Source organism: Ignatzschineria sp. F8392 (assembly GCF_002252045.1).
Classification (GTDB): domain Bacteria; phylum Pseudomonadota; class Gammaproteobacteria; order Cardiobacteriales; family Wohlfahrtiimonadaceae; genus Ignatzschineria.
In genome coordinates, this window is the sequence record NZ_NEFF01000002.1 from 230,686 (window position 1) to 288,356 (window position 57,671).

Genomic DNA, 57,671 nt, shown 5'->3' on the forward strand with positions numbered 1-57,671 from the left:
CTTTAGGTCAGGAGAGTGTGCAATCACCTTTGGCTCTTCCGCAAGTTATGCCGGTTTGAAACGAGATGCGAAATTTGAATTTGGTGAATCGACCCTCCCCTACTATGCCGATGTTGAAGGTGCTCCCCAAAATACCGTTATTGGTGGAGCAAGTCTCTGGGTGATGAATGGCAAACCAGCAGATCATTATCGAGGCGTTGCTCAATTTTTTGATTATATCTCTCAACCTGAAATTCAAGCCGCAAGCCATATGCGTACCGGCTATCTCCCCGTCACAAAAGCTGCTTTTGAAATTACAGAGGCAAGTGGCTTCTATGAAGAAAATCCGGGTGCCAATGTGCCTGTAGAACAGATGATACGGAAAGCTACTGACAATACACGCGGTATCCGTTTAGGTAATATGCTTCAGATCCGTGCGATTGTCGATGAAGAGACAGAGCAGATCTGGACAGGGAAAAAGAGCCCAGAGGATGCTCTCAACAATATTGTTAAACGAGGCAATGAGTTACTCCGTCGCTTTGAACGCATCAATAATCGATAATCTTAATCATTCTAAACGGGGCGATTGGTCACAAGATCGCTTCGTTTTTTATCGCCCAAAATAACGACTCTAACCTCTCTCCGCTTCTCTCTTATCAAGAGTGACTTATCAATAATGAAATTGAAAAATTATGAAATTATATTTTAAAGAGCATCGTTGGCTTCCCTGGATTCTCATTACTCCGCAGCTATTTGTCATTGCCCTCTTCTTCTACTGGCCGGCTGTACAGGCAATGATTCAGAGCTTTCAGCTTGAAGATATCTTTGGTTTAAGTCGAGAATGGGTAGGGTTTGAGAACTTTATCACCCTATTTGAGAATCCGATCTACCGAGAAGCAATCTATACCACCCTCTACTTCTCTTTTTGGGTCACCTTTTTAGGTTTAACTATTGCTCTTCTCCTCGCCTTCTTTATGCAGAAAGTCACAAAAGGTGTCCATCTCTACCGGACGATGCTGATTCTTCCCTATGCGGTTTCCCCCATAGTGGCGGGGGTTCTCTGGACCTTCATGTTTGCCCCAGGCTTTGGGCTCATCACCTATCTACTGAGCAAAATAGGGATCACATGGAACCATCAGCTCAATACCAATCAAGCGATGTGGCTTGTGATTATGGCCTCTATCTGGAAGCAGATCTCCTATAACTTTCTCTTCTTCTATGCCGGCTTACAGGCGATTCCTAAATCTCTCTCTGAAGCTGCTGCTATCGATGGTGCCGGCCCTTGGCGTCGATTTTTCACTATTGAATTCCCCCTTTTATGGCCGACAACCTTCTTTCTCTGCGTTATCAATATTGTCTATGTCTTTTTTGATACCTTCGCCATTATCGATGCCTTAACAGAAGGAGGACCTGGCAATGCAACATCCACGCTGGTCTATCGGATCTACTTTGATGGGTTTAAAAGCATGAACTATGGAAGCTCTGCGGCACAATCGATCGTCTTAATGGGATTTGTCCTTCTTCTTACTATCATTCAATTTCGTTATATCGATAAGAAAGGAGCATAATAATGATCGAAAATCGTAAAGGACTCAAAATAGTTGCACACCTGACTATTATAACGACCCTACTTATCGTCTGCTTTCCGATCTATATTGCGATTATTGCCTCCACTCAGAGTGCTGAGGCGGTAGTCAATGTCCCCTTCTCACTCCTTCCTGGCGACCACTTTTGGGATAACTATAAGATCGCACTCTTCGGAGATGAGAAGAGCAGCTCCTTCTCTGCAATTAGAATGCTCTGGATCTCTTTTGTGATGACCTTACTCATCGCTTTTGGCAAGATTGCGATATCGATCACTTCAGCTTTCGCGATTGTCTATTTCCGCTTTCCCGGCAGAATCATTCTCTTCTGGATCATCTTTATCACATTGATGTTACCCGTAGAGGTCCGTATTATTCCTACCTTTGATGTGGTAGCGAATCTACATATGCTCAATAGCTATGCCGGCTTAACCATCCCTCTTATTGCTTCTGCAACAGCAACCTTCCTCTTTCGGCAATTTTATAGCACCGTCCCCGATGAGTTATTAGAAGCGGCAAGAATCGATGGTGCTACTGCTATGCGCTTCTTTAAAGATATTCTCCTACCACTCTCTCTGCCAACGATTGCCGCCCTCTTTGTCATTCAATTTATCTATGGTTGGAATCAATATCTCTGGCCACTTCTCATGACAACTCGTGAAGAGATGTTTCCGATTTCGGTAGGATTACGGCAGATGATGGGATCCGGAGATGCTCTGGTCGATTGGAATATTGTGATGGCAACGACCGTCTTAATGTTAATTCCTCCGATCATTGTCATTCTGCTTATGCAGAAGTGGCTAGTCAAAGGGCTGATCGACAGTGAGAAGTAAATCGGTGGAACAACACAATAATCTAATCACTCAATCACATCATTACTCAACCACATAATTAAATAATCAAATCATTTAGTAATCCAATAATTCAGCAATCAAGTAAGAAAGCAATATATATAGCGAGGAGCAGCAGAAGTGGCGAAAATTCAGTTACAAGGGATCACAAAACATTATGGATCAAAGCGGAAACCGGGCGCTCTTATCTTAAAAGGGATCGATATCGATATCGAAGATGGGGAGTTTATTGTCGTAGTTGGCCCATCGGGCTGTGGTAAATCAACACTACTACGCGTTATTGCCGGATTAGAAGAGGCATCGAATGGGCGTATTATTATCGGCGAGCATGATGTGACAAATCTTGAGCCATCCCAACGCGATATTGCAATGGTCTTTCAAAATTATGCACTCTACCCCCATATGACTGTCCGGGAAAATATGGCCTATGGTGTTAAGCTCGCCAAAATGTCTAAGGTGGAGATTGAACGCCGCATCAAAGAGACCGCAAAGATGCTCGATATTGAACAACATCTCGATAAGAAGCCGAGCGCACTTTCTGGAGGACAGAGGCAGAGAGTCGCGATGGGACGCGCCATTGTACGCCAGCCTAAGCTCTTCCTCTTTGATGAGCCACTCTCTAATCTCGACGCAAAACTCCGAACCTCTACTCGTTTAGAGATCCGTCGTCGCCATAATGAGATTGGCATTACCTCCCTCTATGTCACTCACGATCAGACAGAAGCAATGACACTTGCTGACCGAATGATTATCTTAAATAATGGCAATATTGAGCAATTTGGCACACCGGAAGAGATCTTCCATCAGCCTGCCTCCACCTTTGTTGCTAACTTTATGGGTTCGCCAGCGATGAATCTTCTTCCTGTTACCCTCAGAGAGGGTGCCGTCTACTTTAAAAGAGAGAAGCTCAATGGTGTCACGCCACCTAAAGCATTACTAAAAAGAGAGCAGAATGAGTGGATCTTAGGTATCCGCCCTGAAAAGATCTATTTACAGCAAGACTCACAGCGATATTTACAACAAGATGGACAACCTCTATCTATTAATGTAACCCTCACTCTCGCAGAAAATTTGGGCTCTGAAATGTTATTCTATTGTGATTTCGCCGGCGAAACAATCACGGTTAAGATGCCTCATAAAGTTCAAAATAGTGCGCCACCTCGTGCAGAAACTGAGCTCTCACTACAATTCTCCTCTCAAGATCTCTTCTGGTTTGATCCTACAACCACGAAACGGGTCGAAACAGATTAAGTCTCTCAACTTCAAGGATCTCAATCATGATATACAAAAAAGAAGTTATCTCCCCCTATCCTTACCCAAACCTGATCGCCCATCGAGGTGCCGGGAGGGCCGCCCCTGAAAATACGCTCGCCGCATTCCGCTATGGGAGTCAGAAAGGTTTTACCATGTTTGAGTGTGACGTAAAACTTTCACAGGACCAGGAGCTCTTTCTGTTACATGATTCCACACTAATGCGCACGACAAATGGGGTAGGAAATGCTAGTGAGAAATCATGGGAGGAGCTCTCTCGTCTAGATGCTGGAAGTTGGCATTCTGCACACTATAGTGGGGAACCTCTCGCTCGCTTTGAGGGAATAATCGACTTTATCATCAACAATCACTATCTTCTTGATGTGGAGATTAAACCCAATCCTGGAGAAGCTTATAAAACAGGTGTTGCAATCGCCTCCTTTCTTCAAAAAAAGCATCTTAAGCTCTCAGCACAAAATACCGACCTCTACGGCTCCCCCTTTCTTCTCTCCTCCTTTTTGCCAGAGGCATTACGTGGCGCTAAAGAGATTGCACCCGAGATTCCTAGAGCCCTGCTAGTGGATAGCGGATCACAGGGTGAAGTACAAATATTTGAGCAGATATCAGAATTAGAGTGTGCGGGCATCATCCTCAATTATCAGATTGTTACCCCAAAAATAGTAGAAAAAGCACATCAAATGGCGCTCTTTATTATGGTCTACACTGCCAATGAACCGCTACTGATCGAGCAATTACTTCAGATGGGTGTGGACTCTATCATTACCGATAACATGGGGATCAATCTTAAGCGCTAGATATCACAGAGTCATTTGTTAGAAAAGCTTCAAAGAGTAGAACCGTTTGATTAAATGGTGTTAAAAGCGCCTTAATAAAGTTTACCAAATAGGGATGCATTTATCCCCCAAAGGGACCATAATGGAGGGATAATCCCAGAAGTTACAGCTATAAAACAACGATAAAATTTAGGAGTAGCAGATGAGTAAGCGTTACAAAATTCATTCAAAAGTTTATGAGCGTTATGAAAACTTTATGCATATTATTGAAGATCTTGATACGCATGAAGCGATCATTATCGATCCCGCTTGGGATGAGGAGTACTTTACCGATGAGATCGAGCGCCTTGGCGTAAAGCCTGTTGCTATCTGGCTAACTCATGGTCATCACGATCATGTGAGCGCAGTGCAGATGCTACGAGATTTCTATCCTATGCCGGTCTATGCTTCTGAAGTTGAGATCGATTTTATCAACTCCTATCCTAAAGGGGATCTCCCCCCCGCTTTTCGTGAGTTACCCGATGATGTGATTCCCTTAGCAGATAATGATACTCTCTCCTTTGCCGGCGAAAAGGTCCGAATTATTCATACCCCTGGTCATAGCCCTGGATCGATCTGCTATCTCTTCTCTGATGATATTATTACCGGCGACACCCTCTTTGTTGATGGTGCCGGTCGAGCTGATCTGACCGGATCCGATCCAGAAGCACTCTTCCAATCTCTTAATCGCCTAGTTGATGAAGTTTCACATCATGTTGAGATCCATACCGGCCACGCTTACGGCCCTTCAGCTACCGCAACTTTAAAAGATCAGATCGAAAGCAATCCCTTTTTACAAAGGATCGATGATCAAGAGGAATTTATTCGCTATCGTATGAGCCGTTAATGGCGCTCAATAGGGATCAGATCGTAGCTATTAAGATGCATTTTTTAATAGATACAGGCAATAGCTACGATTTCCCATCTTCATGATGAATACTAGATACTCATACTTAGCCCGATTAATTAAAAATATCTGATCATTACCCCCGATTTTCAATAAAAATAGCTACGTTTATCCCATCACTATTAATACTATTAATAAAATAGAGAGTGAGATCGATCACAAAGTAAATTTATTGTAAACGTTATCCCTTACTAAAAAAAGATGCGATACTAAAGAGATAAAATCTGCGTAAATTATAATCAGCTTTTAATCCTATTTAGTCGCGCTTGAATCGCGCATGAGTCGTGCTTAAGCTCTATTGTAAGCAATTTAAGTCACTCTCATTAAAAATTATGAATTATAATTTATGATTTATGATTTATAAGATTTATGACCTATAAAATAGGGTATAAAAAAGTAGAGCGATTGAGGGATCACAACGATTTATTAAAGAATATTTGAAATAGAGTCAGTCATTAGGGAATAGTAAGATATTAGTATGAAGTCGATTATCCATAATTATCAAAGAGCTGTAAGAAGACTCTTCAGCACACTCCTACTGCTATTTTTGACGCTCCCATCGCTAATAGCTGCGGACTCCCCTATTAATGAGGGTAAGTTACAGGATATTTTAGATCCCAAATATTATGATATTGATGGCGATCTTCTTGCAGATACCCCGTTACTGCCCCATCTACAAGTCGATCCAGCAACATTAGTGATCTCTATTGTTCCTAATGGAGATGAACATGCATACGCGCACCAGCTCAATCCCTTCTTTAACTATCTTCAAAGCTGTCTACAGCGACCTGTTATCTTCTACCCTATGCAGAGTAGCTATGCAGAGGTAGAAGCGATGCGTAATGGTTCCATTCATATTGCAAGCTTCTCAGCAGGAGCACTCATTCATGCTGTTAATCGTGCCGGCGCAATTCCTTTTGCCGGCAAGGGTAATGAAGATGGATTATTAACAACCGATATGATTGTGATCGTCCGGCAAGATAGCCCCCTTTATAACCTCAAAGATCTGAAAGGCACTCGCGTTGCCCATGTCAATTTTGCTTCAAGTGCGGGGCATCTAGCTGCGCTCTCCCTCTTCCCGGCAGAGGGCATTACTCCTGGAGAGGATTATGAGATCTTCTTTTCAGGCAAACATCGACAATCTATTTTTGGGGTTAAATCGGGCGATTATGATGCGGCTCTCATCGCTCAAGAGGTTCTCGATCGTTTAGTACTCCTCGACCTTGCCAGTTATGATGATTTTAGAATTATCTATCGTAAAGGCTCAGCACCTTTTGCAGCCTATACTTACGCACACAATCTCACGCCGGCACTTAAAGAGCAGATCCAAAACTGCTTCTATCAATATCGTTTTCCTGAAGAGATGCAGAGAATCTATCTTGGTGCAGATCGATATCTCCCTATCAATTATCAAGAAGAGCTAGAGACTCTATTTCAGATCTATACGCCTCAAAAGCTCAATCAAGAGATTGATTAAAACGTAATGCATGGTAGTAGAAGCGATTAGGATGAAGTGCTTCTCGCAACGCTTGAGAGATCGGATGATAGGGCTGCTTTTCTTGCTGATCTGCTCCAACGATATAATCGCGCAAAAGCGCCGCACTGATCGGTGCTGAGACCATTCCTCTTGATCCATGGGCTGTTGTCAAATAGAGTCCTGTTTCCCATGGAACATCAATCGCAGGAATCACTTTCGCATCAGCACGGATGGCAGAAAAGTCAGCCATAAAACGTTCTCGATTTGCGATGGGCCCCACGATCGGCATCGACCCCATAGCACTTGCTCGAGTAGCCGCCCGGCCTTCAAGCGCCAGTTGTTGAAGTGCGGTATCATCCATCTCTGAGCTAAGCCCTAAATCTGTTGCAAGTTCTGGAGAGCTCTTCTCTAACATCGCGATATTTTCTCGATGCTCTTCATCTGTTAAATATCCACCAGCCTCATGCCGACGAAAAGTTGCACCAAAGGTACTCTTTTTTAAACTAACTCCCTTTGCCGGTGCAATATAGCCTTCACCACTTATCACCATCTTCAGTGGATTATCTCGATTGATCGTGGTCGTCTGCCCGCGTACAACCGTAAAGGGAAGATGACGACAGGGCTCCAACGTCGCAACCCCTTCTGCCATCGCTAAGATAACACCCTTAGTGCGAAAAGTAGCACCATCTTCACAGCGCACTTCCCAAAGGGGGCAGGCTTCATCCAAAGCACCCAATGTCGCCAAATACCCCCTATCATCAGCTCCGATAATGCTTGAGTTTCTCGCAGAGAGTCCCTCTCTTTGAATACGATCAATACTCGTTACAACCTTGCCACATAATCGCTCCGTATCGACACTTTTTAAGAGTGCCTCTACAAATGCCGGCGGAGAAACCCAGCCTGATGTAGGGAAATAGAGCCCTCCGGCAGTCAGTGGCACACCGGCTAATTGAATCGCCTCTGCTTGATCGACCCACTTGAGTAGTGATGAAGGATAAAGCTCCGCTAATTGTTGCTGTTTTTCTCCCTCTTTCTCAGAGCGAGTTAACTGAAGAAGACCGCAATCATCCCAATCTTCTCCTTTCTTCAATAGAGAATCTGCTGTTAACTTCTGCAATAACTGACGAACATAGTGTAAGCCTGAAATTAGAAGCTCATTTTGCACCTCGGTATGGGGAGAGAGCTTTAAGTAGAGCATCCCTTGTAGATTTCCCGATCCACGAGAAGCAACCTCTGCTTCAGCCTCTAATAATAAGGTTCGAAATCCTGCATTTGCTAACTCATAAGCGCTCGAAGCTCCGGCAATACCACCGCCGATAATAATAAAATCATATGGAGGAGGCTCAATCCCTTCCGCCTGATATTGCTCAGTGCTCCATATGATCTTGGGTGCCTGATACCAAGGAATCATCCGTTCTTTTGTCACACAATACTCCTTACCTTAATGCGATTTTTACCTCGATTGCTGAGCCGCGAATTGTCTCTAGAGAATTAATCACTTAGTCCATGCTCTTCCCTATTTTAACGGAAAGAGGGAGAGAAATGGGATTGTTTCCCCTCAAGCGCTACTTTTTCTGCCCAAACATGGCACCGCTCACTTTTGTTCTATAGAATGGAAAAGAATCAACCCTAAAGGGAATCAGTTAAAACTAGGACAATCAAACTAGGACAATAGATATTATGAGAAGATTACTAAAAATTGGAGCGGCCCTGCTCCTTGTGGCAACTATTGCTGCCTGTACTGAAAAAGAGGCAACACCTATCGAACAAGATGTTTCGGTTTATGAATTAAATCAGCCAGGGATCTCTATCAAAATGACCTTAGTCGGAGAAAATGATCAGCTTGTTGGACAGAGTACAGAGAGCATTATTGATTATGATCTGATTGAGGCAAAAAATGCGGCAGAGGCAAAGGCGATTCTAGATGAGTTGACAGGATATGTCGATTATAGTGATGTTAAAGGGATTACCTATGAGATGATTTATGGGGAGAAGAGTGCTAATGAAAAGATCGCCGTTGATCTCAAAGTTGCGGATCTCGTAGAGTTAGCAAATTTACCAGGTACTGCTTTTGAAGGTGATCCAACCATGGCGATCAGCTACTCCGCGACAGGCGATATGTTGGAAAGTTCTGGCTTTACTAAACAGCGTCAAATTGAGAATAAGAAAACAGAAGAAGAAAAGTCGAAATAGTGAAGCAATAGTATCAATCAAACAACCACAAAAAAGCTGAAGTTTAATCTTCAGCTTTTTTACTATCGTCATCTCATTGAGTGTCCACTCTACACATTATGACTTCTCATTATGGCTTCTCTATAGAGGGAATCGATGCATCCAATGCATCACCCTCTTCTCTCTTTTGTAATACTTCAGTCTGCGCCTCAACCAATAAGATTCGCTTCTGTAGACCCCGATAGTAACGAGTCATCATCCAGAGCGCCAAAAGACCGTAGACGCCTAACTGCACGACTAAAAGTATCAACTCAGGGATCATATTACTAAAACCGCCCCCCATCTGATTCATTGTGATCATGCTAGTAATTGCTGGAAAGATCGGCATTAGATAGGTGAAAATTCGTAAGGCCCAAGGAATCATCTCTGTGGGCCAACTCATCCCTGAAAGGAAGAAGATCAACATGCTTGAGGGAAGAATAATTAAGAAGACTGAATCAAACTTTCTAAAGAAGAGGCCAATAAAGGTACTCATAAAGATCGTTGCGGATAAAAAGAGTAACCCAAAGAGCATCAATCGCGGCAATGAACCATGAAATGGTAACTCATAAAAGATCGGTGTTATCCCCATATAACAGATGAAGATCACAATACTCACCATAAAATAAGCAAGCCATTTACCGGCTAATGTCATAAAAGCAACAACAAATGGGGATGCTTTAGGATCAGCGACTAAACCTTTATCAAAATCTGAGTTACGCCCTAAAATAAGCGAAATCACCAATGCCAAGAAGAGACACTGGAAGACAATTAAGACATAAACCGGAGGAATGACATAGGTTGCATAGCCATTTTGTGGATTATAGAGCGGAATAACAACCGGAGTAATCGGGGTACTATTACCAAAGGCAACAGCGGGATCCACCCCCATCTGCACCTGCTTAGCCGCCCCGATACTTCGGCTCATTGTCTTCACCACACTTTGGACCGCTGTCATCATACGACTATAGATAATCACATAGCTTGCATCGCCATAAAATGAGAACCCGCCACTTCGCCCACTTAAGATATTTTGTTCAAACCCTGGGGCAATATAGAAGATCCCATAGACTTCACGATTACGCATCATATGTTCCGCCTCATCCATAGTATGAACGTGACTGACAATATCGACTCGATCTGTTGCATTCAATTTTCGTAAGATATCACGGCTCAATGTTGAGTTATCAAGATCAACCACCACCGCCGGAGCATTTCGCACCTCCTCATTATCGTAAGGAATAGGATAGTAGAAGAAGTAGAGAATCGATCCCGAAACAAGAATACTGATAATCGCCTCGACCGTGAAGATACGATTAAACTCCTTCAGAAAGATCTGCAAAATAGTCTTAAACACGTTTTGCCCCCTTTTTATAGAGATGGAGTCGAATAATCACAACGATATAGGTGATAAGAGCGATCAACAACAGCGAGAGAAGTGGTGAGAGATTATAGGGAAATTCATGTCCTCTAATCGTCTGATCTAGACGGATCTCCACATACCAGGTAATGGGTAAAACTGCGCCCCAAGCGATAGCATACCAACTCATAGCGATCCGGGGAAAGAAGAGCCCAATAAAACCAAAGGCAGGAGATGAGAAGCTACTTGCCGCTCCATAATTGATCACCTTTTCCGGTAACCAGAGGGCAAAAACAGCTGCCCAAAGTTGGGCCGCTACAATAAAGAGAGCCGTTCCTAAATAGAGTATAAAGAGGGATCCCCGTATCGGCATATCAAAAAAGAGTACTAAGACCGCATCTAAAACGATATGAACCGCTAAGAACCAGAGAAGATAGGGGATAATTTTATTAAAGAGATAACGGAAATAACTGCCATTAGCCATCGCTAAGGGAACAGCAATACCGCCTAACTTATACTTATCCCGAACAATGGTAAAGACCATCGTTACCATAATTAAGATCTGTAGCAATGTGGGGACGACGCCATTGGTTAATGTATAGTTATAGTTGAGCGTTGGGTTAAAGACCGGATGAATCTCTAACTCAATAGGAGAGAGCTGTTCAGCCGCAATTGGCCGAGCAATTCCCTGATCCATCATTGTTTCAGCTTGATAGTTGGTGATGATCGAAGTCAAAGCAGAAGAGAAACCACTCTGCAACGCCGAGCCTATCGACATATATTGGTTGTTATAGAATGTTGTTACTTCAGGCGATTCATTCGCTAATAACAACTTCTCAAAATCGGTTGGAATAAAGACAATTCCATAAACCTCACGATTAAGAAGCTTCTGCTTCGCATCATGAAGAGAGCTATCCCTCGTTGCAACCAATACTTGTGGTGAGGCGGCGATATCCTGAATCAAGGAGCGTGATGTCACAGTCCGATCCATATCAACCACCGATACCGGCATCTTCTGAATAACGCCTTCAGAGAGCAATCCCGTATAGAAGATCACCACCAATAATGGATAGATAAAGAGGGCAAAAAAGAGACTCTTCTCTCGAAAGATCAGACGCATCTCCCGATAGAGAATTGAGAAATAGTGCTCTTTAACAACCGCTTCAGTAACTCTCTTTTCCATCAAAGTCCTTTAAATACGTCTTTTAAATACGCTGCAATGAATGGCGATTAATCTGCCGTATGGCGAGACTTCCAGTCTGCAATAACACTCATACCAGGTAATAAACCCTCTTCAGCTTTTACCGGCTTTGCTTTTACTTCAAAGGTGCGAAGATCAAAATCACCTGTTGCTTTGGTCGCTTGCCAGTTGGCAAATTGCCCCAATGGATTGATTGCTTGGATATAGACATCAACATCTTTCTTAAGCGCAGGAACATAGACGGTAAAATGATCCCCCACAGCGGCATAGTTGAGGTAATCTTCGCGGATATTAAATGTTAACCATAAATTATCCATATTAATTAAAGAGTAGAGAGGGGTTCCGGGATTGTAGAGTTGCCCCACTTCTGCAACACGAACAGTTACCTGACCATCTGATGGCGCATAGACTGTTAAGGCATCATAATCTGATTGCACTTGAGAGAGCGCCGCTCTTGCCTGCTCTACTTGTGCATCTGCAAGAGATTTCTGTTGCGGGCTACTACCACTCACTGCAAGCTCATAATTTGCTTTAGCTGCTGCAGCTGCTTCCATCGCTGATGAGAAGGCATTTCGCGCTACATCAAGATTCTGTTGTGAGACACCCCCACGCGGTGCGGCACCCTCCATTCTATCGAGATTACTCTTTGCTAAGAGCAGATCAGCCTCTGCTTTCTCATATTGTGCTCGCATCGCTTCAATGGTCTCAGGACGAGTACTATAGACAACATCTCTATTCGCTTGAGCGACGCGATATTGCGCTTCTGATGTTGCTAACTGCGTCTCAAGCGCTGGGCTCTCAAGTCTTAATAGTAGATCCCCTTTTTTAACCTTATCGCCAATATCTGCCGTCAATTCAACAGCACGTCCTTGCACTCGAACCGAAATATCGACTCGATTTGCAGCGACTTCCCCTTGAATCACAAGCTCAGGTTTATGGTGAGAGATATAGAAAAGGGCTGCCACTAAGAGCAGGATTACAGCAATAATAATCGCGATAGTCGTTGTAATTTTTTGCATACGTTTTAATATCCGCGCTAAACCTAGTTTTAAATGAATGAATCAAATAAGAATCAACAAAAAGGAAACATAATGGTGCATATCATAGCATGAATGCATCTTATGCACATCTTTGATATCACGATCTTTATCAGTTTTTTCTCCTGAAAAAGGGATAAAAAAAGCGAATATAAATGAATATAAACGAGTATAAAAAAAGACTGTCACCTTGCGGATCCAGTCTCTTCTTGTTCGATTAACAGCGCCAAATAGGCATCCATTGATCACCTTCTAGCTAGTTGAGATCCTCTTAAGATCACGATAACTATAACTGTTAATCATGGGGAATAATTCCCCATCTATCAGCTCGAGATAACGCTCCTACCTCTTTTTAGAGCCCCGATATCTTAGTTTGCCACAATTAGGAGATTCAATCTCTCTAACTCTTATCATCAGCATTATGAGCGTGAAGTGGATATCGTTTATCTTAACGATTTATCTTCCCTTCTGCTGTGATAGGCAGTTCTTCCTCCACCTACTAGTGATATATTTTGCCTTCTTTAATAATGAGCTATTTTTTATTTTTATAAATATTACTAAGATCGGTAAGGGCTATTTAATACCCTTTAGCAGAAAGTCTCAAATGACATTATCGCGGAAGATATAACTTTTGGTTATACTCTTTAAGTCTCCTATTGAGGAATTTTTGAATAAGCTTCTGATAATCTTGCGATATTTTTCGTAAAGGCCGATCCGATTGATAGAGCATACAGAGGTCTAACATCATCGGTTCTTTAAGAGGATAGATCATGGAAAAGGGCAAAACTTCTGCCGCAGAGAAGAGATCACTGATCGTGCACCCAACTCTTCGCTTCACAAATTCAGCCGCCATATAGTAGGTATGTACATTAAGTTGCGTCGGTTTAAAGGTACGATATTGATGAATCATGGTTGATAATGAATCGGCACCAGGATTGATCCAACGATCATCATCGATGGCTTCAAGACTCATGACACCTTGCTCTAAAGGCTCTGCATCAAGATAGACAACCGGTATTTTCGCTAATGTAATAGAACTAATACCCTGCTCCTTAATCGGCCGAAAAGAGATTGCAAAATCGAGCTGATAACGATTAAGGAGATGGATTAACTCATCCGTATGATAAGTTGAGACCTCAACTCGCGACTGGGGATAGCGCTCTAAAAAGAGCTTCGTCACCTCAGGAATAAGACTTAAACCTAAACTTGGCAGACAGCCAATGGAGATATTCCCTCGAGGTTTTTCCGCTAAATTTTCTGCCATTAACTGAAAGTCACTCAACTCTTGATAGATCATCTGCGCTTTATCGTAGAGAATACGGGCCTCTTTTGTCGGAATCAATTTACCACGTGTTCGCTCAAAAAGGAGATAACCTAAACGCATCTCCGCATGTTTTAAGGTTTTACTCACTGCAGGTTGTGAGATATGCAACATATCTGCTGCCCGTGAAATCGAGCCGCAGACCATAATGGCATAGAAGACCTCTAGATGCCTCGTATTCATTCTATTTCCCCCTAACTAATAATTATTTATCACCTTCGATTAATCTTAAATAGTAGATCTGCCTCTAATAGATCAACCTCTAATAGATCAGTCTCTAATGGATCGGCCGCCAATAGATCGACCTCTAGATCCCCCTCTACTTAAAGTAGTGACCGATAACCGCCTCTTCTTAAGCGCACTTATCATGCGTTCAGGGCAAGCGCACAGATCAATCTTCACAAAACAATATACCTATCTGTATATTGTTTTTTCTTGAATGATTCGCTACCCTACAGGTTATACTCAATCCTATACCGGGGTTACCCACAAAGTTATCCACAAGATGATCTCTTTAGTGTATCAGATAAACACAACAATCAATGGAAATGGATTGTTGAAAATAAGTTAGAAAGGAGTCTCATGAGCCAAAATAGATTTGACCGATATAAACTTCATCCAAGAATGATGCATATTCTTGTCCCCTTCTTCCTCTCATTTGGAATGTCCTGCATTGTCTCTCTGGTAAGTACCTTGATGAGTGTTGGTTTTTCCGGTTTTGTTGTAGGTGAATGGTTCGGCGCTTGGATGCTCTCCTGGCTCGTTGCCTTTCCCTCTGTTCTGATTCTGCTCCCTATTATGCGACGATTAGCGCTACTCTTTGTCCGTAAGCCAGAATAATAAAGAGCGTTAAGACAATAGGATACCGATCCCACTCTAAGTAAGACCCAATAATAGAAAACCCCAACTCAAAATATGAGCTGGGGTTTTTAAATGTTATAGAGATGATCTCTCTACTCAATATAGCTAATCGATGTACTACTAATCGATATCACCGATTAGATCTACCAATTAGATCTAATTAATCAAGATCTAATTAAGATCTAACTCATTACTCAACATCTTTCATCGTTAAACGGATACGTCCTTGACGGTCAATCTCAAGTACTTTCACCTTCACAACTTGACCAACATTGAGGTGATCCCCAACATTAGAGATACGCTCTTCAGAAGGGATTTGTGATACGTGAACCATACCATCTTGCCCTGGGCGAAGATTAACAAATGCACCGAAGTCCATAATACGAACAACTGGCGCATCATAGATAGCACCAATCTCAATATCAGAAGTGATCTCTTCGATACGTTTTTTCGCTGCTTCAGCTTGATCATTATTGACAGCAGAGATACGAACTTCACCTGTATCTTCGATCTCAATAATCGCACCTGTCTCTTCGGTAATAGCACGAATCGTTACACCACCTTTACCGATCACATCACGAATCTTATCGGGATTGATACGAATTGTTGTAATACGTGGCGCAAACTCAGAGATCGTTTCACGCGACTCACTGATAACACTATTCATCTCATCAAGAATATGGAGACGCGCTACTTTTGCTTGTGAAAGTGCCGTATCCATAATCTCTTGGGTAATACCATCGATCTTAATATCCATCTGCAATGCCGTGATACCCTCTTTCGTACCGGCAACTTTAAAGTCCATATCACCAAGATGATCTTCATCACCTAAGATATCGGTTAAGACCGCATATTGATCCCCTTCCTTAATTAAGCCCATTGCAATTCCCGCAACAGGGGCTTTTAAAGGAACACCGGCATCCATCAATGCAAGCGAGCTACCACAGACAGAAGCCATTGAGCTTGAACCATTCGATTCTGTAATCTCAGAGACAACACGAATTGTGTAAGGATACTCTTCCATGTTAGGCAATACTGCCGCAACACCACGTTTTGCAAGATTACCATGACCAATCTCACGACGTTTTGGTGAACCAACACGTCCTGTTTCACCTACAGAATAGGGAGGGAAGTTATAGTGGAGCATAAAGTTCTCTTTATATTCACCAGAAATAGCATCGATAATCTGTGCATCACGCTCAGTACCCAATGTTGCCACAACTAATGCTTGTGTCTCACCACGAGTAAAGAGTGCTGAACCATGTGTACGTTTTAAAACGCCAACGCGCGAAACGATAGGACGTACAGTTTTAGTATCACGCCCATCAATACGCGGCTGACCTGCAAGAATTTGACTACGAACAATATCCGCACTGATGCGACCGACTTCTGCAGCAACTTCAGCCTCTGTAAAGCTCTCTTCTGCATCTGTTACTAATTCTGCAATAGCGCGCTCTTTAGCCGCACTGATTGCACTGCTACGTTCTTGCTTCACGGTAATTTTAAAAGCGGCTTCTAAATCAGCACGGACCAAGTCTGAAACTGCTTTTTTCAGTGCTTCATTCACTTCAGGAATTTCAAACGGGAATGGCTCATTACCCACTTTATCCGCGAGCTCTGCAATATTGTCGATAACAACTTGCATCTCTTGATGACCATATACAACAGCACCTAGCATTACCTCTTCTGAGAGAAGGTTAGCTTCGGACTCTACCATCAATACCGCACCTTTTGTGCCGGCAACGACAAGATCAAGATCTGAAACTTTTAACTCTGAACGTGTTGGGTTTAAGATATACTCACCATTGATATATCCCACACGCGCCGCACCTAAAGGTCCATTAAAGGGCAATCTTGCAATTGAGAGCGCTGCGGAAGCACCAATCATCGCAACGATATCTGCACTGATCTCTGGATTGATAGAGACAACAGTTGCCACGATCTGAACTTCATTGGTGAATGCTTCATGGAACAGAGGACGCACAGGACGGTCGATAAGACGCGCAACTAAAATCTCCTGCTCTGAAGGGCGACCTTCACGACGAAAAAATCCACCAGGGATTTTACCGGCCGCATAGGTTTTTTCCTGATAATCAACCGTTAATGGAAAGAAGTCACGCCCAGGATCTGCACTCTTTGCCGCAACGACTGAGACAAACAGTGTCGTTCCCTCAACATCTACCATCACAGCTGCTGTCGCTTGACGCGCAATTTCAGCTGTTTCAATTGTTACCTTACGACCACCGTAGGTAAATTCCTGCACAATCGGTTTTAATTCTAATGTCATATCTTCATTTTCCTTTATTTTGATCTCTCTTTTCTGACCTTTTTCATACTCTTTCTTTAAATAAAGGATCTTCAAATTAAAGAACTATAGAACTCTAAGGGAACTGCTTCATCTCTTACAATAAAGCGTAAACTTGATGCCACCTCAAACAAAAGATGAAGCAGTGCCCCTACAGATAACTCTATTTAAAGAGATTACAAAAAAGGATAAAAAGCCAAACTACAAAAAGCCCCCACAAAAGATGCGGGGGCTCAATTTTACAGGTACATTACACCTAGCGCATTATCAGTCATGAGCTGGGGATAATCTACAAAAAAATACATCTTTATCAATACAATTAACGACGTAATGATAAACGATCGATAAGATTTTGATAACGATCTAAATCGATAGATCTTAAGTATGTGAGTAACTTACGACGCTTGTTTACCATCTGTAATAGACCACGACGTGAGTGATGATCTTTCTTATGCTCAGCAAAATGTGCTTGAAGCGCATTGATGTTGAACGTTAAGAGTGCTACTTGTACTTCTGGTGAACCTGTGTCGTTAGCGCCACGACCGAAATCTTTAACGATCTCTGCTTTTTTTTCTACTGTTAACATGTATAAAAACTCCAAAATTTTATAAATAGTGTCAATGGCGATGACAGCATTTAATCTCGGCATTATAGTATGTTTCTCTCAAAACACCAACTACTAAAATAGGGATTGATCTCTCAAGGTGAAAATTGCGCAACACGCTGACGAACCCTCTTGCAAAATCAACAACCTCAACACTCAATCTATCTACCCTTTATCTAACGTCTAGCGCCACTGCCAACTAATATTGTCCCCAACCTTGAGCCCTAACGTTTCTGCCACCCCTTTATTGAGCTCTAAAACATACTTTCCAGGCGCTTTAGCAGGATAGGAAGGGCATCGGCTCGTACGACAAGGCTCTGCTTGGACAATATCAACCACTTCACCATCTTCAGCTATATAGATAATGTCGAGGGGGATTAAGGTATTTTTCATCCAAAATGAGAGAAATTGCGTCTGAGGAAAGAGAAAGAGCATTCCCCGCTCCTCCGGCATCGACTCTCGATACATCAATCCTTCTGCCTGTGCCCGGGAATCAAGTGCAAGCTCAACAATAATGGGGGTTTCATGAATACGCATCTCCCCTTCTCGCAATCCCGATTGTGGTGAAAACCCCAAGCCAGGCTTCACAATGCCGGCACCCTGCTCTAAAAAATGGCGAAGATCCGGGTTATCTCTTCGAACCTCTGTCGCCATAGCACCAGGAAGAAGCTGGAAAAACAGTAGTAACAATATAAAATAGAGCGCAATATGAATATGCTCCCAGCGACTCACTCTCTTCTTTAGTGGATCCAATACTCTCTCCATTCATCTATCTCCCTTGACGTTATCACCCATCGATCTCATCACACAACTACCCAACCCTATAAAGCAGATGCCCTATCTGAAACTGATTACTTATCAAGCTCGTCATCGAGTGCATCATCAAACTCATCTTCCGCCTCATCAAGAAGCAAAATTCCATCTTGAATCAATTGTAGAAGAAATTGTTGCGCTATAGGGGCGGTGAGCATCTCTACTAGCTCATCATAGCCCCACTCCGTCTCGACGGTTAATTGCTCTACAAGCACTCTTTCACTCAGAGGAAGAGAGTAACTTTTACCAGCAGCAAAGAGAAGAATCTCATCACCCGAGATATAGTGAAGGAGCGTTATGCCCGGATGGACTTCGAGATAACCACCATCATCGAGATACTCCATAAGCGCATCAAACGTTAAACACTCTTCGAGCGATTCAGGCACCTGAAACATCTTCGGCTCAGTGATAAAAGCACCGAACCATTTTGCAATCTCCGCACGATCTTGGGTCAATGCCGACTCTAAAATCGCCACCACTCGATCCACTGCCGCATCACTTAGAGCACCTGGTTGCGTTACAACTTCCAATTGTGGATCACAATAGCGAGCATCTTCTGCTACCTCATCAAACTTCATCTCCATATAGTCGCGCAACATCTCACGATGTTTTGGCGCACGGAAACCGATCGACCAGGTGACACTACGACCAATATTCACTCCATAATGACCAATTCTTGGCGGAAGATAGAGAAGATCACCAGGTTCTACAATCCACTCTTCATCGGGGCGGAAGTTTTCAATCAAGCGAATATCAACACCCTCAACAAAGTCATCTTCCGAAACAGGAGCATAGCTGATCTGCCAACGCTTCTTCCCCATTCCTTGTAGAAGAAAGACATCATAATCATCCCAATGAGCACCGACATTGCCGGCATCTTCACCTAAACTGACTTGAAGATCATCTAAACGCCAATGGGAGATAAAGCGAAAAGGATCGAGCATCGACTTTAGCTCTGGAAGATTCTTCTCTACATCATTCACTACAAGCATCCATGACTTTTCAGAGAGTGTGGCAAAATCCTCTTCCGTTGCCGGCCCCATCTTCAGCTGCCAAGGGCGCTCTCCCCCACTTTCGTAGATAAATCGAGAGGGAATGAAGGGCTCAAAAGCAAGTCCCGCAATCTCATCCGCTGTTAAAGGATCTTCAAAGTTAGGAAAAGCCCCCTTTACAAAGAGTGGCTTCTTTTGCCAATACTCTTGCAAAAATTGCTCAGCGGTTAGGCCCCCTAAAAACGGTAAAGGTTGATTCTTCATCGACAATTCTCTCTCTATCTTCATCTACTATCTCAATTTCCAACTTAAATTAACGCCTTGAAATTAACGTCTCGAAACTCGCTCTACCATCGGCAATAAACGGAGCTCCCGCATAATATCGGCAAGATGTTTTCGATCTTGAACATCCACAACAAAGCGAATCTTCACAATCTCATCGCTCATCGGCTCTGAAGTAAATTCACCAAAATCGAGATTCATCTCCGTCACCTTTGCACTCACAGATGCGATCGCACCACGGCGATTTTTAGCTATAAGGGTTAATTGTACCGGGAAATCTCCGCGCGCTTTTTTACTCCACGCGAGAGGAATCCAGCGATCTTCATGCTTCTTATAATTCTCCACATTGGCACAATCGACCTGATGGATCACCATGCCGTGGCGCTGACTGAGATAGCCGATAATAGATTCCCCCGGCAATGGATAACAACAACGACCGAGCGTTGTCTTCATCTTCTCAGCACCGATAATAATGTCGCTTGAAACTTCTAGTCCATCCTCATCTTCATCCGGCGCCTCATGCATCTCTACCTCTAACCCCTGCTTCACTAAGAAACGGTTAATAATGTAGTGCATTGGATATTTTCCACGACCGATCGAAATTAAGAGCTCCTCTTTCGAACCTAGCTCTAACTCCTCGAGAAGAACCTCTTGATCTTTTTCAGCAAAGTCATCAAGAATAATCCCCTTATTCTCCAATTCAAGAGAGAGGAGACGCTCACCAATATTGTAAGCCTCTTCACTCGATAATTTAGAGAGATACCCAAGAATACTCGTTCTTGCTCGCGCACTGACCACATAATCGAGCCACTTCGGTGATGGTCTTGTGCCCTCTTCGGTAATGATCTCCACAGTCTGTCCATTATGGAGAGATTGGGAGAATGCTACCTGTTGTCCATCGACGATAATCGCCTGACAATGATTCCCCACCTCCGTATGCACAGCATAGGCAAAATCGATCCCTGTTGATCCTTTCGGCAACTCAATAATGCGCCCTTTAGGGGTAAAGAGATAGATCTCTTTCGGGAAGAGATTCGCCTTCATCGCCTCCATAAACTCAACAGAGGAGATCGCACTATCTTGTAATTCTGTTACAGAATCGAGCCATTTATTGGTCCGAATCTGATTCTGCTGCCCTTCATAAGCATCTTTATAACGCCAATGCGCTGCCGCGCCTGCCTCTGCAATCACATGCATATCGCGGGTTCTAATCTGCACCTCAACCGGTAAACCATTACGTCCAAAAACAATAGTGTGCAGGCTCTGATAGCCATTCCCTTTAGGAATCGCAATATAATCTTTAAAACCACCAATAATCGGCTTATAGAGTTGATGCACCATCCCCAAAACGCGATAACACTCATCAACGGTTGAAACAATCACGCGAATAGCGAAGATATCATAGACCAACTCGATCTTACCCTTCACTTTCAACTTATTATAGATACTCCAGAGATGCTTCTTACGTGTCGAGATTCGAGAGAGGATATTGCCGCGGACCAAACGATCGTAGATTGTATCTTTGATCCGCGTTAAATTTTCACTCTCACTCTCATACTTCTCTTCAATCGCTTTGGAGAGGACGGCATAACGCATCGGATAGATATTCTCAAAACAGAGATTCTCTAAATAGACCTGTAAGGCATACATTCCTAAACGGGCAGCGATCGGCGCATAGATCTCCAGTGTTTCATTTGCGATACGGCGCTTCTTATAAGCCGCTAAAGCACCCAAAGTCCGCATATTGTGGAGTCTATCAGCAAGCTTTACCATAATGATACGCAGATCTTTTGTCATCGCGAGTATCATTTTACGGAAATTTTCTGCTTTTGCTTCCTCTTTAGAACGGAACTTAATCTGCGTTAATTTTGTAACGCCATCAACAATCTGCGCGACCTCTTCCCCAAACTCATGGGCAATCTCATCATAGCCGATATCGGTATCTTCAATGACATCATGCAACACCGCCCCCACTAAAGAGGCTTTATCGATCTGGACTTCCGTTAAGATCAAGGCAACCGCTAACGGGTGAAAAATATAGGGCTCGCCAGAGGAGCGAAACTGTTCCTGATGCGCAAACGCACCATAAATACATGCTCGTTCAACCTCTTTTACTTCTTCTTCCGAAAGATAGCGACCTACGATTCGCAATAAGCGACCGACCTTAATCTCAAATTCTTTACGCCAGGGAAGAAGATTTGGAGGCAATTGATATTTCTCCATAATCTACTCCTAATTAACAACGATAATTATTGTCACTCAACTGCTACATCTCTCTACAGGGATTCTATAATCTATAACCTCTATAAACTCTATAAACTCTATAAACTCTATAAACTCTATAACGATAATAACTCGAAAGAGATTATCGATGATGGATCGTAGCAATAGAGTAAACAACAACTCAAAATATTCGACTGATACTTGATACTCACTTGATCATGACTTGATAAACGCGCAACAAATATGCAACAGATACCCCATATCCCCCTCAATATTTTAATAAGGGCTTATAAGGGGTCATACTAAAAATTTCTAAAGACTCAAGATATTTCAGGCATTTTAAGGAGGTAAATATCTCAAATAATCCTCTTAAAGCATCTTATCCTTTATATGAGCAATAATCTATCGAGAGATTCTATAGAACGAGAAGAAAGAGAAAAAAAGATGAGAAGCAAGCTGCCTCCCATCTTCTTAAGATCTCAACCTTTTAAGCGATCCTTTTAAACTGTTTCGTAATCGCTCTTTAAATTTGCTTCCAACTGAAAAGTTTAAGTGAAAACTTAAATATTAGAAGCCTGCGTGAAAATCAGCCTCTTTTGCATTGATCTCATCCGGTGAAATTTCACCTTTAGCAATCTCACGAAGCGCAACAACTGTCGGCTTTGATGCGCGACTAGGGCTTACTGTCGGCTCTGCACCACGCTCTAACTGTCTTGCGCGCTTTGCTGCAACAGCTACTAATTGAAAACGGTTATCAACCTTCTCTAAACAATCTTGTACGGTTACTCGTGCCATAAATTTATCTCCTAACAAACACTAAACATTAAAATATATTGGGAATACTTCTAGGAATACTTCTGAAATACTCTGGGAATAGACTGAGAATATACTGAAAATAGTATTGACAACATATAAAGGAATAAAAACACCCTAAATCTATTTAAGAGTGAGTATTCGGGCTATCGCAATGATATTCAATAACCCATCGAGCCGATATCAATCCGCTTATTACCCTAAGGACGGCATCATACCACTCATTCTATCGATTTTAAAAGAGTCTCAGCTGAGACAGAAAATTAGAGAGATTCACCTAACAAAGCTGTCAATAAATCTCTATTTTTAACCTGCTGATAGGCGGTACGCAGTCGATTAACATGAAAAATTTCCTGTAGATCGCTGAGAGCTCGCTCAAAATCATCATTAATCACAACATAATCAAACTTCTCATAATGCTTTATCTGATTAACAGCATCGGCCATTCGTTGATCGATAACTGCTTGATCATCCTGATTCCGAGAGGAAAGGCGCTCTTCTAATGCATCTAATGAGGGAGGAAGAATAAAGATAAGTTCAGCTTCCGGCATAATTCTCTTCACAGAAGCCGCGCCTTGCCAATCGATCACTAACACCACATCTTTACCGCTCTCTGTATGTTTCTCAATCTCCCAGAGCGATGTCCCATAGAGATTACCGAAGACTTCGGCATACTCTAAAAACTCACCACGATCCACCATTGCGATAAACTCTTCTTTCGAGGCGAAGTGGTAATGAACCCCATTCTCTTCCCCTTCTCTTGGCGCCCTTGTTGTATGTGTCACCGCTCGTGTCACATAAGGATCGCGTGCCATCAGCCCATCTACCAATGTTGTCTTTCCACCACCTGATGGCGCAGAAATTACATAAACCTTACCATTACCTAATGCGCATTTTTGCGATAATTGCATTTTACCCTTCCTGAACAGATATCTATCAATCTTAACAAGGCTTCCCTTGATCGATTATCGAACTAGTATATAATAAACCTCTTGTAATGTTATTCTATTTCCATCAAAAACAGTAGAATAGTAAATCATTTGTAGCGTTCCCAATTATATGGAGTAAAAGCCAATCATGTTGAAAAAATTACTACTTAGCGCCAGTGTTGCTCTCCTTTTAGGGGGCGTAGCTGCGGCACAAAACCAAACTGAAGTTGTCTATCTCAAGCAACACGGTGATTGGAAAGTTGAGTGCTTACAAGATACCGTTCCAGAAGGAACCTTTGAAAGTTGCTTAATGTCTACAACGGGCGACATTGAGTTAACCAATCCTGAAGATGAATCACAAAAGCAAAAAATTAAAGCATTAAGAGCGTCTGTTATCTATATCGATGGCAACCCAACGCTAATCTTCAGTGCGCTTCCAGGAACACTCTTAATTCCCGGTCTTGAATTTAAGATCGATGGCAAGCAACTTGAAATTGATGGTACAAAAGTAACTGGCTTAAGCTTTGAGCGTTGCTTACCAGATGGCTGTATCACGGGTCTTCCGATCAATGATCCTAAAGTTCTTAACAGCTTGAAAAATTCAGGCAAGCTTAATGTCAGCTATACCCATGACTTCTTAGGTCCTGAAACAAACAATGTTAAAATTGACCTCTCCATGAAAGGTTTTACTAACTCTTTAGAAGATTTAGCAAAACAATCTGAGAAGAAGTAATTCACCGATCAATTTAATAAGACCTTAAAGGTTAATGCTTGATTGATATTCAATTAATATCCAATTAATCCTCGATTAACCCTTAAATACTTATTGAAGAGATCATGTGAAAAGAATCGATTTTTGAAGGGATCAACATTGGTTTGATCCCTTTTTTAGATTATAATTATCGCTAAAAGATCACCCTAAAAAGAGATCTCTCAGAGAGCATCAATCGTAGAGATGATCGAAAGAAGATATAGATTATTTCACTTCTACCACTTATCGAATTAGCGATAGAGTTGCATCTCCTTCTCACTATAGTAATTGATGATGAAACTCCCTATAAATAGCGTCAAATCGTGGCGCAACCGATGAATGCAAAATCTTTCGTTCTCCGCTCTCCCTCACTTATCCATTCAAAGATTAAAACTAAAAATTTCATAAAATTATTCATAAAATTAATATAGAGATATCTATGAACTACCCACAACATTTTGGCGTCATTGTTATTGGCGGTGGCCATGCAGGAACAGAAGCAGCGCTTGCATCGGCTCGTCTTGGTGTTCCTACACTCCTTCTCACCCATAATATTGAGACTTTAGGTCAGCTTAGCTGTAATCCTGCTATTGGCGGTATTGGCAAGGGGCAGATTGTAAAAGAGATCGATGCCTTAGGTGGATCGATGGCACATGCAACGGATCTTGCCGGCATTCAATTTCGTATCTTAAATGCCTCCAAAGGTCCTGCCGTTCGCTCAACTCGCGCCCAAGCTGATAGAACTCTCTATAAAACCGCGATTCGTAAGATCTTAGAGAATCAACCCAATCTCTATCTCTTCCAGCAAGCTGCTGATGATCTTATCTTAGAGGGCGATAAAGTTGCCGGCGTCATTACTCAAACAGGAATTCGTTTCCGGGGTGAAACCGTTATTTTAACAGCCGGTACATTCCTCTCTGGCCTCATTCATATCGGGATGGAGAACTATAGCGGGGGAAGAATGGGAGATACGGCGTCGATCTCCCTCTCCCATAAATTAGCGGAACTTAATCTCGGTAAAGGGCGCCTTAAGACAGGAACGCCACCTCGCATCGATGGTAAGAGTATCGATTTTACCAATATGACAGAGCAACCAGGAGATGAGCCAACACCGGTCTTCTCCTACTTGGGTTCTCGTGCAGAGCATCCACGCCAAGTCTCCTGCTGGACAACCTTCACCAACGAACAGACCCATGAGATTATTCGTGGCGGACTCGACCGCTCCCCCATGTACGCTGACAATAAGACAATCGAAGGCTTAGGTCCGCGTTATTGTCCTTCTGTAGAAGATAAGATCATGAAGTTTGCCGATAAGGATCAACATCATGTCTTCTTAGAGCCGGAGGGTCTCGATACCCATGAATATTATCCTAATGGTATCTCAACAAGCCTCCCCTTTGATGTTCAGGTCAATCTTGTTCGCTCAATCCCTGGTCTTGAAAATGCACATATTACTCGCCCAGGTTACGCTATCGAATATGATTTCTACGATCCGCGCAATCTTAAGTTTACTCTTGAGACAAAAGCGATCAACAATCTCTATTTTGCCGGTCAGATTAATGGCACAACCGGCTATGAAGAGGCGGCAGCACAAGGTCTCTTAGCCGGCCTCAATGCCGCGCGACGCTATCTTGAAAAAGATCCATGGTATCCTAAACGTCATGAGGCTTATACCGGCGTCATGATCGATGATCTGATCAATCTCGGTGTTCGTGAACCCTATCGCATGTTCACCTCTCGTGCTGAGCATCGCCTGATCTTAAGGGAAGATAATGCCGATGAGCGCTTAACCCCGATCGGCCGAGAACTCGGTTTAGTCGATGATTATCGCTGGGAAAAATTCTTAGAGAAGCAGGAAGCGATCGCGCAAGCAGAACAACAATTTAAAGATTGGATGATTCGAATAGATTCACCTGCTGGGAAGAAAATTGTTCAGGAAAATAAGGTTGCCCTCAAACAGAATATCCGGGCGATCAATCTTCTTAAACGCCCTGAGATCTCCCTAACAACTCTAGTTCAATTAGAGGATGAACAGGGTCCGGATCTCTCTCAATTTTCAGATGAAGTACTGCAAAAAATTGAAATTCATACTAAATATGAAGGTTATATCAATCGCAGTATTGAGGATATTAAGCGCAATCAAAAATTTGAAAATGCGCCACTTCCTAGTAATGTAGATTACAGTCAAGTGGAAGGGCTCTCTATTGAGATTCAAGAGCGCCTCAATCAAGCACAACCTGAGACATTAGGCCAAGCATCCCGAATTCAAGGGGTTACACCGGCTGCGATCTCATTGATACTCGTTCACTTAAGAAAAGGGAAACTCCCAGTCAAAAACCGAGAAAAGGATTAATAGCATTATGCGTAAAGCCATACTAAGAGTCGCGTTATCATCACTACTTGCACTATCGTTAGGCTCTGCAAATAATCTTGAGAGCATTCTACAGCAGACTCAAGATTCTAAAGTGACATCGCTCTTACAATATCAAAGTGATCCTCTACTTCACTTTCGAGATCATTATGGCTTTACGCTCTATGATTACGCCTTAACACAGAAAGAGCGAGATCTCCTTTCTTGGTTGGCAGCGGAGCAGATTCAAAGCGGGGTCGAATCTAAACTAGTACAACAGACTCAAGTTTGGCTCTACCTACTAAAATATCCTGTCGATAATTTAGTAGGAGAGATGACCTCTGCTTTCCAAAATGATATCGCCTACTATCAAGAGAAACAGAATCTCCCCCTAATTAATGCGATTACGCCAGAATGGTTTATTCCTTTAGAACGTAAAGCGCTACAACCGCTGATCGATTCCCTCAAGAAAGAGAATCCTAACATTGCAGAAGCGGAATTACTCACCTTACTCAATCAGAGAATAGAGGAGAGACTCCCTTCATCAGCAAAACTATTACAAACGCCTTTTGTCACAGCGACAATGCTCAAAAATATTGAGGCAGGAACCATCTCATTCCAATTACCAAAAGGTAAAGTGGCAGAAACAGGCGCAACAACAACGCTTCCCCTCTCCTTTATAACAAAAGCAGAAAAACTCAATAATACGCCCCCTTTTCCCGGTCGAAAATTGCAGCTCTTCTTCGACTTTAATAATGATGAAATCGAAACGCTTCTCAAGCAGAGAGGCAGTCGCAGCAAAATCTTCACTCTACAGACATGGTTAAGAATGGCGGGCTACTTCCCATTACCATTAACAATTGATGGTCAGCGGGGCGCTAATACGCGCACAGCTATTGAGCGCTATCAAGCATCTCTAGGACAGAAACAGGATGGAATCCCAAATCCCACCTGGGAGGTACCCCTTGAAAAAGAGGTTCGTAAAGATGTCCAGCGCCAACTCACTCTCTTAGGATTTTATGATGGTGAGATCGATGGTATCAATGGCATCGGCACAGAAAATGCTATTAAAGCATTTGAGAAGAGCATCAACCTTCCTGAAGTGGGAACCCTCTCTCCCAATATGCTCTTTCATCTCTTCAATGCTCGCTTCTTGCCTGAATCGATCCTCAAAGCGGTAGAAGCAGAACAGAAACAGATAGTTCAAGAGCAAAAATCTTTAAAGCCTTTGGCAAAAGAGGTCGAGAATCATCACCAGGATGCGCCCATAACGACAATCAATCAGCAGCCTGAAGAGAGCACCCCATCTAAAAGATCGAATGAGACAGATCTATCGACATCCTCTTTAGAATCTCCACTGCCCTCACTCATTCCTCCGCTACTCCAAGTAGCACTTGAAAAGCTTGCCGAATCTGATGCTGCAACAGAGAGTAAAGAGCAGGAAGAGATCACAACAGAGAGAAGCATAGAAGCTGAGGATCGCCCAACGACCACTCTCGATCATCAGAGTCAGAATAATAGCAATGAATCAAGCGATGCGAAGGATACCGACGAGCTTGATGAGGCAGAAGAACCTACCATCGATGAGGTACGTTCACTAATCACCCTTGATGAACCCCTGCGAAACTTCTCCCTCTCTCGTAGTGAGATCGACAACCTTGTGATCAAAGCACGTGTTCCTAAGATCTTCTTTACCCAGACAGCCCTCTCCCTGCTCGACCTCTATGATGGTCCACTTGATGGCGCTAACGGTCCTGCAACAAGAGAAGCAATCCGTGCATTTGAGAAAGCATTAGGACAAAATGAGACAGGAGAGCTACTCCCTCGCTGGGAAAATCCTCTCCGTCAGATTGCTTATCGCTTTGTACAATATCGCCTTAAAGAGGATGGTTTCTATAAAGGTGATATCGATGGATTACGTGGTCCCGGCACTCGAGAAGCGATTAAAGCCTATGAAAAATCAACCAATACTGAAGCTGTCGGCGCCCTCACGCCGGTACTACTCTTAACGCTCTTTAATGATGATCTCTCTGATAAGCCCATCAGTGATGAAGAGGTTCCTAGCGACTCTGTAGAAGATGTCTCAGAAGATGGAACCGCCCCTATTACGGCTGAAGAAGACCAAGAGCTACAAGCAGATAGCAATAAGATGGAAGAGCAGTATAAGGCATCAATTAAAGCTTTTGATCTCTCCCACCCCAAAAGTAGCGAAGAGACTGCTCTTGAACAACTTCAACTTGCTTACCTAGGTTTTTACACCGGCACGATAGATGGCCTAAAAGGACCAGGTACCAATCGTGCAGTTGAGGCATTTCAGAAATCCTTCTCTCTTCCTGTTACCGGCAAATTAGATCAGAAGAGTCGTGCACTTCTTGAAGAGGAGAATATCAATAAGTTCCAACGTTATCTTCAACGAACAGGCTATATGAAAGATCGTACAACTGGGACTTTAGGCCCTAAAACACGCCGTGCAATCGGGATTTTAAAAAATCGTTATGGTTACCAAGTTAGTGACAAGCTCGATCTCCCAGCCTATCTGATTCTTATCGATGAAGAGCAGGAGACACAATTTGCGAAAAGCTACTATGAAAAGGTTGTTAAAGAGCGAGAAGCGGCTGAAAAGATAGTCGATACACAAGCCTATCTCATCGGTTTTGGTATCTTAAATGGTCGTGCTGATGGAAAGATGGGGCCGGCAACAGAGGGCGCTATTCAGACCTACCGTTCACAACAAGGGCTTAAAAAAGGAAAAGAGATCGATACTGCGCTCTTAGAGTCCTTTAAAAAGAATGCGCCCAAACAGGCTCAAACTTACCTCCAACAGTTAGGTTATCCAATAAAACCTGATGGTATTTTTGGTAAAAACTCTAAAAAGCAGTTGAATGCTTTCCTAACGAAAGCGAAAAAACCACAATCGGAAATTGTAACTGCCGAGATTCTTATGGAGTTACAGAGAGCTGTTGCCGCAAAAGTAGCAAGAGAACGTACAGCAAGTAGCAGTAGTAATACACGCAGTAGCGCACCTCGCCCTACCACTGCCGTTCCACCCCTTAAGAAAGGACTCCAACAAGATGCAGCCTTTGCTCGAGCGCCGGGGGGGACGGTGAATGGTCGCCTACAGATTGTGAAGAATGGATCAGGCCAAGTTGTCGGCTGTAAAGTTAACAACATCACCATGGCTGCCGATTGGTGTACCGGAAAGCGTAATGGTGCTCAATGCCGCGTCCTCTACAAAAATCAACGCGTTCTCTCAATGAGTTGCAAATAGTTCAAATAAATAGTTCAAGTAAATAGTTTAAACAACTAATTAAATAACTTAAAAACAATTTGAAAAGTAGATAAGCAATATTACAAAAGAGTAATTCAAATACTGTATTGCAAAAGACCTCAAAAGCTATATCCGCTTTTGAGGTCTCTTTTTATCCATGTTCTCTCAATCAAAGCTCTCGAAGAGATAGATCTCCGGAGATAATGGTGCGAATCTCTCCATCGGGCAACTCGACTAATAGCGCACCGCTCTCATCAATCCCTACTTCGCTACCGATCAATAGATCACGATCTGAGATAAGTTGCACACGACGTCCATAGAGAAGGCTAATCTTAGGCCAGATTAGAGTGAAATCAGGTAACTTCTCCCTAACAGGAATCCCCTGTTCAAGGGCATAAGATTGAGCCTCAACCAATTCACAAAGATGGTAGATCTTTTCACTTAAACGCGCAATCAGCCGATTTCGATCTAACGGCTCACCCAAAATCAATTCACAACAGGTAGGACGATTTCCCACTAATTCTAATTCTGAGTCATATTGATTATTAACCCCAATACCAATAATGACCTCAACATCATGACTATTGAAGATACTCTCTACCAATATCCCTGCTAATTTTGATTGTCCAACCCAGATATCATTTGGCCACTTTACCTTCGCACCACAAATTCCCAGCTCCTCAAGCACTTCTAAAAGAAGCGCACCAATACGGAGACTTAAAGAGCTTAAATAGGGGATCGATCGATGAGAAAAGTGGTATTTAAAAGAGAAATAGAGATTTTTAGCTAAAGGAGAGATCCACGCTTTCGCTCTTCTGCCCCGACCACCCGTCTGCATCTCAGCTACAGCGATCTTTGCAATTGCCTTCTCAGAGAGATTATTCGGGAGAAATTGATAATATTGCTCACCCCAATAGGATAAGGGACGCTGAAGATCACTATTTGTAGAATCTGTGATAAAACGACGGACAAAGCATAATTCCCCTTGCAAAGCAGGCGGCAAGAGTTGTGATACTCGTTGAAGATCGAGGGGCTGATAACCGCTAGAGATAATGCTTCCAGCCTTAAGATCCACCTGAATGAGATCCGTCAAGGTTGATAGATATTGCAACGCTTTTTGAAAAATCGCCTCACTCCCTTTTTGTCGTAACAGTAAAGGTGCGTCACCCTGTTGCAACATCTGCTGATAGAGCTGATGATCTTCATACACTCCTGCAGTTGCTAATTGTAAAAAGAGTTGATCGAGAAGCGCCTGCTCTGCCCGCCCTTCCCAACGATGACTCCCCCAATGATTATCCATCGATACCTGCCTATTTCTCTATTAATATTAACGATTCTGTTAATGGCCCTGTTAATGGATCCTGTTAACGACCTGACTAATGATTCCCTTAGTTACTCCATTAGTTATCCCATTAATAATTACATTAATAGTTTCATTAACGAATCTAAGCCTAAGCGATCTAATGATCGTCAAATTATCAGCCACAAAGAAAAAGAGTGCTAAATAGCACTCTTTCTACAACCGCTCTATCTCTTCAATTAACTAAAAAAGATAACACTAAAGAGAAGCGCCCAACCGACAATACAGAGTAAGGCAATAATGTAGAGCGGAAGCTTATATATAAATACACTTTCTGACATATAAAACCCCCTACAAATAGATCAATCAAATATTGTTATAGTACATTAACTACCGCATTCGCCGCAAGCTCAATATTCTGGTCATTCAACGCAGCAATACAGATACGACCGGTATCAACAGTATAGATAGCATAATCCTTTTTCATTTTTGCCACTTGATCTGCGCTAAGTCCTGAGTAAGAAAACATTCCCGCTTGATCATTGATGAAGCTAAAGTCGATCTTATCTTGCTTACTATTGAGGAGCTCTACAAATTTTGAGCGCATTGTCTTAATTCTATCTCGCATCTCTGCAAGTTCTGCCTCCCACTCTGCTCGTAGTTGGTCATCCGCTAAGACATAGTGGACAATCTGAGCACCATAAGAAGGGGGTGAAGAGTAGATTGCACGCACCATAATCTTCAATTGTGAAGTAACACGCTCTTGCTCCTCTTTATCGGAGGTAATGACCGTTAATGCTCCAATTCGCTCACTATAGAGTGAGAAAGATTTAGAGAAGGAGGTGGCAATAAAGACCGGCATCTCTTTTTCTGCAAAGATATGGATCGCTTCTGCATCTTCACGAATACCTTTTGAGAATCCTTGATATGCCATATCTAAGAATGGAATTAAATTACGCGCTTTAAAGAGCTCTGCTAACTGCTGCCACTCTTCTGTAGAGAGATCTGCCCCGGTAGGGTTATGACAACAAGCATGAAGCACAACGATCGACTCTTCTGGAATCTCTTCCATCTTCTTGAAAAAGGCAGCAAAATCAACCCCTTTCGTTTTAGGATCAAAATAGGGATATTCCTCTACTTCAAACCCGGCGCCGGCAAAGATTGCAATATGGTTATTCCATGTCGGTTTTGAGACATAAACCTTACTATTAGGTTTAATACTATGTAAGAAATCAGCACCTACTTTTAATGCCCCCGTTCCACCTAAAGATTGTACCGTTGCTAAACGTCGTGTCTGATAGAGCTCATGATCCTCTGTAAAGAGAAGCTTCTGTACACAATCGATATAACTTCCTAAACCTTGCATTGGAAGATAGACGCGCGGTCCTGAGTGTTCAAAAAGATAAGCCTCTGCTGCTTTTACCGCTTTTAAGACTGGCACTTTTCCTTCAGCATCTGAATAGATACCGATACTTAAGTTTACCTTCTCTTCTCTAGGGTCATTTTTATATGACTCTACTACCCCTAAAATCGCGTCATCCGGCGCTAATGGAACATCGTTAAATAGTTTCATCCTAATTCCTTATTATCTTTACTTTTATAGTGGCCAAAAATAGATCACTGCCGGCACTGCTGTTAAAACCAGTAACAGATCGAGCAACAACCCCATTCGCCAATAATCCCCAAACTGATAGCCTCCTGGTCCCATCACCAATGTATTTGAATGGTGCCCTATCGGAGTATTAAAAGCACAAGAGCAAGCGATTGCAATGATCATTAAATAGGGATCGATATTGTGTCCCATCATATTTGCAACACCTACGGCAATAGGTGCCATTATGACCGCTGTTGCTGAGCTATTAATTACATCGGTAATCAGCATCGTTACGAGCATGATTATAGACAATACTAGCATAGCAGGAAGCCCTTCTAAAAGGGGAACAATCGATGAGACAATAATATTTGTTGCCCCACTCGAGTCGAGCGCAGCACCCACAGTGATAAAACATCCTAAAAGGACAATAAGAGGTCCATCAATACTCTGGTAGACCTCTCGAAGTGAGACTAAACGGAAAATGATGAGAAGAAAAATTGCCAGCGGGAAAGCGATATGGGGCGGTAAGATCTGAAATGCTACCAATAGAATAGAGACAATAAAGATTCCAACTGTTGGCAATAATTTTGAAGAGGGCTTTAAACGTATATTACGTTCAGCAAGTGGTAGGCACCCGAGATAATTCATTGTTTCGGGTAACTCCTTCTTATCTCCCTGAATAAGCAGAATATCCCCCGGTTTTAAGGTTAAACGGGAGAAGCGTTGCCGTATACTCTCGCTTTGACGCGATATCCCTAATATATTGATTTTATAGCGCTCTCGAAGATAGAGCTCTGAGATCATATGCCCTGCAATTCTAGCCCCGGGATTAACAACAACTTCTAACGTCTGTAGAGAATCGACGCCATCCCCCTCTTTTCCCTCTTTAGTAAAACGGATATTCACTCCCGAGAGAAGCTCTAGCTGCTTGAGATCTTCCGGCTGCCCTTCAATTAAGAGGACATCATTTTCTCGCAATATCTCCTCTTTACTCGGAGAGAGGAGTCGTCTTGCCCCACGAAGAAGCGTCACAACATTGACATGATCTTCTGTCACCTTCTCTAGTTCTGCAATCGTCTTCCCAATAAACTTATTATTCGGCAAGATCTTTGCCTCTAAAAGATAATCATCGGTCTCAAAGAGACGACTATTATTCTCTGTATCCCGAATCGGAATAAGACGCCAACCAATAAATGAGATATAGAGGAGACCAACAATAACCACCACGATTCCGACGGGCAAAAAGTCGAACATCGCAAAGGCTCCAGCCGCAGGATCCACTGTCTCTCGATATTGAGCAATAATCATATTAGGGGGCGTACCAATTAATGTCGCAGTTCCCCCTAAAAGAGAAGCGAAAGCCATCGGCATCAGTAACTTTGACGTCGGAATATGGTAGCGTTGAGAAACTTGTAACGCGACCGGCATAATGAGCGCTAACGCCCCCACATCATTCATAAATGCTGAGAAGAAAGCGACCAACCCCGTTAGCGTTAAAACCAATAATACGGGGCGATCTGAAAAACGGCTCAAATGTTGAGAGAGATGGTAAGTCACCCCTGTATTTCCCAAGGCATTACTGAGGACCAAAACGGAGGCGACCGTAATAACAGCTCGATGGCTAAAGCCTGAGAAAGCATTATTGAGTGGTACAACACCCACCAATACCATCGCTAATAGTGCCCCGAGAGCGACCACATCAAAGCGCCACTTTCCTAACATGAAAGCGATAAAACTACAGAATAGAATCAATAATGCATAGAGCTGCGTATTGGTTATTCCGCTGATAAGTGGATCAGAAAATATTGTCAGCATGTGACTCCATCTACTTCCGAATGTCTACTGTCGGGATATTAATAACTTTTCTTGTGCTGAAAGCATAGCGCCTCTCTCCTCCATTGTAAATGGTTCCTGAGAGTATTCACCACTCTTACCATCGAGAATCCATGCCGTATAATCAGCAAAGTAAGCGAGCAATCCTTCATTGATAAGATGGCGCTTAATAGAGGGATGCTCTATCGGAACAGCCACCTCAATACGACGAAAGAAATTACGATGCATCCAATCGGCGCTCGAGATATAGACCCGCTCCTCTCCTGCTCGATAGAAATAGAAGACGCGAGAGTGCTCTAAGAAACGCCCGACAACTGAATAGACCCGAATATTCTCCGAAAAGCCTTTTAAGCCAGGTCTCAAAGAGCAAGCGCCACGAACTAAAAGATTGATAATTACGCCGGCATTAGATGCTTCATAGAGCTTTTCAACAATGCCCTCCTCTAAGAGCGCATTCATACGTGCCATAATCGATGCCGGTCTTCCCGCTTTAGCTTCCTCAATTTCAAAATTGATATGGGCTATTAAATTATCATAGAGATTAAAAGGCGCTTGCCATAGCCTCTTTAATTGTGGAGGGCGCCCTAAGCTGCCCAAATTCACAAAGATATTGGTCACATCTTGTGCGATCTCGCGATTCCCCGTCATAATCGCAAAATCAGTATAGAGTCTTGCTGTTCCCGTATGATAATTGCCGGTACTCAGGTGGGTATAATACTCAAGATGGTCGGGATTTTCTTCAGTCGGCTCATTGCGAACAATCAATAACATCTTCGCATGTGTTTTATAACCAAAGATTCCATAGACAACCTTAACACCCGCCTCTTCAAGAATCGCAGCCCAAGTAAGATTGGTCTCTTCATCAAAACGTGCCATCAACTCACAGACAACATTAACCTCTTTACCATTTTTTGCGGCAGTTATCAGATGCTTCATCAATTGTGAGTCGTTACCGGTACGATAGATCGTCATCCGGATCATCTGTACCTGAGGATCATTCGCGGCAACTTCGAGTAATCTTACCGTGGGGGCAAAGCTATCAAACGGATGGTGAAAAAGTTGATCTTTTCCCTTAATAATGGAAAAGATATCATCAGTATCAACCCACTTCTCCGCATATTTTGGATAGAACTCTGGATAGAAGAGCTCATCTTTATCTTTTACAAAATGACTCAGCTCTCGAAAGCGACAAAGATCGATAAAGTTCGCGATCGGATAGATCTCTGTTGTCGGCAACTCAAACTCTTTTGCTAAAAACTCTACCAACTTCTTCGGCATCTGAGCACTAATTTCAAGGCGCACCGCATGCCCAAAATTTCGTTGATGAAGCTCCCCTTTTAATGCCTGATGTAAATTTGTAAGTTCCTCTTTATCGATAAAAAGATGGCTATTGCGCGTCACTCTAAATTGATAAGCCGCTTTTACCACAAAGCCATCAAAAATCACTTTCAATTGATCGCGAATAATTTCACTAACAGTGGTAAAACGGACATGTGATAGATCGTTGCTCGGCAAACGGATCAATGCCGGCAAATTCTTCGGGATAGAGAGCATCGCTGTATCAACCTCTCGCCCGTAGATATCTTTCCCCTTCAACTCAATAATATAGTTGAGCGACTTGTTGTAGATATGGGGAAAAGGATGGGCAATATCGAGTGCTATCGGCGTTAAAAGCGGATTAATTGACTCATTAAAATAACTCAGTAATTGCGCTTTATCAGCATCAGTCCAATCTCGTCGATGGATAAATTCTATATTCGCCTCAGATTTTAAGAGCGGCAAAATCTCCTGGTCGAGAAGTTTATATTGCGCTTTAACTAATGCTGTTACACGCTGATAGATCACTTTCTGCCAAACATCAACAGGCTCCCCATCAATCAGAGTCTCTCCGGCAAAGATGCGCTCCTTAATATTTGCAAAACGCACCTCAAAAAATTCATCAAGGTTAGAGGAGACGATCGTCATAAAATTGAGTCGCTCCAATAGTGGGATGTGGGGATTTTCTGCCTGCTTTAAAACTCGCTCTTGGAAAGCGAGAATAGATTTTTCACGATTAATTAAAGGCAATTCAAATTCCATACTCTCATCCCATTATTAAAATAGTCAAAATGACAATACCCAAACAACTCAACAGCTCAGCAATTAGCAGTTAGCAGTTAGCATCAATATCGCCTTTCTCTATCAAAGCGTTCTATTAAGCCGCTCTTCCACGTCATTATTATAACGTAATTTACCGCAACGTAATTGATGATCGCCAATAACCGATTCTCTACACAATAGTAACAATCACAAGATATAAGCGTAACGATAATATATAACAGGCATAATAAAAAATATAATTTAAATACAATGATAAATACAATAAAAAATACAAGAGGAGACACAGAGCTGAAGAAGTAATGAGACAGCTCTCATGGGCTCATTGTTTGATTAGATTTGATATCGATACTACTCTAAATAAGAGCCAATAAAAAACCCACATCAGAATGTGGGTTTTTCTTTAATACTTCTTAACTACTTAATATCATCGATATTGTAGATCTCTAAAGATTTTTCAATCTATTTACTGCATCTAATTGAGATTTTGCTAATGTTAACTCAATTAACGCCTTCTCAATATCGAGCTCAGGCTTACCTGAGTCAAGTACAGCCTTAGCTTCAGCTCTCGCTTTTTCAACCGCGGCTTGATCAAGATCTGCAGCACGCTCAGCACTATCTGCTAAAACAATCACTTCTGTCGGTTGTACCTCAAGAATACCACCTGAAATCCAGAAGACCTCTTTTGTACCATTCTCGAGCTCTAAGCGAACTTGTCCTGGCTTGAGGTGTGCTAAAGTTGGAACATGACCAGGATAAACGCCTATCTCACCAGTAATTGCTGTAACTGCAAAGAATGTTGCAGTGCCAGAGTATAGCTCTTTTTCAGCACTTACAATAGTGACTTTGATAGTTTTCATATTATCCCCTTATTTACTTATTCTTCTCTTTCGCGTAACGATCAAGAACTTCGTTAAAGTTACCGGTCATGTAGAACATCTGCTCAGGAATATGGTCACCTTCACCTGCAAGAATCGCCTTGAAGCTTGCAATAGTGTCTTGAAGTGATACATATTTACCCGGTGCACCAGTAAATACTTCTGCTACATGGAATGGCTGTGATAAGAAACGTTGAATCTTACGAGCACGAGCAACAGTCAATTTATCTTCTTCTGAAAGCTCATCCATACCAAGAATTGCAATAATATCTTTAAGTTCTTGATAACGCTGAAGGATCATCTGTACGCCACGAGCAACATCATAATGCTCTTGACCAATGACTAATGGATCAAGCTGACGTGATGTTGAATCAAGTGGATCAACAGCAGGATAGATACCTAATGAAGCGATATCACGTGAAAGAACGATTGTCGCATCTAAGTGAGCAAACGTTGTTGCTGGTGATGGGTCAGTTAAGTCATCCGCAGGAACATATACTGCTTGTACTGATGTGATCGAACCTTTTTTCGTAGAAGTGATACGCTCTTGGAGAACACCCATCTCTTCTGCAAGTGTCGGCTGATAACCTACTGCAGATGGCATACGACCTAAAAGTGCAGAAACCTCTGTACCCGCAAGTGTATAACGATAGATATTATCGATAAAGAGAAGAACATCACGACCTTCATCACGGAAGTACTCAGCCATTGTTAAGCCTGAGAGTGCAACACGCAGACGGTTTCCAGGTGGCTCATTCATCTGACCATAAACCATCGCAACTTTATCTAATACGTTAGAGTCTTTCATCTCGTAGTAGAAGTCGTTACCTTCACGAGTACGCTCACCAACTCCCGCAAACACCGAAAGACCTTCGTGTGCTTTAGCGATGTTATTGATCAACTCCATCATGTTTACGGTTTTACCAACACCCGCACCACCGAAGAGACCAACTTTACCACCTTTTGCGAAAGGACAGAGTAAGTCGATAACCTTAATACCTGTTTCGAGAACTTCTGTAGAACCTGCTTGATCTTCGTAGCTTGGTGCTTTTCTATGAATTGCCCAATGCTCTTTAGCTTCAACAGGACCTGCATAGTCTACTGGACGTCCTAAAACATCCATGATACGACCTAGCGTACCTTCACCCACTGGTACTGAGATTGGCTGCTTAGTATCTACAACTTCAACACCACGCTTAAGCCCATCTGAACTACCCATTGCGATCGTTCTTACAACGCCATCACCTAATTGTTGCTGTACTTCAAGTACGAGATCATCTTTTGACCCTACAACATTAAGTGCACTATATATACTTGGAACAGCATCGCGTGGGAATTCCACGTCAACAACTGCACCAATTACCTGTACAATTTTTCCTGACATACTCTATCTAAACCTCTATTAACCCAAATTTTTGTTAACGTCGTATTAATTGATTGCTGCTGCACCACTAACAATCTCAGTAATTTCCTGAGTAATTGCTGCTTGACGAGCTTTGTTATAAACCAATTGCAACTCATCTATTAAATCGCTTGCGTTATCGCTTGCGGCCTTCATCGCAATCATACGAGCTGCCATTTCACAGGCAACGTTTTCAACGACTGCTTGAAAGATCACACTTTCAATATAACGATCTAATACAGTATTCATTAGCTCTACAGGCTCAGAGTCATAGACATAATCCCACGCAAGATTTGAATCTTCCGCTAAACTCTCAATGCCTATCTGTCTCTGAAGCGTTCCGGGAACGACAGGGAGAACCTGAATACCAATTGGCTTTTGCGTCATTGTATTCACAAACTCGTTAGCAAAAACATGGAGTTCATCAATTTTTCCTTCTTGGAAAAGATCTAGCATTGCAGTTGTAATACCAATCAGATCTTTCGACGCAGGTGCATCACCTAAATTATTCACAGTCGCAACAAGATCATGCCCAAATCGACTAAAGAAAGCATTTGCTTTATTACCGATCGTGGCAACTTCAATCTCAATACCCGCTTCCTGCCACTCTTTCATCTTCGTGACAACTAGCTTAAATAGGTTGTTATTTAACCCACCTGCTAATCCACGGTCGGAGCTGACAACAATCATTCCCACGCGTTTCACTTCTCGTGGAATTAAGTATTCATGTTTGAATTCTTCAGGTGTTGCCTCAGCCAAATGCGCAGCGAGCTTAATAACCTGTTGCGCATAAGGTAGAGATCGATTGCGTCGAAGTTGCGTAGCCCGCATCTTACTCGCTGCAACCATCTCCATCGCACTAGTAATCTTCTGAGTATTACTAATACTTTTAATCTTACTACGTATTTCTTTTCCAACAGCCATGAAATTCCTACCTAATTGCTATGTGTTATGAACTGAAAAGCAGCTTATTAAGCTACTTTCCAGCTTCCACCTTTCTTATACTGACTAACAACTTTATCAAGTGCATCTAACACATCTTGGTTATAAGCACCTTTGCTGTTGATGTCTTTTAAGAGCTCTTGGTCTGTTGCATTCGCTGATGCAATAAGACCTTGTGCAAATGGACGAACTTCTTCAACTGGCAAATCATCAACATATTTGTACTCAATCGCATAGAGGATAAGAGCCATCTCAGCAATTGTGTAAGGACGATATTGCGCCTGCTTCATCAATTCCATAACACGAACACCACGTGCTAACTGTCTACGTGTTACTTCATCAAGATCTGAAGCAAACTGGGAGAACGCTGCGAGCTCACGATATTGAGCAAGTGCAAGACGTACACCACCACCAAGCTTACTGATTAACTTCGTTTGTGCCGCACCACCAACACGAGATACCGAGATACCCGCATTCATTGCTGGACGAACACCAGAGTTAAAGAGGTCTGTTTCAAGGAAGATCTGACCATCTGTGATTGAGATAACGTTAGTTGGTACGAACGCAGATACGTCCCCACCTTGTGTCTCAATGATTGGTAATGCAGTTAATGAACCTGTTTTACCTTTTACTTCACCATTTGTGAACTTCTCAACATAATCAGCGTTAACGCGTGCCGCACGCTCAAGAAGACGTGAGTGAAGATAGAAAACATCCCCAGGATAAGCTTCACGACCTGGTGGACGACGAAGAAGAAGGGAGATTTGACGATATGCAACCGCTTGTTTTGATAAGTCATCATAGATGATTAATGCATCTTCACCACGATCACGGAAATATTCACCCATTGTACAACCGGTGTACGCTGAGAGGTATTGAAGCGCCGCTGACTCAGAGGCACTCGCTGCAACAACGATCGTATGATCCATTGCGCCATGCTCTTCTAATTTAGCTACAATATTTGCGATCGTAGAGTTTTTCTGACCGATTGCAACATAGATACATTTCACGCCACTATTTTTTTGGTTGATAATAGTATCGATTGCAATAGCTGTTTTACCTGTTTGACGGTCACCGATAATCAATTCACGCTGACCACGACCGATTGGAACCATTGAGTCAATTGCGATGTAACCTGTTTGCATTGGCTGATCAACAGATTGACGATCGATAACGCCAGGCGCGATCTGCTCAATAGGTGCAGTCAATTTAGTGCCAAGCTCACCCTTTCCGTCGATAGGATTTCCCAGTGCATCAACAACACGACCAAGAAGTTCTGGACCAATAGGAGCTTCAAGGATACGGCCTGTACATTTAACTTTGTCCCCTTCAGTGATCTTTTCATAATCACCTAAGAGTACAACACCCACTGAATCTCTCTCAAGGTTCAGTGCAAGACCACGAACGCCATGTGGTAATTCAACCATTTCACCTTGCATCACAGAATTGATTCCGTGAACGCGAGCAATCCCATCAGTTAAACTTACTACTGTACCTTCAGTACTCTCTTCGGGCTTGAGCTCAAATTCTTCAATCTTGGATTTAATGAGATCACTGATCTCAGATGGATTTAATTGCATCTTTTAAATCTTCCTCTTATATTCATTAAACTTAATTCATTGATCGGATCATGCCGTCTAAACGACCTAAAATCGAACCATCAATGACTAAATCATCTATTTTTAAAATAGCACCACCTAACAAGGAAGGCGAAATGGTTTCTGTTAATTCGATCTCTTTATTAAAACGCTTTTGAAGAGCTTTAACAAACATCTCTTTCTGCCCATCCGTTAAGGGATATGCGCTCTGCACTTCAGCCTCAAGAATGTTTCTTTCCGCTAATAAACGCGCTCTGTACTCGTCATAAACAGAAGGCAAAATCCCAAAACGCTTATTTTCACTAATGGTTAGTAAGAAATCATTCTCTTCTTTAGTAAGCTCTCGCTCTAAAATCTTAGCTGATAACTCACCTAAGAATGCTTTTTTCTTTTCGAAACCTAATTCTGGTAAGCCCATCACTTCACGAGTCGCCTCTGTTCCCATTAATAGCTTTAATGAGCTGAGGAAATCCAACCAGTTATCTGCACTTTGCGGATTTTCCTTCGCAATCATAAATACGGCTTCAGCGTAAGGTCTTGCTACTGTTGCTAATTCTGACATATTACTCTTACATCGTTTATTAGTTATCAAAATGCTCTTCAATAGTGAAGAGCAGGCGATTACAGTTGTTTTGCCAACTCTTCTAACATCTTAGCATGAGTCGTCTCATCAACTTCTTTTTCTATGATTTTGCTTGCACCCATAATACTCAAAGCAACTACCTGTTGTCTCAAGCTCTCTTTCACTTGACTCAACTCTGCTTCGATTTTAGCGTGTGCCGCATCAATCTCTCTTTGCCCAACTACCTTGCTCTCTTCTTTAGACTGTGCAATTAAGCTATCCGCTTGAGCTTGTGCTTTACTCACTAGGGTTGCCGCTTCGAGATGAGCTTGCTTAAGAAGACCATCTACTTCAGCTTCAGCCGTAGCTTGTGCTGCAACACTCTCTTCTGCAGCTGCTAAACCTTCAGCAATTTTTGCACGTCTCTCTTCAATCGCTTTGATTAAAGGTGGCCAGATAAACTTCATAACCACCAAAACCAAAATGAAAAAGACGATAAATTGGGCAATCAAGGTTGCGTTAATATTCATTTTACTACCTATCCTTTATATGCCTGTACAACAAATGTCTTTACCACTTAGCTTTAAGTGTAGTGGAATTACGCACCTGCGAATACAGTCATACCGAAGAATACAGCAATACCAACACCGATTAAGAACGCCGCATCAATAAGACCAACAAGGATAAATACTTTTGGTAAAAGTGAATCCATGATTTCTGGTTGTCTTGCTGATGCTTCGATATATTTAGAACCTAACATTGAGATACCTAATGCTGCACCGATTGCACCAAGACCTACGATGATACCACAAGCGATTGCTACTAAACCCATAATATAACTCCTTAAAATAAGATAATACTAACGTTAACAAATAATTATGAAACACAATCTTTCGATTGATTCTTTAATGAGATTCATGCGCTTGACCAAGATAAACAAGTGTCAATGTCATGAAAATATATCCTTGTAAAATAACGATCAAGATATGGAAGATTGCCCATGCCGCTCCCGCAAATACATGAAGACCGATACCCCATAATGTTCCTGTCGCCCCTAATAAAGCGATCAACATGAAGATCAGCTCACCTGCGAACATGTTACCGAAAAGTCGCATACCTAATGAGAAAGCTTTAGAGATGAACTCAACGAGGTTTAACACGAAGTTAGCAGGCGCTAACCAGATACCGAAAGGAGCACAGAAGAGCTCTTTTACAAAGCCCATGCCTTTCGCTTTAATAGAGTAGAAGATCACAACTGCAAGCACTGCTACAGACATACCTAAGGTAGCACTAACATCAGCAGTTGGAAGAATTTTGTGGTAAGGGAGAGAGTCTGAAAGACCTAACACATCAATCATCTTAGGAGCAAGATCGATGGGTAAGAAGTCAAGTGAGTTCATCACAACAATCCAGAGGAACACAGTTAAACCTAACGGAGCTATAAAGCCTTGAGGACCGTTGACTAATGTTCTCGATTGTTTCTCTGCGAACTCTACTAAGATTTCAACAAAAGCTTGGAAGCGTCCTGGTACCCCAGATGTCGCCTTGCGCGACGCAGCCCAAAGAAATAGAACAACAATAATACCACACAAGATTGACCAAAAAACGGTATCGAGGTTAATGAGACCGAAGTTAACAAACTCATGAGCTTCTTGCGGCGTCCCTCTTTGGTTAAGGTTAACGAGATGGTGTCCAATATACGATGCATTTGTTAATTCACTAGCCATAGTTCTCTCTATACAATTACTTTGTCTCTTCTAATAGAAGATATTAACACATATCCAAGGGGAACTTGTGATACGACTATAATCCCAATTAGGAACGCGAATAGATTCGGATCCTTGATCAGCAGAATGCTCACTAAAAAGAGCATTAAGATGATAATTTTATTGAAAAAGACGCCAATCCAGAAGAAAACCTTATGGAATCGCACCATAAACATATTCGCCGCCATAAAAAGATTGGGTATTAACATTGAAATACCCGCTGCAAACAAGGATATCGCCGTCACACCATCATATAAAACCCAAGCTAGTGTAGCTGTTAGGATTAAAACAGCGAGTTGTGCAATCACAATTTTAGGAATCATCAGATCATCGCCTTTAAATTCATGCCAAGATTATAGTCGGCAAGAGGGACTAGGTCAAATTATTCGTAGCGATTTTGTAGCAGCCAAGCGTGGCAATTACAGCTACTGTTTAATTTTCCCTAAAATCCCATCTAGCTCTTCTAGTGAGTTGTAACGAATAACAACTTCCCCTTTTCCCCGATTTTTCTGTTTGATCTCTGTTTGTGCTCCTAAAAATTCACTCAAAGATCGCTCTAAATTGAGGACATCACGATCTTTCTCAGAACGCTTTGTCGGCGCAGCTTCTTCCGATTCGGGGGCTAAAAGCTTCTTAACTAACTGCTCTGTTGCCCGAACGGTCAACTGCTCTTTAATCACTTGCAATGCGACCCTACCCTGCTCACTCTTAGGCAGTGCTAAGAGAGCTCGCGCATGGCCCATATCTAACTTCTGCTCAGCTAATAACGCTTGGACAGAAGCTTCTAACTCTAATAGACGCAAAGAGTTGGTTATCGAGGAGCGAGACTTTCCAATCACCTCCCCTGCCTCTTGATGCGTTAAAGAAAACTCATCGATAAGACGCTTTAGCGCCATCGCTGTTTCAACAGGATTGAGATTCTCTCTTTGAATATTTTCAATAAGCGCAACGGCTAATGCTTCCTGATCGCTCATCGGCTTGAAGATTACCGGAACACTCTTCAATCCTGCTAATTGCGATGCCCGCCATCTTCTCTCCCCAGCAAGAATCTCCACCTCTTTTTGCCCTTCCACTTCACGGACAACAATCGGCTGAATAATTCCTTGCGCTTTAATAGAGGCAGCTAAAGTCTCTAATGCTTCCTGATCAAAGTGACGTCGAGGCTGATACTTACCCGGCGTTAAACGCTCTATCGGTAACTCTCTGATCCCCTCCTGCTCCACTTTTACACTATCCGTTGCAATCTCTGCACCCGTTTGACTTAAGAGCATCTCTAAGCCACGACCTAATCCTCGTTTCTTCACAGCTACCTCTTCTTACTTCTTGAAATCACTTCACGCGCAAGCTCCGTATAAGCCATCGCCCCTTTAGACTTCGCATCATAAACGGTAATCGGCACACCATATCCTGGCGCTTCCGCTAAGCGAACATTTCTTGGAACGATCGCTTCAAACATCTTATCCCCAAAGTGGGCCGCTAAGTTTTCAGAAACCTGAACCGAAAGGGTATTACGTCCATCAAACATCGTTCTTAATACACCCATAATATTGAGATCTGGGTTCGTCGCCTCTTTCACCGTGGAGATCGTATCCATCAATGCTGAGATTCCTTCTAGGGCATAATATTCACACTGAACCGGAATGACGATATCTGTTGCGGCAGTGAGCGCATTGAGCGTTAACATATTGAGAGAGGGCGCACAATCTAAGACGATATAGTCGAAATTACTTCCGATCGGCGCTAAGATCTCTTTCAATTTATAGATGCCATTTTGAGCTTGTGCCAACATCACCTCAGCTCCTGTCAAATCAGCATTCGCACCAATTAGACGCAAACCTGCTTTATCAAGATCTAAGATAACATCGGCAATGGATGCTTCACCTAAAAGAAGATCAACAACACTATGTTCTAATTCATTCTTATTGACCCCAATACCTGTAGTGGCATTCCCTTGAGGATCGAGATCGATTAAGAGCACATTAGGCCTCATTTTGCTCTCTGTTAAACTTGAGGCAAGATTAACTGCGGTGGTTGTTTTACCAACCCCCCCTTTCTGATTCGCTACTGCAATAATTGTTGCCAACGGAGATTCCTACCTTTCCAAATTAATCGTCAAATTATATCAAATAACTATTTCGATAGAACTATTTCGATAAAAGTATCAGATGCCGCTCCTCATTTAAGCCCGGCACCTTCAACTCCACAACCTCCTGAGTGGGAAAATCCACAACATCTTCCCATTCAGAATAGATCACTTTTCCTTTCATAGCGACCATCATACCCTCCTCTTTAAGAAGATGCTGAGACCACTTCACCATATCATTGCCACTTGCAAATGCACGCGAAAGCACACCATCAAACTTCGTTTCCGGTTGATAATCCTGAACTCGAGAGGTAATAACAGTCACATTAGGAAGGCCGATCTCAATCTTCATCTGCTGAATAAAGCGTGTCCGCTTCGTTGCACTGTCTAGTAGCGTAAATTGAAAATCGGGCATCACAATAGAGAGGGGGATTCCTGGCAATCCAGCACCTGTTCCAACATCGATCAAAGATGCAGAGTGAAAACGCTGACGCAATTCCGGCACCAAGACTAATGAGTCGAGAAGATGCTTAATAATCATCTCCTCAGGATCGGTGATCGCAGTTAAATTATAAGCTCTATTCCACAACAACATACCTTGCAAATATTGTGTTAACTTCCCACAAGCGTCATCATCGATTGGAAATGGGAGTTGGTCGAGCGCAATTCTCACCTCATTTTTGACAATATTATCAATATTATTCATCTCAACCTTTATGCTTTCGCGACCTCTTTAGGCAAAGGATAGATTCTAACACGACTACCTTTTGCCGTTGCCTGATTCTCCTTCATCTCAATTAAACAATTTGCATAACTCAGACCACTTAACATGGCGGAGCCTTGTAGCCCCACATTATCAACGAAATATTCGCCCCGCTCATCTTGGTAATAATTTCCGCGAAGGAACTCTCTGCGAGGCTGGATACGGTCACTCCCAAAATTGATCGTCGCCATAAGTTGAGGCAATTGTGGAGAGAGCCCCATCAATGCCTTAATAGCAGGATACGCGAGCAGGTAGAAGGTGGCATATGCTGACACAGGATTCCCCGGCAACATAATAATATGACATTGACCAATTCGCCCCCAACCAAAAGGCTTGCCAGGTTTGATCGCTAACTTCCACATGTGCAATTCACCAAGTTCTGTTATCGCTTTAGCAACAAAATCTGCCTCCCCAACAGAAGCGCCACCACTTAAGATAATCAGATCATTCTCTTTAGCTGCACCTGATAGTGCCGTGAGTACCGCATCATATTGATCCTTTAAGATTCCACCATCTTTAGCTTTAGCAAGCGATGAAACCCAGGCGAGAAGTTGATAGCGATTAGCATCATAAATCTCACTGCCGGAGATCTCTTCCCATGGCTCTTTAAGCTCATTACCCGTTGAGAAGATCGTAACACGAAGATCATGATAGACCTCAACCTCCCAAACACCCTGTGATGCCAGCAGTGCAATTGCCGCAGGATCGAGAACATGTCCTGCATGAAAAAGGATATCGCCCTTCTTAATCTCCTCCCCACAATAGCGAATATTTTGCCCTTTTGGACAATCTTCGGTGAGGTAGAGTTGATCACCTTCTACCTTTGTAATCTCTTGCATTACAACAGTAGTCGTATTCCCTGGAGTCTTTGCTCCCGTAAAGATCCTTGCAGCCTCTCCTTCCTGAAGCGAAAAGTTAACATCATCACCCGCCATAATGCGCTCAACAATCTTAAACTCATTACGACCACCAGAAAAATCACAAAGTGCGTAGCCATCCATCGCACTATTATCAAATTGAGGCGTATCATAATTTGCCACAACATCTTGCGCGAGTTTACAACCATATGCTTGAGCAAGGGTTACACGATGCGCTGTTCGCTCTAATGTCATACCTGCTAACAACTCTCTTAATGCCACATCATAATTCTTCATGATTCTTCCTCTCTAACGCTTCTAGATCCTGCGGTTGATTACAATTAACAAACGCAGACTCATCATCAAAATAGATAGGCGCAGCTGATAACTGCTTCAGCAACGCTCGAATTCTTAAATCCCCTGCCTCAAGCAGCGATTCTACAACTTGTAAATCTTCTCCTAAAGCTTGCAGATAGAGATAGTGCTCCCGTTCTCTTGTTGCGGGATAGGCCGCCTTAATCTCTAAATTATCTTCCTGCAACTTTGATAAACCACCTCTCAAGCGACAGACTAAATCGATCGGGATAAAGGGGCCATCACAACTGACAATCTGTACCCGTTGATTCTCCTCTAAATAGGGAAGTAGGGAGGCGATACCTGCCAAAGGTCCTAATCCTCGCCACTTTGGATCATCAGAGATAATCGGCAACCCCAATGTTCGATAGCGATCTAGATCTCGATTGGCAGAGAGATAGAGCTGATCAACTTGTGGAGCGATTCGATCAATAACATGTTCTACTAACCGACGCCCTTGTAATGAAAGGAGCCCTTTATTTTGGTAGCCCATTCGCCGGCCTTCACCCCCCGCAAGAATTAAGCCTACGATTTTTTGCGCCACTTCGCTAACTCCTGCCAACGGGATAAGATCTCTTGATCACTCTTTTTTGCCTCAACCCAATAAGATCGACCATCGACAAGATACTCTTTCTTCCAAAATGGTGCTTCTGTTTTTAGATAATCCATAATGAATTCTGCCGCTAAAAATGCATCGAGGCGATGTTTTGCCGTAACTATTAGAAGAACAATCGGATCATCAGAGAGAAGCTCCCCCACTCGATGAACAACACGGCATCCGGCTATATTCCAGTGACTCTGAGCGATCTCAATAATACGGATAATCTCTCTCTCTGTTACTTCCGGAAAATGCTCTAGTTCCATCTTCGCTAAGGGAGTCGCTTGATCAAACTCTCGCACCATACCCTGAAAAAGCACCAATGCGCCGGCATCTCCTGATGCTGCGATCAAGGCAGCACTCTCTCTCTCTAAATCAAAGGCTTCACGTTGAACAGTGACTGAAATAGTCATTATTAACCTCCTGTTACCGGGGGTAAAAGCGCAATACGATCACCCGAACTGATCTCTGTAGGCGCAAAAGTCATCTCCTCATTGACAACCACTCGAAAGATATTCTCCGGCGCTAACGCTTTTGCCCAAAGATCCCCACGTTCGCGCAACTGCGTCAATAGTGCTTCAGTATCGCCGCCGGTCCAAGTGATCTGCTCTTCAGTCAGCTGTAAAAGATCTTTTAAATTCCCAAAGTAAGTTACTGTAATCATGACCTATCCCTTATTCTAATTATCTAGTAATTTGTAATGTGACTTGTAATTTGATTTGCAATATGATTTGTGATTTATTAATAATCATTAACAGCTATTAATAGCTTATAAATGATCCTTATAAAGGAGCTATTAATCTATCAAAAATTCTCAATAAGCTTTCAAATCAATCCCTTTCAAAATCACCCCTAATTGAGCAAACGATCCTAAGCCTTCCGATGACGTCGCCCCCCTTTACGCCTTAAAATACCCCCCTCAATTCCAAACAGCAAGGAGATCAGGTAGAAGAAGGCTAGAACAATAATAATCATCGGCCCCGAAGCAATATCATAGTGAACTGAAGCAACTAACCCTAAATATGCACCGATAGCCCCTAGCGAGATAGCTATCAGAAGCACCACCTCCATACGATTACTCCATAAACGCGCAGAGATAGCAGGAATCATCATCATGCCAACCGTCATCAATGTTCCTAAGACCTGAAATGAAGCGACAAGATTGAGGACAACCAAAAAGAGAAAAAGCGCATAGTAGAAGAGTCCACCGGCACTCTTTAACTTCAGATAGAGAGGGTCAATAATATAGAGCAGAAGCGCCCGATAGATAATAGAGAGTAGAAGTAACGTCGTCAAAAGCACGCCCCATACAAGATAGAGCGATGATGCATCTACCGCTAAGACAGAACCAAAAAGAATGTGCATCAAATCAGCTTGTGAGCCAATCTCCATAATGAGAACAACACCGATTGCTAACGATAACAGGTAGAGCGCAGCGAAGCTCGCATCCTCTTTTAAATTAGTATAGCTAGAGATAATAGAGGCAATAATTGCTATCAAGACTCCCGCTATAACACCGCCAATACTCATAGCATAGATATTAAATCCAAAAAAGAGAAAAGCGATTGCAATCCCCGGCAAAACACCGTGACTGAGCGCATCTCCCACCAAGCTCATTCTATTGAGTAGGAGGAAGACGCCCACCAGACCTGATGAGACGGAGATCATCAATGATGCTGCAAGCGCTCTTCGAAGAAATGGAAGATCAACAAAGGGGTCGATAAAAATGAGATTCAATAGATCGATCATTAGTTATGCCTCACACCAAGAGTCACTCTCCCATCCGAGAGAGACCGATTCCGCTTTAAGAAGATTCTCTTCCGTTAAAACCTCTCGGCTAGCACCAAAAGCGATCTTCTCCCGCGCCAAAAGAAGCGTATTACTAAAGTATTGTCGCGCCAAATGAAGATCATGAAGAACGGCAATTACGGTCTTTCCCTCAGCTTCCCAGCGCTGTATAAGATAACAAAGCTCCTGCGTAGTTCTCGCATCCATCGCATTGAATGGCTCATCTAGAAGAATTAGATCTGCACCTTCAACAACAATCCGCGCAAAGAGCGCTTTCTGAAACTGCCCGCCGGAGAGAGAATCGATACTACGCTCACCAAAATTCTCAAGCCCAACAAACTCAAGTGCAGCAAAGACACGTTGGTGAATATCAGAAGAGAGCCGTCGAAAGAGCCCAACCTGGTTGAGCGCTCCGGCACTGACTAATTCAAAGAGCGTTAAAGGGAGATCACGACGAATATGGGAGATCTGAGATAGATAACTGACTCGCAATGTTTCACTGCGGGTAATCACCCCTTCCGAATAGGGCACGAGCCCCATAATTGCCTTCAGTAAAGTACTCTTTCCTGCACCATTAGGTCCCACAATAGCGCAACTCTGCCCTAACGGAAATTGAGCTGTTAAGTGATGAACAACAGGATGCGCCTTATAACTCACCGTTAAGTTGGAAATCTCTAATGCTCTCATCTATATCCTTAAATTCTTTAAAGTCAGAATCGTGAGGTTGATCCACAAGCATAATTTTACTACGCCTACTACGCTCACTCTCATCAAAAAATGGATCAACCATCGATTATTCTGCAAGAGTCTATCATACCGCAAAATCGATTTTCCCACCTCTTCTCCCACAAATTTTCATCTATTTTCAAAAAAAGAATCTCTTTGTCTATCTCAATCTCGAATCTCCTTCTACTTCATGCGATAATAGATAGCGATACATAGATAGATATATGGTCGAAATTACCGCAGATAGAGAGATCCGTAATAAATATGAGTAATCCTAAAAAAATTGAAGCTAAATTTGCGCATGCTAGCCAAGTTCCTCAATATTATCTTCCATTTTTAAAAAATGGAGGGTTCTTCTTTAATACCGACTATCCATTTAAACTCGATGATCTTATTATCTTAGAGATCACCCTTCCCGATGGCGATCCGACACCTATCAAAACAGAAGGTCGAGTAGCTTTTGTCACCCCAAAAAGCGCTAAATCTATTCACCATATTACAGATCATCAAGGAATTGGCGTTGCGATTGAAAAAGAGCATAACTTACTCCAAACAAGAATCAATGCACTATTGAGAATGCATGCAGCGACGACACGTTAATCTCTCTATCTCAAACTTGAGCTTGCTACATAAACTCAATACCCTTATCGATTTCAGTACCATCATCAACTAATCATTAGATTAATAGAATCAATAAAATCAATAGAAGATAATCATGTTAAATATCGCAGATACGACCCACTTTATCGATTCACACTGTCATCTCGACATGGTGGAGCTCTCCGCTTATGATAATGACTTTCAAAAGCTTATTACCGCTATTAAAGAGAATCATGTCACCCAGATGCTCTGTGTTAGCGTTGATCTTGAACGCTGGGATGCTATGGCGCAATTAGTTGCCCCTTATGAGGAGATTTTCCTTTCGGTAGGGATTCATCCTGGTGCTGTACCGGCAAAAATTATCGCCTCCATGGAGAACTTCAGACTGATGTTGGAAAATCCCAAGGTGATTGCCATCGGTGAAACTGGGCTCGATTACCACTACTCCGTTGAGCATAAGCTAGAGCAACAAGCCTCCTTCATTACTCAAATCGATATTGCGAAAGAGACTCAAAAACCACTTATTATACATACGCGCGATGCACGCCAAGATACTATCAATATCTTAACCCATGAAGAGGCTCGTGATGCCGGCGGTATCTTTCACTGCTTTACAGAAGATTGGGAGATGGCTAAAAAAGGTTTAGATCTTGGATTCTATCTCTCATTTAGTGGCATTATCACCTTTAGAAATGCAGAAGAGCTACGGGAAGTGGTGGCAAAAGCACCGCTTGATCGCATACTCATTGAGACTGACTCCCCCTATCTCACCCCCGTCCCCTATCGCGGAAAGGCAAACCATCCTGGACTTGTTCCCTTTGTAGCGAAAACGATCGCAGAGGTAAAGGGTATCTCCATCGATGAGGTCGCACAAATCACAACGCAAAACTTTCGCACGCTCTTCTCTCAACATTAATGATCAATACTTTTGTACCACCTGTTACTTGAGGCCAACATGAAAAACTCCATTGGTAAAATTGCTGTTTTTGGCGACATTATGATTGACAGCTATTGGATCGGCTCTACAAATCGAATATCACCAGAGTCTCCCGTTCCTGTCGTCAATATCAACCATACTGAAAACCGTTTAGGCGGCGCGGCCAACGTGGCCCTTAATATCAGTAAAATGGAGTGCCCTGTAACCCTATCAGGATTAGTCGGTGTCGATGGTAATGCAAAGGAACTTCAAGAGCTCTGTCACCAACACCACATCACAACTCAATTTGTAGCGGAAGCAAGCTTCCCAACAATTAAGAAGCTTCGTATTATCAGTCGTCAACAACATATTGTTCGCTGCGACTTTGAAGAGGCACCAGATCTTACACCGGCACTTACCGCCAAAATTACCCAATCGCTCAAAACAACGATTGATGAAAATGATCTCATCGTCCTATCTGATTACAACAAAGGGTTTCTCTCGGATCCTCAAGCGCTTATCCAGCACGCACGAGCCCAGGGAAAATTTGTGATTATCGATCCCAAAGGAGACGACTTCTCCAAATATCGAGGCGCTTCTCTCTTAACCCCTAATACTAGCGAATTTGAGATCGTTGCTGGCAAGTGTCGTGATGAAGCTGAGCTCTTTGCTAAGGCGGAAAAACTTCGCATTGAGCTCGATCTTGAAGCGCTATTGATCACCCGTAGCGAAAAGGGGATGACCCTCTTTGAACGTGACAAAGAGCCGGTAACATTCTCAGCAAAAGCGCAAGATGTCTTTGATGTTACAGGTGCCGGCGATACTGTTATTGCAATGATCGCAACTCAACTAGCAAAAGGAACCCCCCTCCCCCAAGCTTGTAAAATAGCCAATATTGCCGCATCTATTGTGGTTGGAAAGATGGGCGCCTCCTATGTTACTCAAGAGGAGCTCGACTATGAGCTTGGTCAATCAGATCGTCCACACAACCTCGTTCTATCAAAAGAAGCGCTACTTCATGAAGTCAAACGCGCTAAGATGAATAATGAGACCATCGTGATGACCAATGGCTGCTTCGATCTTCTTCATCGTGGGCATGTTAAGTATCTTGAAGAAGCGAGTAAGCTAGGACATCATCTTATTGTTGCCCTCAATTCCGATGCATCTGTTAAGCGCTTAAAAGGAGATCTTCGCCCCATTATGGATGAAAAGAGCCGAGCAACAGTACTCGCCTCCCTCTCTTCTGTCGCCTGGGTAACGCTCTTTGATGAGGATACTCCTGAGGCGCTGATTCGTGAGGTACTCCCTGATGTTCTCGTAAAGGGGAGTGACTATCGTGTAGAAGAGATCGCCGGCGCTGACGCTGTCATTAATAATGGTGGTCGCGTCGAGCTGATCGATTTTATCGATGGGTACTCAACAAGCAGTGCCATTGAAAAGATTATCGCCTCTCAACAATAGGCGCAACAATCGCCGCCACAATCATTGTTGAGTTAGTTTTGATATTTATTTTGATATTTATACCAACTGTTTAACATTTTTTAATAATTTTCAGTAACTTTTAGTATTTAACAAGCGATCCCAAAACACTTAAATGTAATTTTTGTGATAATTTTGTGGCATAATTAATACTTAAATGTAATATTATAGCCCTCCCGTAGATAAGGACTTTATAAAATGGATGAGAACAAACGCAAAGCCCTCCAAGCTGCCTTAGGGCAGATTGACCGTCAATTTGGGAAAGGCTCAGTTATGCGCCTCGGAGATCAGCAGACTCCTACCAATATTATCCCTGTCTCTACCGGTTCAATCGGTCTAGATATTGCATTAGGCATTGGAGGCTTACCACGAGGCCGTATCGTTGAGATTTATGGTCCAGAGTCATCTGGTAAAACAACACTTACACTACATGTTATCGCTGAAGCGCAAAAAGCTGGTGGAACCGCTGCATTTATCGATGCTGAACATGCACTCGATCCCACATATGCCGCAAAACTGGGAGTCGATGTTGAGAATCTCTATATCTCTCAACCAGACAATGGAGAGCAAGCGCTCGAAATTACCGATACATTAGTACGCTCTGGCGCAATCGATATCGTTGTTGTTGACTCCGTTGCAGCCCTCACCCCTAAAGCAGAGATTGAGGGGGAGATGGGAGATTCTCATATGGGGCTTCAGGCACGTTTAATGAGCCAAGCATTGAGAAAACTCACTGCCAATATTCAAAAATCAAATACACTTGTTATCTTCATCAACCAAATTCGCATGAAGATCGGCGTGATGTTTGGTAACCCCGAAACAACAACGGGTGGAAATGCGCTTAAATTCTACTCTTCAGTCCGTCTCGATATTCGCAGAACAGGTGCTGTGAAGAAAGGCGATGAGGTCATTGGTGCAGATACGCGTGTTCGTGTTGTTAAAAATAAGGTCTCCCCACCTTTTAGAGAGGCGAAATTTGAGATCATGTATGGCGCCGGCATTGATACACTAGGCGAAGTGATTGATCTTGGGGTTGATGCCGGAATTGTCGATAAAGCGGGAGCCTGGTATAGCTATGGTGACACCCGTCTTGGGCAGGGTAAAGAGAACTCAAAACAGTATCTTCGTGAAAATGAAGCAACTGCTAAAGAGATAGAGCAAAAAGTGCGTGAACACTTCCTTAATACTAGCGCACCCCTTGCCGGCTCACTCGATGACAAAGAGGAAGATCTCCTCTCAATCGATGAAGAGTAGATTTAAAATCTCTAATCATTCATCTAATCAGTGAATTGATCAATGAAAATAGCTTCCTAAATGGAAGCTATTTTATTTTTTAGCACAATTATGTCAATCTTATCGCTCTACAACCACATTTTTATTCCATTTTATTACTTCTGGTTTTATTATTTCTAACCGTATCTAACCGTATCTAACCGTATCTAACTATACCTTATACCAACTTTATGGTTTTCAGTTTATAGTTTTGATTATTGAACGATGTAAAAGGCCTTCTATGTCAGACAATCACGCTTTTGAGTTTATCCCTGCCACAATGGTCACCATTACAGAGCACCAGGAGACACAACGCTTAGATAACTTTCTTCTTACCTACTTCAAACAACTCCCTAAAAGCAGAATCTATCAGATGATTCGCAAGGGAGAGGTACGTATTAATAAAGGGCGAGCAAAGCCAACAACTCGTTTAAAAGCAGGGGATCAATTGCGTCTACCCCCGGTGAAGATAGAAAAGAGCATAAAAATCACTATTCCGCCAGAAGCTTGGCAGCAAGTAACGCAGAGCATTCTCTTTGAAAACGAAGATCTTCTTATTATCGATAAACCGACAAAATTAGCGGTACATGCCGGCTCCCATATCCCTTATGGCATTATTGAGATTCTTAAAAATTATGGAGAAAGTGATTATTATGAGCTTGTTCAAAGATTAGATAGAGAGACTAGTGGTCTTTTAATGATTGCGAAAAATGGCAAAAGTTTAAGAGCTTTACAGGAGAGTGATATTCTTCGCGAATACCATCTTTTAGTGGAAGGTCGCTGGTCTGATCAGCATCCCGAAACGCTCACTGTAACAGCTCCCTTAGATACAGAAAATCGCCAACAAGGAGAGCGACACGTCATTGTCTCTCCCGATGGAAAAGTGGCAGTTACCCATTTTAAGCTCCTCCATGAAGGAGATAAAATCTCTCTTTTAAAAGCACGACTTGAGACAGGTAGAACGCATCAGATTCGCGTCCATAGCGCACACCTCGGCACTCCTCTGTTAGGCGATAATCGCTACAACTCAGACTCAAAATTAAAGGAGAAATCTCCCCGCTTAGCCCTCCATTGTCAACATCTCCAGTTCACACTAAGTGGAAAGAGATACCAATTTGAAAGCCCAATTCCTCAAGATCTTAAAGCAATTTTCAAGAAGATAGAGAAGAGAGATATCGGTCTATAAAGCGATAAAGGGAAGATAAACGGCGAAATTTAGACAAAGATCAGGTAAAATGACGCTGTTTATGACCTTAATTCATTCTAAAAGAGAAGACGGCCCTATTCACAATGGAACAGAAAATCGATACCTTTGAGCTCCCGATTCGGGTCTACTATGAAGATACAGATGCCGGCGGAATCGTCTATCACTCGACCTATCTTAACTTTATGGAGCGAGCACGAACAGAATGGCTGATGGCTAAAGGAGTTAATCTCAATACCCATGCGGCAACTGCCAATGAGATGTTTGTTGTTCGCAAGCTTGAGATTGAATATCTACAGCCGGCCTACCTCTGTGACGATCTCATTGTAAGATCCTCCATTATTAAGCGCAGTAGAACACGAGCGCTATTTGAACAATTAATTGTGCGTAATGATGAGATTTTAACAAGAGGCGTTGTTGAAATTGTCGCACTTGACGTTGAGTCTCGACGCCCTAAAGCCCTTCCCAAATTCTTTTAATTCAGGAGTTGTACGATGTCCTCTGATTTACAATTTTGGCATTTAATTGCCGGCGCAAGCTTCCCTGTGAAGATTATTATGTTGATTCTGGCAATCATGTTGATTATTGCCATCTTCTTAATCTGGAAAAAATATATCTCTATAAAACTGTCAAAGCATCGTGTAAATCAATTTGAACGCGTCTTCTGGTCTGGGGCTGACATCAATCAATTGGCCTCTGAGGCGATCAAAAAAGGAAAGAATTGCCGCGATTTAGAGAAGGTTTTTCTCTCAGGATTTCAAGAGTTTTCACGCTTACGTGGCTATGCGAACTACTCGCCTGACTTTATTGTTTCAAGTGTCAAGAATGCAATGTTCGCCGAAACACAAAGAGAAGAG

53 protein-coding genes (2 of these 53 only partly in view) are annotated in these 57,671 nt (G+C 42.6%); 19 read left to right on the forward strand and 34 right to left on the reverse strand.

From position 1 onward, the window contains the following. From ugpB to phnD, 7 genes are all read left to right on the forward strand, one after another. A protein-coding gene (ugpB, locus tag B9T19_RS05280; RefSeq protein WP_094567704.1) for a sn-glycerol-3-phosphate ABC transporter substrate-binding protein UgpB crosses the window boundary here: on the forward strand, window positions 1–541 show its 3' portion. It extends 773 nt beyond the left edge of the window; 541 of the gene's 1,314 nt are visible here — the last part of the coding sequence; its start codon lies beyond the left edge, outside the window; its stop codon occupies window positions 539–541. Between the two features lie 130 nt (window positions 542–671). Then, the gene (ugpA, locus tag B9T19_RS05285) at window positions 672–1,547 is read left to right on the forward strand and encodes a sn-glycerol-3-phosphate ABC transporter permease UgpA (RefSeq protein WP_094567557.1); all 876 of its coding nucleotides are present in this window, start codon (window positions 672–674) and stop codon (window positions 1,545–1,547) included. 2 nt (window positions 1,548–1,549) lie between these two features. After that, window positions 1,550–2,395, forward strand: a complete 846-nt coding sequence (ugpE, locus tag B9T19_RS05290) for a sn-glycerol-3-phosphate ABC transporter permease UgpE (RefSeq protein WP_094567558.1) — start codon at window positions 1,550–1,552, stop codon at window positions 2,393–2,395. A gap of 138 nt (window positions 2,396–2,533) precedes the next feature. Continuing rightward, complete coding sequence (locus B9T19_RS05295) at window positions 2,534–3,664, forward strand: ABC transporter ATP-binding protein (RefSeq protein WP_094567559.1); 1,131 nt, start codon at window positions 2,534–2,536, stop codon at window positions 3,662–3,664. A 26-nt stretch (window positions 3,665–3,690) separates the two neighbouring features. Beyond that, entirely contained in the window at window positions 3,691–4,479 is a 789-nt protein-coding gene (locus tag B9T19_RS05300) for a glycerophosphodiester phosphodiesterase family protein (RefSeq protein WP_233146799.1), read from the forward strand. A 181-nt stretch (window positions 4,480–4,660) separates the two neighbouring features. Beyond that, on the forward strand, window positions 4,661–5,344 hold the full coding sequence (locus B9T19_RS05305; protein WP_094567560.1) for an MBL fold metallo-hydrolase: 684 nt from the start codon (window positions 4,661–4,663) through the stop codon (window positions 5,342–5,344). A gap of 538 nt (window positions 5,345–5,882) precedes the next feature. Further along, the gene (gene phnD, locus B9T19_RS05310) at window positions 5,883–6,881 is read left to right on the forward strand and encodes a phosphate/phosphite/phosphonate ABC transporter substrate-binding protein (RefSeq protein WP_094567561.1); all 999 of its coding nucleotides are present in this window, start codon (window positions 5,883–5,885) and stop codon (window positions 6,879–6,881) included. On the opposite strand, the gene mnmC is transcribed toward phnD, so the two are convergent. Next, the gene (gene mnmC, locus B9T19_RS05315; RefSeq protein ID WP_094567562.1) at window positions 6,862–8,307 is read right to left on the reverse strand and encodes an FAD-dependent 5-carboxymethylaminomethyl-2-thiouridine(34) oxidoreductase MnmC; all 1,446 of its coding nucleotides are present in this window, start codon (window positions 8,305–8,307) and stop codon (window positions 6,862–6,864) included. The two genes, phnD and mnmC, sit on opposite strands and share 20 nt — an antisense overlap. 254 nt (window positions 8,308–8,561) lie before the next feature. On the opposite strand from mnmC, the gene B9T19_RS05320 reads away from it, so the two are divergent. Then, window positions 8,562–9,074, forward strand: a complete 513-nt coding sequence (locus B9T19_RS05320) for a DUF1307 domain-containing protein (protein ID WP_094567563.1) — start codon at window positions 8,562–8,564, stop codon at window positions 9,072–9,074. Between the two features lie 109 nt (window positions 9,075–9,183). On the opposite strand, the gene B9T19_RS05325 is transcribed toward B9T19_RS05320, so the two are convergent. From B9T19_RS05325 to B9T19_RS05340, 4 genes are all read right to left on the reverse strand, one after another. Continuing rightward, a complete protein-coding gene (locus tag B9T19_RS05325; RefSeq protein WP_158214357.1) occupies window positions 9,184–10,449 on the reverse strand; it encodes an ABC transporter permease in 1,266 nt (421 codons plus the stop codon). Next, window positions 10,442–11,635, reverse strand: a complete 1,194-nt coding sequence (locus tag B9T19_RS05330) for an ABC transporter permease (protein ID WP_094567565.1) — start codon at window positions 11,633–11,635, stop codon at window positions 10,442–10,444. The genes B9T19_RS05325 and B9T19_RS05330 overlap by 8 nt, the downstream gene beginning before the upstream one ends. Before the next feature lie 47 nt (window positions 11,636–11,682). Continuing rightward, window positions 11,683–12,672 (reverse strand): HlyD family secretion protein, encoded by a 990-nt coding sequence (locus B9T19_RS05335; protein ID WP_094567566.1) that lies wholly within the window; start codon window positions 12,670–12,672, stop codon window positions 11,683–11,685. A 628-nt stretch (window positions 12,673–13,300) separates the two neighbouring features. After that, window positions 13,301–14,194: a LysR family transcriptional regulator gene (locus B9T19_RS05340; RefSeq protein ID WP_094567567.1), complete on the reverse strand. Its 894-nt coding sequence runs from the start codon at window positions 14,192–14,194 to the stop codon at window positions 13,301–13,303. 399 nt (window positions 14,195–14,593) lie between these two features. Here B9T19_RS05340 and B9T19_RS05345 point away from each other — a divergent pair, with 399 nt between their 5' ends. Further along, complete coding sequence (locus B9T19_RS05345) at window positions 14,594–14,851, forward strand: DUF2798 domain-containing protein (protein ID WP_094567568.1); 258 nt, start codon at window positions 14,594–14,596, stop codon at window positions 14,849–14,851. Window positions 14,852–15,062: 211 nt separating this feature from the next. Here the strand turns inward: B9T19_RS05345 and pnp are convergent, their stop codons facing one another. The 7 genes from pnp to gmk form a co-directional block, all read right to left on the reverse strand. Next, window positions 15,063–17,159 carry a polyribonucleotide nucleotidyltransferase gene (gene pnp, locus B9T19_RS05350; protein WP_094567706.1) on the reverse strand — a complete coding sequence of 699 codons (2,097 nt, stop codon included), beginning with the start codon at window positions 17,157–17,159 and terminating at the stop codon, window positions 15,063–15,065. 337 nt (window positions 17,160–17,496) lie between these two features. After that, a complete protein-coding gene (rpsO, locus tag B9T19_RS05355; RefSeq protein ID WP_094567569.1) occupies window positions 17,497–17,763 on the reverse strand; it encodes a 30S ribosomal protein S15 in 267 nt (88 codons plus the stop codon). Window positions 17,764–17,964: 201 nt separating this feature from the next. Continuing rightward, window positions 17,965–18,546: a DUF192 domain-containing protein gene (locus B9T19_RS05360; protein WP_094567570.1), complete on the reverse strand. Its 582-nt coding sequence runs from the start codon at window positions 18,544–18,546 to the stop codon at window positions 17,965–17,967. 86 nt (window positions 18,547–18,632) lie between these two features. After that, window positions 18,633–19,850 (reverse strand): cupin domain-containing protein, encoded by a 1,218-nt coding sequence (locus B9T19_RS05365; RefSeq protein ID WP_158214358.1) that lies wholly within the window; start codon window positions 19,848–19,850, stop codon window positions 18,633–18,635. A 63-nt stretch (window positions 19,851–19,913) separates the two neighbouring features. Further along, on the reverse strand, window positions 19,914–22,091 hold the full coding sequence (locus tag B9T19_RS05370; protein ID WP_094567572.1) for a bifunctional (p)ppGpp synthetase/guanosine-3',5'-bis(diphosphate) 3'-pyrophosphohydrolase: 2,178 nt from the start codon (window positions 22,089–22,091) through the stop codon (window positions 19,914–19,916). A gap of 567 nt (window positions 22,092–22,658) precedes the next feature. Further along, window positions 22,659–22,886, reverse strand: a complete 228-nt coding sequence (gene rpoZ / locus B9T19_RS05375) for a DNA-directed RNA polymerase subunit omega (RefSeq protein WP_094567573.1) — start codon at window positions 22,884–22,886, stop codon at window positions 22,659–22,661. A gap of 281 nt (window positions 22,887–23,167) precedes the next feature. Continuing rightward, window positions 23,168–23,815, reverse strand: coding sequence for a guanylate kinase (gene gmk, locus B9T19_RS05380; protein WP_094567574.1), 648 nt, complete (start codon window positions 23,813–23,815; stop codon window positions 23,168–23,170). 166 nt (window positions 23,816–23,981) lie between these two features. On the opposite strand from gmk, the gene B9T19_RS05385 reads away from it, so the two are divergent. From B9T19_RS05385 to B9T19_RS05395, 3 genes are all read left to right on the forward strand, one after another. Next, window positions 23,982–24,566 carry an invasion associated locus B family protein gene (locus B9T19_RS05385; protein WP_094567575.1) on the forward strand — a complete coding sequence of 195 codons (585 nt, stop codon included), beginning with the start codon at window positions 23,982–23,984 and terminating at the stop codon, window positions 24,564–24,566. Window positions 24,567–25,023: 457 nt separating this feature from the next. Next, complete coding sequence (mnmG, locus tag B9T19_RS05390; RefSeq protein WP_094567576.1) at window positions 25,024–26,937, forward strand: tRNA uridine-5-carboxymethylaminomethyl(34) synthesis enzyme MnmG; 1,914 nt, start codon at window positions 25,024–25,026, stop codon at window positions 26,935–26,937. 7 nt (window positions 26,938–26,944) lie between these two features. After that, complete coding sequence (locus B9T19_RS05395) at window positions 26,945–30,202, forward strand: peptidoglycan-binding protein (RefSeq protein WP_094567577.1); 3,258 nt, start codon at window positions 26,945–26,947, stop codon at window positions 30,200–30,202. 169 nt (window positions 30,203–30,371) lie between these two features. On the opposite strand, the gene B9T19_RS05400 is transcribed toward B9T19_RS05395, so the two are convergent. The 22 genes from B9T19_RS05400 to B9T19_RS05505 form a co-directional block, all read right to left on the reverse strand. Beyond that, complete coding sequence (locus B9T19_RS05400; protein ID WP_094567578.1) at window positions 30,372–31,502, reverse strand: biotin--[acetyl-CoA-carboxylase] ligase; 1,131 nt, start codon at window positions 31,500–31,502, stop codon at window positions 30,372–30,374. Between the two features lie 376 nt (window positions 31,503–31,878). Further along, window positions 31,879–33,075, reverse strand: a complete 1,197-nt coding sequence (locus B9T19_RS05405; RefSeq protein ID WP_094567579.1) for an amino acid aminotransferase — start codon at window positions 33,073–33,075, stop codon at window positions 31,879–31,881. Between the two features lie 24 nt (window positions 33,076–33,099). Beyond that, window positions 33,100–34,911: an SLC13 family permease gene (locus tag B9T19_RS05410; RefSeq protein ID WP_094567580.1), complete on the reverse strand. Its 1,812-nt coding sequence runs from the start codon at window positions 34,909–34,911 to the stop codon at window positions 33,100–33,102. Between the two features lie 24 nt (window positions 34,912–34,935). Then, window positions 34,936–37,008, reverse strand: coding sequence for a polyphosphate kinase 1 (ppk1, locus tag B9T19_RS05415; protein ID WP_094567581.1), 2,073 nt, complete (start codon window positions 37,006–37,008; stop codon window positions 34,936–34,938). 464 nt (window positions 37,009–37,472) lie between these two features. Further along, window positions 37,473–37,886: a F0F1 ATP synthase subunit epsilon gene (locus B9T19_RS05420; protein WP_094567582.1), complete on the reverse strand. Its 414-nt coding sequence runs from the start codon at window positions 37,884–37,886 to the stop codon at window positions 37,473–37,475. A gap of 13 nt (window positions 37,887–37,899) precedes the next feature. After that, the gene (atpD, locus tag B9T19_RS05425) at window positions 37,900–39,288 is read right to left on the reverse strand and encodes a F0F1 ATP synthase subunit beta (protein WP_094567583.1); all 1,389 of its coding nucleotides are present in this window, start codon (window positions 39,286–39,288) and stop codon (window positions 37,900–37,902) included. A gap of 45 nt (window positions 39,289–39,333) precedes the next feature. Further along, complete coding sequence (atpG, locus tag B9T19_RS05430) at window positions 39,334–40,230, reverse strand: F0F1 ATP synthase subunit gamma (RefSeq protein WP_094567584.1); 897 nt, start codon at window positions 40,228–40,230, stop codon at window positions 39,334–39,336. Window positions 40,231–40,277: 47 nt separating this feature from the next. Further along, on the reverse strand, window positions 40,278–41,828 hold the full coding sequence (atpA, locus tag B9T19_RS05435) for a F0F1 ATP synthase subunit alpha (RefSeq protein WP_094567585.1): 1,551 nt from the start codon (window positions 41,826–41,828) through the stop codon (window positions 40,278–40,280). Window positions 41,829–41,859: 31 nt separating this feature from the next. After that, window positions 41,860–42,408, reverse strand: a complete 549-nt coding sequence (locus tag B9T19_RS05440) for a F0F1 ATP synthase subunit delta (RefSeq protein WP_094567586.1) — start codon at window positions 42,406–42,408, stop codon at window positions 41,860–41,862. 59 nt (window positions 42,409–42,467) lie between these two features. Further along, window positions 42,468–42,938, reverse strand: a complete 471-nt coding sequence (locus tag B9T19_RS05445; protein WP_094567587.1) for a F0F1 ATP synthase subunit B — start codon at window positions 42,936–42,938, stop codon at window positions 42,468–42,470. A 68-nt stretch (window positions 42,939–43,006) separates the two neighbouring features. Beyond that, window positions 43,007–43,240, reverse strand: coding sequence for a F0F1 ATP synthase subunit C (gene atpE / locus B9T19_RS05450; protein ID WP_094567588.1), 234 nt, complete (start codon window positions 43,238–43,240; stop codon window positions 43,007–43,009). A gap of 73 nt (window positions 43,241–43,313) precedes the next feature. Further along, entirely contained in the window at window positions 43,314–44,135 is an 822-nt protein-coding gene (gene atpB / locus B9T19_RS05455) for a F0F1 ATP synthase subunit A (RefSeq protein ID WP_094567589.1), read from the reverse strand. Between the two features lie 8 nt (window positions 44,136–44,143). Next, a complete protein-coding gene (locus tag B9T19_RS05460; RefSeq protein ID WP_094567590.1) occupies window positions 44,144–44,497 on the reverse strand; it encodes an ATP synthase subunit I in 354 nt (117 codons plus the stop codon). A gap of 102 nt (window positions 44,498–44,599) precedes the next feature. Continuing rightward, a complete protein-coding gene (locus B9T19_RS05465) occupies window positions 44,600–45,445 on the reverse strand; it encodes a ParB/RepB/Spo0J family partition protein (RefSeq protein WP_094567707.1) in 846 nt (281 codons plus the stop codon). 35 nt (window positions 45,446–45,480) lie between these two features. Beyond that, on the reverse strand, window positions 45,481–46,257 hold the full coding sequence (locus tag B9T19_RS05470; protein ID WP_094567591.1) for a ParA family protein: 777 nt from the start codon (window positions 46,255–46,257) through the stop codon (window positions 45,481–45,483). Window positions 46,258–46,318: 61 nt separating this feature from the next. Further along, window positions 46,319–46,963: a 16S rRNA (guanine(527)-N(7))-methyltransferase RsmG gene (gene rsmG, locus B9T19_RS05475; RefSeq protein WP_094567592.1), complete on the reverse strand. Its 645-nt coding sequence runs from the start codon at window positions 46,961–46,963 to the stop codon at window positions 46,319–46,321. Window positions 46,964–46,971: 8 nt separating this feature from the next. Continuing rightward, complete coding sequence (gene glp / locus B9T19_RS05480) at window positions 46,972–48,174, reverse strand: gephyrin-like molybdotransferase Glp (RefSeq protein WP_094567593.1); 1,203 nt, start codon at window positions 48,172–48,174, stop codon at window positions 46,972–46,974. Further along, window positions 48,161–48,775, reverse strand: coding sequence for a molybdenum cofactor guanylyltransferase (locus B9T19_RS05485; protein ID WP_094567594.1), 615 nt, complete (start codon window positions 48,773–48,775; stop codon window positions 48,161–48,163). The genes glp and B9T19_RS05485 overlap by 14 nt, the downstream gene beginning before the upstream one ends. Further along, the gene (locus B9T19_RS05490) at window positions 48,757–49,242 is read right to left on the reverse strand and encodes a molybdenum cofactor biosynthesis protein MoaE (RefSeq protein ID WP_094567595.1); all 486 of its coding nucleotides are present in this window, start codon (window positions 49,240–49,242) and stop codon (window positions 48,757–48,759) included. Before B9T19_RS05490 ends, B9T19_RS05485 begins: the two co-directional genes overlap by 19 nt. Before the next feature lie 2 nt (window positions 49,243–49,244). Next, window positions 49,245–49,493: a MoaD/ThiS family protein gene (locus B9T19_RS05495; RefSeq protein WP_094567596.1), complete on the reverse strand. Its 249-nt coding sequence runs from the start codon at window positions 49,491–49,493 to the stop codon at window positions 49,245–49,247. 206 nt (window positions 49,494–49,699) lie between these two features. Then, a complete protein-coding gene (locus B9T19_RS05500) occupies window positions 49,700–50,578 on the reverse strand; it encodes a metal ABC transporter permease (RefSeq protein WP_198959052.1) in 879 nt (292 codons plus the stop codon). Window positions 50,579–50,581: 3 nt separating this feature from the next. Continuing rightward, window positions 50,582–51,304: a metal ABC transporter ATP-binding protein gene (locus B9T19_RS05505; RefSeq protein WP_094567597.1), complete on the reverse strand. Its 723-nt coding sequence runs from the start codon at window positions 51,302–51,304 to the stop codon at window positions 50,582–50,584. A 303-nt stretch (window positions 51,305–51,607) separates the two neighbouring features. Here B9T19_RS05505 and B9T19_RS05510 point away from each other — a divergent pair, with 303 nt between their 5' ends. The 7 genes from B9T19_RS05510 to tolQ form a co-directional block, all read left to right on the forward strand. Then, window positions 51,608–51,943, forward strand: coding sequence for a hypothetical protein (locus tag B9T19_RS05510; RefSeq protein WP_094567598.1), 336 nt, complete (start codon window positions 51,608–51,610; stop codon window positions 51,941–51,943). A gap of 115 nt (window positions 51,944–52,058) precedes the next feature. Continuing rightward, window positions 52,059–52,859: a TatD family hydrolase gene (locus B9T19_RS05515; protein ID WP_094567599.1), complete on the forward strand. Its 801-nt coding sequence runs from the start codon at window positions 52,059–52,061 to the stop codon at window positions 52,857–52,859. Window positions 52,860–52,898: 39 nt separating this feature from the next. Next, window positions 52,899–54,320: a bifunctional D-glycero-beta-D-manno-heptose-7-phosphate kinase/D-glycero-beta-D-manno-heptose 1-phosphate adenylyltransferase HldE gene (hldE, locus tag B9T19_RS05520; protein ID WP_233146800.1), complete on the forward strand. Its 1,422-nt coding sequence runs from the start codon at window positions 52,899–52,901 to the stop codon at window positions 54,318–54,320. 216 nt (window positions 54,321–54,536) lie between these two features. Then, entirely contained in the window at window positions 54,537–55,592 is a 1,056-nt protein-coding gene (gene recA, locus B9T19_RS05525) for a recombinase RecA (protein ID WP_094567600.1), read from the forward strand. A 259-nt stretch (window positions 55,593–55,851) separates the two neighbouring features. Beyond that, window positions 55,852–56,796, forward strand: a complete 945-nt coding sequence (locus B9T19_RS05530; RefSeq protein WP_094567601.1) for an RluA family pseudouridine synthase — start codon at window positions 55,852–55,854, stop codon at window positions 56,794–56,796. Between the two features lie 104 nt (window positions 56,797–56,900). Continuing rightward, window positions 56,901–57,293, forward strand: coding sequence for a tol-pal system-associated acyl-CoA thioesterase (gene ybgC, locus B9T19_RS05535; protein ID WP_094567602.1), 393 nt, complete (start codon window positions 56,901–56,903; stop codon window positions 57,291–57,293). A 15-nt stretch (window positions 57,294–57,308) separates the two neighbouring features. Beyond that, a protein-coding gene (tolQ, locus tag B9T19_RS05540) for a protein TolQ (RefSeq protein ID WP_094567603.1) crosses the window boundary here: on the forward strand, window positions 57,309–57,671 show its 5' portion. Its footprint extends 345 nt past the window's final position; 363 of the gene's 708 nt are visible here — the first part of the coding sequence; its start codon is at window positions 57,309–57,311; its stop codon lies beyond the right edge, outside the window.

Coding starts and splice junctions, on each gene's coding strand:
- ugpA (WP_094567557.1), top strand. CDS start 672: ATGAAATTATATTTTAAAGAGCATCGTTGGCTTCCCTGGATTCTCATT.
- ugpE (WP_094567558.1), top strand. CDS start 1,550: ATGATCGAAAATCGTAAAGGACTCAAAATAGTTGCACACCTGACTATT.
- B9T19_RS05300 (WP_233146799.1), top strand. CDS start 3,691: ATGATATACAAAAAAGAAGTTATCTCCCCCTATCCTTACCCAAACCTG.
- B9T19_RS05305 (WP_094567560.1), top strand. CDS start 4,661: ATGAGTAAGCGTTACAAAATTCATTCAAAAGTTTATGAGCGTTATGAA.
- phnD (WP_094567561.1), top strand. CDS start 5,883: ATGAAGTCGATTATCCATAATTATCAAAGAGCTGTAAGAAGACTCTTC.
- B9T19_RS05320 (WP_094567563.1), top strand. CDS start 8,562: ATGAGAAGATTACTAAAAATTGGAGCGGCCCTGCTCCTTGTGGCAACT.
- B9T19_RS05330 (WP_094567565.1), bottom strand. CDS start 11,635: ATGGAAAAGAGAGTTACTGAAGCGGTTGTTAAAGAGCACTATTTCTCA.
- B9T19_RS05335 (WP_094567566.1), bottom strand. CDS start 12,672: ATGCAAAAAATTACAACGACTATCGCGATTATTATTGCTGTAATCCTG.
- B9T19_RS05340 (WP_094567567.1), bottom strand. CDS start 14,194: ATGAATACGAGGCATCTAGAGGTCTTCTATGCCATTATGGTCTGCGGC.
- B9T19_RS05345 (WP_094567568.1), top strand. CDS start 14,594: ATGAGCCAAAATAGATTTGACCGATATAAACTTCATCCAAGAATGATG.
- pnp (WP_094567706.1), bottom strand. CDS start 17,159: ATGACATTAGAATTAAAACCGATTGTGCAGGAATTTACCTACGGTGGT.
- rpsO (WP_094567569.1), bottom strand. CDS start 17,763: ATGTTAACAGTAGAAAAAAAAGCAGAGATCGTTAAAGATTTCGGTCGT.
- B9T19_RS05360 (WP_094567570.1), bottom strand. CDS start 18,546: ATGGAGAGAGTATTGGATCCACTAAAGAAGAGAGTGAGTCGCTGGGAG.
- B9T19_RS05365 (WP_158214358.1), bottom strand. CDS start 19,850: ATGAAGAATCAACCTTTACCGTTTTTAGGGGGCCTAACCGCTGAGCAA.
- B9T19_RS05370 (WP_094567572.1), bottom strand. CDS start 22,091: ATGGAGAAATATCAATTGCCTCCAAATCTTCTTCCCTGGCGTAAAGAA.
- rpoZ (WP_094567573.1), bottom strand. CDS start 22,886: ATGGCACGAGTAACCGTACAAGATTGTTTAGAGAAGGTTGATAACCGT.
- gmk (WP_094567574.1), bottom strand. CDS start 23,815: ATGCAATTATCGCAAAAATGCGCATTAGGTAATGGTAAGGTTTATGTA.
- B9T19_RS05385 (WP_094567575.1), top strand. CDS start 23,982: ATGTTGAAAAAATTACTACTTAGCGCCAGTGTTGCTCTCCTTTTAGGG.
- mnmG (WP_094567576.1), top strand. CDS start 25,024: ATGAACTACCCACAACATTTTGGCGTCATTGTTATTGGCGGTGGCCAT.
- B9T19_RS05395 (WP_094567577.1), top strand. CDS start 26,945: ATGCGTAAAGCCATACTAAGAGTCGCGTTATCATCACTACTTGCACTA.
- B9T19_RS05400 (WP_094567578.1), bottom strand. CDS start 31,502: ATGGATAATCATTGGGGGAGTCATCGTTGGGAAGGGCGGGCAGAGCAG.
- B9T19_RS05405 (WP_094567579.1), bottom strand. CDS start 33,075: ATGAAACTATTTAACGATGTTCCATTAGCGCCGGATGACGCGATTTTA.
- B9T19_RS05410 (WP_094567580.1), bottom strand. CDS start 34,911: ATGCTGACAATATTTTCTGATCCACTTATCAGCGGAATAACCAATACG.
- ppk1 (WP_094567581.1), bottom strand. CDS start 37,008: ATGGAATTTGAATTGCCTTTAATTAATCGTGAAAAATCTATTCTCGCT.
- B9T19_RS05420 (WP_094567582.1), bottom strand. CDS start 37,886: ATGAAAACTATCAAAGTCACTATTGTAAGTGCTGAAAAAGAGCTATAC.
- atpD (WP_094567583.1), bottom strand. CDS start 39,288: ATGTCAGGAAAAATTGTACAGGTAATTGGTGCAGTTGTTGACGTGGAA.
- atpG (WP_094567584.1), bottom strand. CDS start 40,230: ATGGCTGTTGGAAAAGAAATACGTAGTAAGATTAAAAGTATTAGTAAT.
- atpA (WP_094567585.1), bottom strand. CDS start 41,828: ATGCAATTAAATCCATCTGAGATCAGTGATCTCATTAAATCCAAGATT.
- B9T19_RS05440 (WP_094567586.1), bottom strand. CDS start 42,408: ATGTCAGAATTAGCAACAGTAGCAAGACCTTACGCTGAAGCCGTATTT.
- B9T19_RS05445 (WP_094567587.1), bottom strand. CDS start 42,938: ATGAATATTAACGCAACCTTGATTGCCCAATTTATCGTCTTTTTCATT.
- atpE (WP_094567588.1), bottom strand. CDS start 43,240: ATGGGTTTAGTAGCAATCGCTTGTGGTATCATCGTAGGTCTTGGTGCA.
- atpB (WP_094567589.1), bottom strand. CDS start 44,135: ATGGCTAGTGAATTAACAAATGCATCGTATATTGGACACCATCTCGTT.
- B9T19_RS05460 (WP_094567590.1), bottom strand. CDS start 44,497: ATGATTCCTAAAATTGTGATTGCACAACTCGCTGTTTTAATCCTAACA.
- B9T19_RS05465 (WP_094567707.1), bottom strand. CDS start 45,445: ATGCTCTTAAGTCAAACGGGTGCAGAGATTGCAACGGATAGTGTAAAA.
- rsmG (WP_094567592.1), bottom strand. CDS start 46,963: ATGAATAATATTGATAATATTGTCAAAAATGAGGTGAGAATTGCGCTC.
- glp (WP_094567593.1), bottom strand. CDS start 48,174: ATGAAGAATTATGATGTGGCATTAAGAGAGTTGTTAGCAGGTATGACA.
- B9T19_RS05490 (WP_094567595.1), bottom strand. CDS start 49,242: ATGACTATTTCAGTCACTGTTCAACGTGAAGCCTTTGATTTAGAGAGA.
- B9T19_RS05495 (WP_094567596.1), bottom strand. CDS start 49,493: ATGATTACAGTAACTTACTTTGGGAATTTAAAAGATCTTTTACAGCTG.
- B9T19_RS05500 (WP_198959052.1), bottom strand. CDS start 50,578: ATGATCGATCTATTGAATCTCATTTTTATCGACCCCTTTGTTGATCTT.
- B9T19_RS05505 (WP_094567597.1), bottom strand. CDS start 51,304: ATGAGAGCATTAGAGATTTCCAACTTAACGGTGAGTTATAAGGCGCAT.
- B9T19_RS05510 (WP_094567598.1), top strand. CDS start 51,608: ATGAGTAATCCTAAAAAAATTGAAGCTAAATTTGCGCATGCTAGCCAA.
- B9T19_RS05515 (WP_094567599.1), top strand. CDS start 52,059: ATGTTAAATATCGCAGATACGACCCACTTTATCGATTCACACTGTCAT.
- hldE (WP_233146800.1), top strand. CDS start 52,899: ATGAAAAACTCCATTGGTAAAATTGCTGTTTTTGGCGACATTATGATT.
- recA (WP_094567600.1), top strand. CDS start 54,537: ATGGATGAGAACAAACGCAAAGCCCTCCAAGCTGCCTTAGGGCAGATT.
- B9T19_RS05530 (WP_094567601.1), top strand. CDS start 55,852: ATGTCAGACAATCACGCTTTTGAGTTTATCCCTGCCACAATGGTCACC.
- ybgC (WP_094567602.1), top strand. CDS start 56,901: ATGGAACAGAAAATCGATACCTTTGAGCTCCCGATTCGGGTCTACTAT.